Origin of the sequence: Halorubrum halophilum (genome assembly GCF_000739595.1) — an archaeon.
Lineage (GTDB): Archaea > Halobacteriota > Halobacteria > Halobacteriales > Haloferacaceae > Halorubrum > Halorubrum halophilum.
Genome location: NZ_BBJP01000019.1, coordinates 1 through 54,405 on the forward strand (window position 1 = coordinate 1; position 54,405 = coordinate 54,405).

At 67.2% G+C, this 54,405-nt stretch carries 58 protein-coding genes (1 of these 58 only partly in view); 30 read left to right on the plus strand and 28 right to left on the minus strand.

What is annotated here, in order from left to right; genetic code table 11:
- Nucleotides 1–272: 272 nt before the first annotated feature.
- Together ACP96_RS06930 and ACP96_RS06935 are read right to left on the minus strand one after the other, a co-directional pair.
- Nucleotides 273–1,196, minus strand: coding sequence for a hypothetical protein (locus ACP96_RS06930; protein WP_154020415.1), 924 nt, complete (start codon nucleotides 1,194–1,196; stop codon nucleotides 273–275).
- Nucleotides 1,197–1,501: 305 nt separating this feature from the next.
- A complete protein-coding gene (locus tag ACP96_RS06935; protein WP_050032783.1) occupies nucleotides 1,502–1,825 on the minus strand; it encodes a hypothetical protein in 324 nt (107 codons plus the stop codon).
- Between the two features lie 1,236 nt (nucleotides 1,826–3,061).
- Here ACP96_RS06935 and ACP96_RS06940 point away from each other — a divergent pair.
- Nucleotides 3,062–4,006, plus strand: coding sequence for an HFX_2341 family transcriptional regulator (locus tag ACP96_RS06940; protein ID WP_050032784.1), 945 nt, complete (start codon nucleotides 3,062–3,064; stop codon nucleotides 4,004–4,006).
- A gap of 72 nt (nucleotides 4,007–4,078) precedes the next feature.
- Here the strand turns inward: ACP96_RS06940 and ACP96_RS06945 are convergent, their stop codons facing one another.
- Genes ACP96_RS06945 through ACP96_RS06960 form a run of 4 tightly spaced genes read right to left on the minus strand, consistent with a single transcriptional unit; the run spans nucleotide 4,079 to nucleotide 6,628 of the window.
- On the minus strand, nucleotides 4,079–4,879 hold the full coding sequence (locus tag ACP96_RS06945) for an energy-coupling factor ABC transporter ATP-binding protein (RefSeq protein ID WP_050032785.1): 801 nt from the start codon (nucleotides 4,877–4,879) through the stop codon (nucleotides 4,079–4,081).
- A complete protein-coding gene (cbiQ, locus tag ACP96_RS06950) occupies nucleotides 4,867–5,679 on the minus strand; it encodes a cobalt ECF transporter T component CbiQ (RefSeq protein ID WP_050032786.1) in 813 nt (270 codons plus the stop codon). Before cbiQ ends, ACP96_RS06945 begins: the two co-directional genes overlap by 13 nt.
- Nucleotides 5,676–5,975: a PDGLE domain-containing protein gene (locus tag ACP96_RS06955; RefSeq protein WP_050024812.1), complete on the minus strand. Its 300-nt coding sequence runs from the start codon at nucleotides 5,973–5,975 to the stop codon at nucleotides 5,676–5,678. The genes cbiQ and ACP96_RS06955 overlap by 4 nt, the downstream gene beginning before the upstream one ends.
- Nucleotides 5,972–6,628, minus strand: coding sequence for an energy-coupling factor ABC transporter permease (locus ACP96_RS06960; protein WP_050024814.1), 657 nt, complete (start codon nucleotides 6,626–6,628; stop codon nucleotides 5,972–5,974). Before ACP96_RS06960 ends, ACP96_RS06955 begins: the two co-directional genes overlap by 4 nt.
- 125 nt (nucleotides 6,629–6,753) lie before the next feature.
- Between ACP96_RS06960 and ACP96_RS06965 the strand changes: the two genes are divergently transcribed.
- A complete protein-coding gene (locus ACP96_RS06965) occupies nucleotides 6,754–7,170 on the plus strand; it encodes a CopG family ribbon-helix-helix protein (protein ID WP_050024815.1) in 417 nt (138 codons plus the stop codon).
- A 24-nt stretch (nucleotides 7,171–7,194) separates the two neighbouring features.
- Here ACP96_RS06965 and ACP96_RS06970 read toward each other — a convergent pair whose 3' ends face one another.
- Genes ACP96_RS06970 through ACP96_RS07000 form a run of 7 tightly spaced genes read right to left on the minus strand, consistent with a single transcriptional unit; the run spans nucleotide 7,195 to nucleotide 12,612 of the window.
- The gene (locus ACP96_RS06970) at nucleotides 7,195–7,953 is read right to left on the minus strand and encodes an urease accessory protein UreF (protein WP_050024816.1); all 759 of its coding nucleotides are present in this window, start codon (nucleotides 7,951–7,953) and stop codon (nucleotides 7,195–7,197) included.
- On the minus strand, nucleotides 7,950–8,651 hold the full coding sequence (gene ureE / locus ACP96_RS06975; protein ID WP_050032787.1) for an urease accessory protein UreE: 702 nt from the start codon (nucleotides 8,649–8,651) through the stop codon (nucleotides 7,950–7,952). The genes ACP96_RS06970 and ureE overlap by 4 nt, the downstream gene beginning before the upstream one ends.
- Nucleotides 8,648–9,580: an urease accessory protein UreD gene (locus tag ACP96_RS06980; RefSeq protein WP_050032788.1), complete on the minus strand. Its 933-nt coding sequence runs from the start codon at nucleotides 9,578–9,580 to the stop codon at nucleotides 8,648–8,650. The genes ureE and ACP96_RS06980 overlap by 4 nt, the downstream gene beginning before the upstream one ends.
- Entirely contained in the window at nucleotides 9,577–10,197 is a 621-nt protein-coding gene (gene ureG, locus ACP96_RS06985) for an urease accessory protein UreG (RefSeq protein WP_050024819.1), read from the minus strand. Before ureG ends, ACP96_RS06980 begins: the two co-directional genes overlap by 4 nt.
- On the minus strand, nucleotides 10,197–10,523 hold the full coding sequence (locus tag ACP96_RS06990; RefSeq protein ID WP_050032789.1) for an urease subunit gamma: 327 nt from the start codon (nucleotides 10,521–10,523) through the stop codon (nucleotides 10,197–10,199). Before ACP96_RS06990 ends, ureG begins: the two co-directional genes overlap by 1 nt.
- Complete coding sequence (gene ureC / locus ACP96_RS06995; protein WP_050024820.1) at nucleotides 10,520–12,232, minus strand: urease subunit alpha; 1,713 nt, start codon at nucleotides 12,230–12,232, stop codon at nucleotides 10,520–10,522. Before ureC ends, ACP96_RS06990 begins: the two co-directional genes overlap by 4 nt.
- The gene (locus tag ACP96_RS07000) at nucleotides 12,229–12,612 is read right to left on the minus strand and encodes an urease subunit beta (RefSeq protein WP_050024822.1); all 384 of its coding nucleotides are present in this window, start codon (nucleotides 12,610–12,612) and stop codon (nucleotides 12,229–12,231) included. Before ACP96_RS07000 ends, ureC begins: the two co-directional genes overlap by 4 nt.
- Before the next feature lie 634 nt (nucleotides 12,613–13,246).
- Between ACP96_RS07000 and ACP96_RS07005 the strand changes: the two genes are divergently transcribed.
- The 7 genes from ACP96_RS07005 (at nucleotide 13,247) to ACP96_RS07035 (ending at nucleotide 20,047) form a co-directional block, all read left to right on the plus strand.
- Entirely contained in the window at nucleotides 13,247–14,518 is a 1,272-nt protein-coding gene (locus ACP96_RS07005) for an urea ABC transporter substrate-binding protein (RefSeq protein ID WP_050024823.1), read from the plus strand.
- 80 nt (nucleotides 14,519–14,598) lie between these two features.
- Nucleotides 14,599–15,507, plus strand: coding sequence for an urea ABC transporter, permease protein UrtB (gene urtB / locus ACP96_RS07010; protein ID WP_050032821.1), 909 nt, complete (start codon nucleotides 14,599–14,601; stop codon nucleotides 15,505–15,507).
- The gene (locus ACP96_RS07015; RefSeq protein ID WP_050032790.1) at nucleotides 15,504–16,631 is read left to right on the plus strand and encodes an ABC transporter permease subunit; all 1,128 of its coding nucleotides are present in this window, start codon (nucleotides 15,504–15,506) and stop codon (nucleotides 16,629–16,631) included. The genes urtB and ACP96_RS07015 overlap by 4 nt, the downstream gene beginning before the upstream one ends.
- Nucleotides 16,628–17,401 (plus strand): ABC transporter ATP-binding protein, encoded by a 774-nt coding sequence (locus tag ACP96_RS07020; protein ID WP_050024824.1) that lies wholly within the window; start codon nucleotides 16,628–16,630, stop codon nucleotides 17,399–17,401. Before ACP96_RS07015 ends, ACP96_RS07020 begins: the two co-directional genes overlap by 4 nt.
- On the plus strand, nucleotides 17,398–18,096 hold the full coding sequence (locus ACP96_RS07025; RefSeq protein ID WP_050032791.1) for an ABC transporter ATP-binding protein: 699 nt from the start codon (nucleotides 17,398–17,400) through the stop codon (nucleotides 18,094–18,096). Before ACP96_RS07020 ends, ACP96_RS07025 begins: the two co-directional genes overlap by 4 nt.
- Before the next feature lie 111 nt (nucleotides 18,097–18,207).
- On the plus strand, nucleotides 18,208–19,635 hold the full coding sequence (gene cofH / locus ACP96_RS07030) for a 7,8-didemethyl-8-hydroxy-5-deazariboflavin synthase subunit CofH (RefSeq protein WP_050032792.1): 1,428 nt from the start codon (nucleotides 18,208–18,210) through the stop codon (nucleotides 19,633–19,635).
- 100 nt (nucleotides 19,636–19,735) lie between these two features.
- On the plus strand, nucleotides 19,736–20,047 hold the full coding sequence (locus tag ACP96_RS07035) for a DUF2250 domain-containing protein (RefSeq protein WP_050032793.1): 312 nt from the start codon (nucleotides 19,736–19,738) through the stop codon (nucleotides 20,045–20,047).
- Nucleotides 20,048–20,088: 41 nt separating this feature from the next.
- On the opposite strand, the gene hmgA is transcribed toward ACP96_RS07035, so the two are convergent.
- Complete coding sequence (hmgA, locus tag ACP96_RS07040) at nucleotides 20,089–21,312, minus strand: hydroxymethylglutaryl-CoA reductase (NADPH) (RefSeq protein WP_050032794.1); 1,224 nt, start codon at nucleotides 21,310–21,312, stop codon at nucleotides 20,089–20,091.
- Between the two features lie 60 nt (nucleotides 21,313–21,372).
- Complete coding sequence (locus ACP96_RS07045) at nucleotides 21,373–21,846, minus strand: GNAT family N-acetyltransferase (RefSeq protein WP_050032795.1); 474 nt, start codon at nucleotides 21,844–21,846, stop codon at nucleotides 21,373–21,375.
- Nucleotides 21,847–22,024: 178 nt separating this feature from the next.
- Between ACP96_RS07045 and ACP96_RS07050 the strand changes: the two genes are divergently transcribed.
- From ACP96_RS07050 to ACP96_RS07065, 4 genes are all read left to right on the plus strand, one after another.
- The gene (locus ACP96_RS07050) at nucleotides 22,025–22,846 is read left to right on the plus strand and encodes a DUF502 domain-containing protein (protein WP_050032822.1); all 822 of its coding nucleotides are present in this window, start codon (nucleotides 22,025–22,027) and stop codon (nucleotides 22,844–22,846) included.
- Nucleotides 22,843–23,286: an archease gene (locus ACP96_RS07055; protein WP_050032796.1), complete on the plus strand. Its 444-nt coding sequence runs from the start codon at nucleotides 22,843–22,845 to the stop codon at nucleotides 23,284–23,286. The genes ACP96_RS07050 and ACP96_RS07055 overlap by 4 nt, the downstream gene beginning before the upstream one ends.
- A gap of 97 nt (nucleotides 23,287–23,383) precedes the next feature.
- A complete protein-coding gene (locus ACP96_RS07060) occupies nucleotides 23,384–24,892 on the plus strand; it encodes an RtcB family protein (RefSeq protein WP_050032797.1) in 1,509 nt (502 codons plus the stop codon).
- A 70-nt stretch (nucleotides 24,893–24,962) separates the two neighbouring features.
- A complete protein-coding gene (locus tag ACP96_RS07065) occupies nucleotides 24,963–25,652 on the plus strand; it encodes a hypothetical protein (RefSeq protein WP_050024831.1) in 690 nt (229 codons plus the stop codon).
- A gap of 45 nt (nucleotides 25,653–25,697) precedes the next feature.
- On the opposite strand, the gene ACP96_RS07070 is transcribed toward ACP96_RS07065, so the two are convergent.
- The 3 genes from ACP96_RS07070 to ACP96_RS07080 form a co-directional block, all read right to left on the minus strand.
- Nucleotides 25,698–26,009, minus strand: coding sequence for an MTH1187 family thiamine-binding protein (locus ACP96_RS07070; RefSeq protein WP_050024834.1), 312 nt, complete (start codon nucleotides 26,007–26,009; stop codon nucleotides 25,698–25,700).
- Between the two features lie 68 nt (nucleotides 26,010–26,077).
- A complete protein-coding gene (locus tag ACP96_RS07075) occupies nucleotides 26,078–27,013 on the minus strand; it encodes an alpha/beta hydrolase (protein WP_050032798.1) in 936 nt (311 codons plus the stop codon).
- Nucleotides 27,010–27,423, minus strand: a complete 414-nt coding sequence (locus ACP96_RS07080) for a hypothetical protein (RefSeq protein ID WP_050032799.1) — start codon at nucleotides 27,421–27,423, stop codon at nucleotides 27,010–27,012. The genes ACP96_RS07075 and ACP96_RS07080 overlap by 4 nt, the downstream gene beginning before the upstream one ends.
- Nucleotides 27,424–27,729: 306 nt before the next feature.
- Between ACP96_RS07080 and ACP96_RS07085 the strand changes: the two genes are divergently transcribed.
- Together ACP96_RS07085 and ACP96_RS07090 are read left to right on the plus strand one after the other, a co-directional pair.
- Nucleotides 27,730–28,839 (plus strand): DUF4013 domain-containing protein, encoded by a 1,110-nt coding sequence (locus tag ACP96_RS07085; protein ID WP_050032800.1) that lies wholly within the window; start codon nucleotides 27,730–27,732, stop codon nucleotides 28,837–28,839.
- Between the two features lie 25 nt (nucleotides 28,840–28,864).
- Nucleotides 28,865–29,932 carry an mRNA surveillance protein pelota gene (locus ACP96_RS07090; protein ID WP_050032801.1) on the plus strand — a complete coding sequence of 356 codons (1,068 nt, stop codon included), beginning with the start codon at nucleotides 28,865–28,867 and terminating at the stop codon, nucleotides 29,930–29,932.
- A 438-nt stretch (nucleotides 29,933–30,370) separates the two neighbouring features.
- On the opposite strand, the gene ACP96_RS07095 is transcribed toward ACP96_RS07090, so the two are convergent.
- From ACP96_RS07095 to glyA, 4 genes are all read right to left on the minus strand, one after another.
- On the minus strand, nucleotides 30,371–31,369 hold the full coding sequence (locus ACP96_RS07095) for an ornithine cyclodeaminase family protein (RefSeq protein ID WP_050032802.1): 999 nt from the start codon (nucleotides 31,367–31,369) through the stop codon (nucleotides 30,371–30,373).
- Between the two features lie 90 nt (nucleotides 31,370–31,459).
- Nucleotides 31,460–31,717, minus strand: a complete 258-nt coding sequence (locus ACP96_RS07100; RefSeq protein WP_050032803.1) for a hypothetical protein — start codon at nucleotides 31,715–31,717, stop codon at nucleotides 31,460–31,462.
- 233 nt (nucleotides 31,718–31,950) lie between these two features.
- Nucleotides 31,951–32,361, minus strand: a complete 411-nt coding sequence (locus ACP96_RS07105; RefSeq protein WP_050026899.1) for a DUF3054 domain-containing protein — start codon at nucleotides 32,359–32,361, stop codon at nucleotides 31,951–31,953.
- 76 nt (nucleotides 32,362–32,437) lie between these two features.
- Nucleotides 32,438–33,685, minus strand: coding sequence for a serine hydroxymethyltransferase (gene glyA / locus ACP96_RS07110; RefSeq protein WP_050026901.1), 1,248 nt, complete (start codon nucleotides 33,683–33,685; stop codon nucleotides 32,438–32,440).
- A 223-nt stretch (nucleotides 33,686–33,908) separates the two neighbouring features.
- On the opposite strand from glyA, the gene tbsP reads away from it, so the two are divergent.
- The 8 genes from tbsP to ACP96_RS07150 all read left to right on the plus strand — a co-directional run bounded on the left by tbsP (nucleotide 33,909) and on the right by ACP96_RS07150 (nucleotide 42,289).
- Nucleotides 33,909–34,724 (plus strand): transcriptional regulator TbsP, encoded by an 816-nt coding sequence (gene tbsP / locus ACP96_RS07115; RefSeq protein WP_050026904.1) that lies wholly within the window; start codon nucleotides 33,909–33,911, stop codon nucleotides 34,722–34,724.
- A gap of 84 nt (nucleotides 34,725–34,808) precedes the next feature.
- Nucleotides 34,809–36,500, plus strand: a complete 1,692-nt coding sequence (locus tag ACP96_RS07120; RefSeq protein WP_050032804.1) for a YcaO-like family protein — start codon at nucleotides 34,809–34,811, stop codon at nucleotides 36,498–36,500.
- Nucleotides 36,501–36,577: 77 nt separating this feature from the next.
- A complete protein-coding gene (locus ACP96_RS07125; RefSeq protein ID WP_050027179.1) occupies nucleotides 36,578–36,916 on the plus strand; it encodes a cupin domain-containing protein in 339 nt (112 codons plus the stop codon).
- A 520-nt stretch (nucleotides 36,917–37,436) separates the two neighbouring features.
- Nucleotides 37,437–38,444, plus strand: coding sequence for a beta-ribofuranosylaminobenzene 5'-phosphate synthase family protein (locus ACP96_RS07130; protein WP_050032805.1), 1,008 nt, complete (start codon nucleotides 37,437–37,439; stop codon nucleotides 38,442–38,444).
- Nucleotides 38,445–38,469: 25 nt separating this feature from the next.
- On the plus strand, nucleotides 38,470–39,306 hold the full coding sequence (locus ACP96_RS07135; RefSeq protein WP_050032806.1) for an RAD55 family ATPase: 837 nt from the start codon (nucleotides 38,470–38,472) through the stop codon (nucleotides 39,304–39,306).
- A 113-nt stretch (nucleotides 39,307–39,419) separates the two neighbouring features.
- Nucleotides 39,420–40,388, plus strand: a complete 969-nt coding sequence (locus tag ACP96_RS07140; RefSeq protein ID WP_050032807.1) for a hypothetical protein — start codon at nucleotides 39,420–39,422, stop codon at nucleotides 40,386–40,388.
- Nucleotides 40,385–41,074, plus strand: a complete 690-nt coding sequence (locus tag ACP96_RS07145; RefSeq protein ID WP_050027124.1) for a hypothetical protein — start codon at nucleotides 40,385–40,387, stop codon at nucleotides 41,072–41,074. The genes ACP96_RS07140 and ACP96_RS07145 overlap by 4 nt, the downstream gene beginning before the upstream one ends.
- Nucleotides 41,075–41,161: 87 nt before the next feature.
- On the plus strand, nucleotides 41,162–42,289 hold the full coding sequence (locus ACP96_RS07150; RefSeq protein ID WP_050032808.1) for a putative sulfate/molybdate transporter: 1,128 nt from the start codon (nucleotides 41,162–41,164) through the stop codon (nucleotides 42,287–42,289).
- Nucleotides 42,290–42,684: 395 nt separating this feature from the next.
- Here ACP96_RS07150 and ACP96_RS07155 read toward each other — a convergent pair whose 3' ends face one another.
- Nucleotides 42,685–43,782, minus strand: a complete 1,098-nt coding sequence (locus ACP96_RS07155; protein ID WP_050032809.1) for a pyridoxal-phosphate-dependent aminotransferase family protein — start codon at nucleotides 43,780–43,782, stop codon at nucleotides 42,685–42,687.
- Between the two features lie 191 nt (nucleotides 43,783–43,973).
- On the opposite strand from ACP96_RS07155, the gene ACP96_RS07160 reads away from it, so the two are divergent.
- From ACP96_RS07160 to ACP96_RS07175, 4 genes are all read left to right on the plus strand, one after another.
- The gene (locus ACP96_RS07160; protein WP_050026985.1) at nucleotides 43,974–45,563 is read left to right on the plus strand and encodes a COG1361 S-layer family protein; all 1,590 of its coding nucleotides are present in this window, start codon (nucleotides 43,974–43,976) and stop codon (nucleotides 45,561–45,563) included.
- Entirely contained in the window at nucleotides 45,553–46,518 is a 966-nt protein-coding gene (locus ACP96_RS07165) for an ABC transporter ATP-binding protein (protein WP_050026982.1), read from the plus strand. Before ACP96_RS07160 ends, ACP96_RS07165 begins: the two co-directional genes overlap by 11 nt.
- Entirely contained in the window at nucleotides 46,511–47,296 is a 786-nt protein-coding gene (locus ACP96_RS07170; RefSeq protein WP_050026981.1) for an ABC transporter permease, read from the plus strand. The genes ACP96_RS07165 and ACP96_RS07170 overlap by 8 nt, the downstream gene beginning before the upstream one ends.
- Before the next feature lie 71 nt (nucleotides 47,297–47,367).
- Entirely contained in the window at nucleotides 47,368–47,985 is a 618-nt protein-coding gene (locus ACP96_RS07175) for a hypothetical protein (protein WP_050032810.1), read from the plus strand.
- Nucleotides 47,986–48,031: 46 nt separating this feature from the next.
- Here ACP96_RS07175 and ACP96_RS07180 read toward each other — a convergent pair whose 3' ends face one another.
- Nucleotides 48,032–48,829, minus strand: coding sequence for an inositol monophosphatase family protein (locus tag ACP96_RS07180; protein ID WP_050032811.1), 798 nt, complete (start codon nucleotides 48,827–48,829; stop codon nucleotides 48,032–48,034).
- A gap of 120 nt (nucleotides 48,830–48,949) precedes the next feature.
- Here ACP96_RS07180 and ACP96_RS07185 point away from each other — a divergent pair, with 120 nt between their 5' ends.
- Nucleotides 48,950–49,207, plus strand: a complete 258-nt coding sequence (locus tag ACP96_RS07185) for a hypothetical protein (RefSeq protein WP_050032812.1) — start codon at nucleotides 48,950–48,952, stop codon at nucleotides 49,205–49,207.
- A 150-nt stretch (nucleotides 49,208–49,357) separates the two neighbouring features.
- On the opposite strand, the gene ACP96_RS07190 is transcribed toward ACP96_RS07185, so the two are convergent.
- Entirely contained in the window at nucleotides 49,358–50,107 is a 750-nt protein-coding gene (locus tag ACP96_RS07190) for a hypothetical protein (RefSeq protein ID WP_050032813.1), read from the minus strand.
- A gap of 534 nt (nucleotides 50,108–50,641) precedes the next feature.
- On the opposite strand from ACP96_RS07190, the gene ACP96_RS07195 reads away from it, so the two are divergent.
- Entirely contained in the window at nucleotides 50,642–51,229 is a 588-nt protein-coding gene (locus ACP96_RS07195) for a DUF7344 domain-containing protein (protein WP_050032823.1), read from the plus strand.
- Nucleotides 51,226–51,693 carry a hypothetical protein gene (locus tag ACP96_RS07200; protein WP_154020416.1) on the plus strand — a complete coding sequence of 156 codons (468 nt, stop codon included), beginning with the start codon at nucleotides 51,226–51,228 and terminating at the stop codon, nucleotides 51,691–51,693. The genes ACP96_RS07195 and ACP96_RS07200 overlap by 4 nt, the downstream gene beginning before the upstream one ends.
- A gap of 143 nt (nucleotides 51,694–51,836) precedes the next feature.
- Here ACP96_RS07200 and ACP96_RS07205 read toward each other — a convergent pair whose 3' ends face one another.
- The 3 genes from ACP96_RS07205 to priS all read right to left on the minus strand — a co-directional run.
- The gene (locus ACP96_RS07205; RefSeq protein WP_050032814.1) at nucleotides 51,837–53,081 is read right to left on the minus strand and encodes an MBL fold metallo-hydrolase; all 1,245 of its coding nucleotides are present in this window, start codon (nucleotides 53,079–53,081) and stop codon (nucleotides 51,837–51,839) included.
- Between the two features lie 72 nt (nucleotides 53,082–53,153).
- The gene (locus ACP96_RS07210; protein WP_050032815.1) at nucleotides 53,154–54,218 is read right to left on the minus strand and encodes a DNA replication complex subunit Gins51; all 1,065 of its coding nucleotides are present in this window, start codon (nucleotides 54,216–54,218) and stop codon (nucleotides 53,154–53,156) included.
- Nucleotides 54,219–54,228: 10 nt separating this feature from the next.
- Nucleotides 54,229–54,405 carry the end of a DNA primase small subunit PriS gene (gene priS / locus ACP96_RS07215; RefSeq protein ID WP_050032816.1) on the minus strand. It continues 987 nt past the right edge of the window, so 177 of the gene's 1,164 nt are visible here — the last part of the coding sequence; its start codon lies beyond the right edge, outside the window; its stop codon occupies nucleotides 54,229–54,231.

Sequence of the window (54,405 nt, forward strand, 5' to 3'; positions counted from 1 at the left end):
GAGAGAGTGGACAACTAGCGAAAGTCACAAGAGGGACAGTCGGTAATAATCGTGAGAGTGAGCTTTGAGTCTCCAAGAAAGGAGAGATTCAGATCACTCTCTGATACTTCTATGTCGGTTTGACAACGAGGGCAAGGGACGTTATCCAATTTCATAGCTTAGAGAACCCACAAGAAGAACACTCACTCATGAAGGTGTATCCAATTCCAGAGGGAGAACCCCCGATTTCTTCTTCCTGATAGGATTCGTCCCCGCACTTTGGACAATTGGATTCACTCATAACTCTCTCCCTCTGGTACAATCGCAGTAATTACGTCGCCGGATTCATCCGTAATTTCCGTATCTTTGGAGTCGTCATTATCCATTTCCCGAAGCTCTGAACAGAGCTTTGAAAAACTAGTTCGGATATAGGTTCCATCTTGAAGAGTCGTAACCTCTGTATCAGGCACCTCCGAAGATTTCTCCACGTCATTTGCTATATCGGACCATGCGTCTAGACCCCCGTTTTCACTATACTCCCTGAAAGCGTCTAGACCCTCTGATAGCTCATCAGCCTGAACGGGGTTGAAATCCTTAGAATTAGAATCCTCATCGAGCATAGGAGCATACTTATTCTCAATATGCTGGATAGCAGCCTCTAGCTCTTCGGATTTTGGTTCAGAACTACCTTCTTGATTAGCCTCTGCTATGAGACTCTTAAACTCTTCACCAGAGAGATCGGAGACTTCACGATCGTACTTAGTTCCCTTCTTCAATTCCTCCTTTGCTCGTTCAATCTCCTTTTGCTTTCGACGTTTTGCCACCTCCTTATTGTGTTCTTCAACCAAACTTTCAATTTCCGACCAAACTTGGTCGATGTCCTTAGGCTTAGACTCTCCCTGAACGGTTTCCTCCTTAGATTGTAGCTCTGCGATTTCCTCTTCACTAAAGAACTTAGAAAGACGGGAGTTTGCTAAAGAATCTACCTCAATCTTAACGACGTGTTCATCCGGTTCTCTCTCCCGAATTTTGGCGTCTCCACCTTCCAATTCTTCGATCACTACATCCGATTCTGGATTAAGATCCGCCGCTTCGATATCTGAATGAGAGGATAGCTCTGCTACACCCTTAGATCGTCCGTTACTCCCGCTTCCTTTAGGAGAAATGTGATTTCCGTGTCGTTCCGCCTTTACAAATCCTGCACCTGCATTTGTCATAATATAAAACCTCTAAATTTCTAGTTCGTTTCTCAAAAGTTCGTCGTAAGTTGATACATCCTCTTCTATTTTGCGAAGCTTGAGCTTCTTCCGCATGTCCTTGGAGAGACTGATAGATGTAAACTCTCGCTCGCTTCCACCGCATATATTTTCAGCCATATATTCAACTAATACTAAGTGATACAAACTTATAAACTTCACGGTTTATAATGATAGAATATAGGAATTCTAAAGATTGAACCCCTATAGTTTGGAGGATTAGAATTTCTATATTCTATTTTTGGATAATATCTGTCCGATGATATTCACCAAGTTCCTGCTTCCTCAGCCATATCCTTCGCTTCCTCAGCTTCCCATCTAGTATCCTCTATTTCTGCCTTTGCCTCTTCTATCTCGTCTTTGACTTGTACAATTTCGTTCCTTATGTTGCTAATCTCTCTGTAGACAAGATAGACGATCCCCCAATCAGTTACTAACCCGATGAACGTGATAGAATATCCAATAACAGGATAATCTATTCGTAGTTCGGTTCCTGCTAAGATCAATATAGCTCCGAAGAATAGTATGCCTGTTTTTGTCGCAAAGCTCCTTTCTATGGCCCATTCTAGGGCCTTTTCTCTCCTTGTCATGTGTCGGTTCAGGTACTATGACGTGAAAAATCTCGGCTTGTCCTTTGGTGATTTTTTCTGTGAAATTTTAGCAGAGATTTTCTGCCGTAACGTGACAAGGATTTATTACAAATACGCCTATGAGGGGTAGATATGGGATTCATTGACTCTATTCTCTGCAAGATTCTCGGAGCTAGATGGGAGTGTGATCGTTGTGGTAAGCGGTATAGAAATGAGCCGAACCAATGTGATAACTGCGAGAATACGATCTACAATAGAATCAATAGATAGTCTCGAAAGTCGGTATGGTATCTCACGACAAGGTACTAAGTCCAATTTCTTATTTTCCTGATAGAAGCTCTGTAAAGGGTGATTTGGGGGAACCTCCTTCTCAAATCTACACGTATGAAATTAACAACCCATCTTAAGCGATATACCATACGGATTATTACTCGACATTCAGACACTAGATAACTGATAGTAATCTTTGTCTCCAAGATTATGAAAAACTTGTAAAGAACTTTGTCAGAACTTTAGAAACTTGACTAAAAGACAACTATTTTGTTTATTCTATTGATCTTTGTTCTATTCTTTTACTACTTCTTTGTATCTATCCTTCCTTCGATCCTACTACTTGAAGTATACCCATCAAATTGACTCTCAAATCGATTTGAATCTGAAAGGATGGAAAGGACATGGAACCCTGAAAGTCCCTAGAGAGTTTGTTATATCCCCTAGAATACCGATTCAAATCGATTGTGAGTCTGTAAGCTAAAGCTCAAAGGAGAGAAATAAGCTTGAATCATGCTGCTGGTAGTGACCCTACCCTAACCCCCCTACCCTTCAATTCTACAAACCCACTTCTACAGGGTTACTCCGATTCACCCCATCTTGTGTTATACTCACTAATATAGTAGATTTATTCATTAGATGATTCTACCTGAATAATCTGATCGCTTTAGTTGTAGGCTATTTTTCACGGAACAAGATTAGATATTTACCTTTATCCTCCTGCCATATGGTGATTTTGGGCCAAAATAGAATCTAGGACCACAATTCGGGATTCCGACTCTTATCTAGAAATCTAGTCCTAGATGAGATTTGGAGGATCAACCGAAACTCAGGCAAGAACTAAGTTGGGTTCCCGCTTTGATTCTCCTGAAGCCCACTACGGGAGGTAGGGCAAACACGATCGATGTTCGGTTGAACGGTAAGGTATCTGGTGGTTTTTATAAGTGCCACCGTTACGTACGGCGTATGCAGACCCACATCGTGCCGGTCGGCTTCGACTACGACCGCATGATCGCCCCGCTCATCCGGGACCAGTTCGACGTCGACCGGGTGATCCTCTTGGAGGGGACGGTCGGCAGCGAGGCCAACGTCGAGTACTCGCGCAACATCGCGCGCAAGCTCGAACAGGACTTTCAGAACCTGCTCGGCGCGGAGACGGTCCGTGAGCGGCTGACCGACGTGTACGACTACGACGCCGCCTTCGAGCGCGCCTACGACCTCATTAACGCGGAGCTGGACCGGGACGAGCCGGGCGAGACGGGAGACGGCGACGCCCCCGACGAACGGGAAGTGTGGGTGAACCTCTGTTCGATGCCCCGCCCCGTCTCCTTCGCGTTCGCGACCGCGGCCCACTCGATCATGGTCGAGCGGCAGGACGACCGCGATCGGATCCACACCTACTACACCGCCCCGGAGAAGTACCTGGAGACCGAACTCGCCGAGGAGCTGCGTGCGAACCGCGACCTCCTGCGGGAGCTGGCCGAGGACGACGCGGTGGACGACGAGCGCGTCGGCGACCGCCTCGCCACCACCACCGACCTGCTCGCGGAGTTCGACGAGCGCGGCACCACCATCGGCGCGAAGAAAATTGGCGACAGCCACGTGATCGAGCTCCCGGTCGCCTCCTTCCAGAACGTCAAGCCGTTCGAGGAGCTCGTCCTCTTCACCCTCGGCGAGCACGGCGAGTTCGCGTCGGTCTCGGAGCTGGCAGAGACGCTCGCCGCCGACCTCAACGAGGAGTACACCGACTCGTTCCGCTCGAAGGTGATCTACAACGTCGACCGACTCGGCCCCGGCGGCAAAGGGTACATCGAGCGCGAGGAGCGCGGGAAGTCCTACCGGACCACCCTCTCGCGGATCGGTGAGCTGTGGGTCCGAGCGCACGCGGACGAGGACCGCGACTTGGCGTGAGGTGGCGCCGGAGCCGGAGATCGGTTCGCGGGTTCCCGGAGAGCCGTCGTCGACCCGAGAGAGGAGGGTCCGCTACCGGATCTCGCGGACGAGGAACTCGCGCGCTTCCGAAACGGTGAGCGGGATCGCGTCGGCGTCGACGATTCCGTCGAACAGTCGCACCGTTGCCGGCGGTCGGAGCCCGTGTTCCCGCAGCAGCGGCCCGTCCGTGAGGACCTCCCTGACGGGACCATCGGCGATGACGGACCCGTCTTGGCCGATGAGAATCACCCGATCGGCGAGTTCCGGGACGAGGTCCGGCGACGGCGTGAACGACACCACGGCCCCCTCGTGAGCGGTCATCAGCTCCAGAATGCGTTCCCGGTATCGGCCGTCGACGGCGCCGAACGGTTCGTCGAGCAACAGCACGTCGGGAGCGAACGTCAGGACGCTCGCGACCGCCGCTCGCTGCTTTTCGCCCCCCGACAGCCGAAACGGCGGCTGATCCAGCAGGCCGGTCAAGCCGAGCCGGTCCGAGAGCCGCTCTATCCGCCTATCTGCCGCCTGCTTCGACATCCCGAGCTGGGCCGGCCCGTATTCGAGGTCTTCGCGGACGGTCGTGTTGAACAGGTAGTCGTCCGGATCCTGGAGGAGCACGCCGAGTCGATCCCGGACCGTCTCCGCGTCGGTCGTCTCCCCGAAGTACTCCACCGTGCCGGCCGATGCGTCGACGAGCCCGCCGAGCGCGAGTTGCAGCGTGCTCTTCCCGGACCCGTTCGCGCCGATAACCGCGACCCGTTCGCCCGCCTCGATTGTGAGCGAAACGTCCCGAAGCGCCGTCGTCCCATCCGGATACTCGTGTGACAGCCCGTGTGATTCGATCACAGGCCCCATCTGATCACCCCCGAACCGACGACAGTCGCGGCCGCGAGGGCGACCAAGGCGTAATCGTACCTATCGACACTCCGTGCCCGACCGTACGGCGACGGCGGTCGGGCGCCGCCGCGGGCCCGCATCCCGCGCCCGACCCGCTCGCCGCGGTCGATCGTGCGCAGCAGGAACGTCCCCGCGAGCCGCCTCGCGTCGCGCCACCCCCCGCGGACGCTCGATCGCCCCGTCGTTCGGCTGTTTCGCGCCAGAATCAGCCGCTGGAGCTCGTCGAAAAACAGGAACAGGTACCGGTACGTGACCGCGATGACCCACACGAGCGCGACCGGGATTCGCAGCTCCCGCATCGCGGCGACCACCGCCGAAAACGGCGTCGTCATCACGATCAGCGACAGGAGCGCGACGCCGGTTCCGACGCGGAGCGTGAACAGGACGACGTACGAGACGCCGGCGTCGGTGACGGCGACACCAAGCACCTGTACGAGCGTCTCTCCGGGCAGCAGCACCAACTGCGGGAGGACGACGAACGCGGACGCCGCCGGGACGACCGCCGACCGCGCGAGCAGTCGCCGTAGCGGCACCTTCGACAGCCGCGCCAGCGCGACCGTCACGGCGCCGAAGAAGAGCGTCACCGCGAGGGTCCGTGTGATCATCACCGCCAGCGCGAGGCCGGCGACGGCGCACAGCGACGCTCGCGGGTCGCGCCGCTGGAGGAACCCGTCGGCCGCGGCGACCCGTTCGGCCGCGAAGACGCCCCGGAGCGCACCCGTGATCGACTCGACGGAGCGCCCGACGAGACCGGTCACCGTTCCAGTAGTCGGCCGATCCCGAGCGCGACCGCCAGCGTGAGGGCCGTCCCGACGGCAGCGGACACGAGCGTCCCGAGCGGCGCGCCGAGGCCGGGCACACCGTAGTCGGGGAGGAGGCCGGAGGTGAGCGGGTCGGCCGCGTCGGTGGCGCCAGTCGCCTCGGCGGCGTTTTCGAGCGGTTCGGCGTAGCCGACGGCGCCCGAGGCCCAGCCGAACACGGGGGCCAAGACGACGAGAACGAGGAGAGCGAGGAGCGCCCGCCGCGCCCACGCGTCCGAGACGAGCGCGTTCACAGACCCACCTCCGGGGACGGCGAGTCGCTCTCGAACCGTCCGAGAACGAGGTCCGGTCGGGCGTTCGCGAGGAAGCCGTACACCGCCGCCGTGATCGCTCCCTCGACGAGACCTAACAGCGCGTGGCCCGCGACCATGATCGGCACGGCGACGCCCAGTTCGTAGGCGAACGCCGACGACAGTCCGACGCCGACGCCGACCGCGAGCGCCGAGGCGGTGATCGCTCCCCAGCCGGCGACGAAGGCGGCACCGGTCTCGTGGACGCCCCGGAGGGCGCGAAAGACGGCGTAGCCGACGAGCACGTCGACGACGGCCATCGCGAAGAGGTTCCCGCCGAGCGCGATGATGCCCCCGTCGCCGAACACGAGCGCCTGAATCGTCACGACGGCGGTCATCGCGAGGACGCCGAGCGAGGGTCCCAGGAGGATCCCGGCGAACGCGCCGCCGACGAAGTGCGCGCTGGTTCCGCCCGGTATCGGCCAGTTCAACATCTGTGCGGCGAAGATGCCCGCTGCGACGACACCGAGGAGCGGCGTCCGGTCGTCGCCGAGTTTGTCCCGCGCGCGCCTGACCGCGATGCCGATCGCGGCGCCGGACCCGACCCAGAAGAGCCCCGCTACCCACGGGTCGAGGAAGCCGTCTGGAATGTGCATTTGTCTCACATCGACCGTGCAGAATCAATAATACTTCTCCTCTTAATCGTAATATTGTATAGTGAGATACCCATCGAGCGCCGCGGCCACCAACGGTTAAGCGACTGCTGGAAAAACACGGGACCATGAGCCAAGACGTCGACCGGATGAGCGTCACACTCTCGCCGAGCCTCTTGGCCGAACTGGACGGCGTGGTCGACGCCGGCGAGTACGACAGTCGCTCCGAAGCGACGAGGGACGCCCTCCGGGCGTTCGTCACAGAGTTCAACCGACAGACCGATCTCTCCGGTCGCCTCAGCGGAACGGTGGTCGTCCTCTACGAACACGAGCACGGCGGCGTGACCGACGAGCTGACCGAGCTGCAACACGACTTCACGGAGACGATCATCGCCGTGCACCACGTTCACATCAGCGAGCACCTCTGTCTGGAGTCGATCGCCGTCGACGGGACGGGCGAGCGGATAGAGGCGTTACTGTCCCGGATTCGCCCGCTGAAAGGCGTTCATCAGGTCAAGCTCACCGTCGTCGAGGCGGACCGGTAGCGCTGTCGGACCGGCCAAGACCGATCAGCTCATGAACAGCCGCCGGTCGGCCCGCTCGTGGGCCATTCCCATCACGTCGGCCAACGGCGCGAACGAGCACATCGCGTCGAGCTCGGCGTCGTGATACCGGTCCGAGACCTCCTCGATCACCGGGAACAACGCCGAGAGCTGCGACTGGATCGCCGTGTGGCCGAACCGGCCGAGTCGCTGGGCGGCCGCGAGCAGCCCGCTCACCGAGCCGTAGGCGTTCGCCAGCGCCGCCTCCCGCGCGCTGAGGCCCGCTCGCTGACAGACGATACCGAGAACGACCGGGTAGTGGCCGTCGGCGCGTCCGTCCTCGCAGGCCGCCGCGAACTCGGCGACAGTCCCGTCGCCCGCGGCCCCGGCGAGGGGGTCAGCATCGGTCGCCACCCCCTCACCGGTATCGTCGACCGGTTCACCCTCCGTCTCGGCGAGCAGCTCCAGCAGCTTCCGACCGGCCTTCGTCGAGCTGTCCCGGAACTCCGCCGGTAGCGTCGCCGCGCCGAGCCGCTCGTCGGCCGCCACTATCCCCTCGATATCGCCGGCCGCGGCCGACCGGTGGGCGTGGCCGAGCGCGACGATCTCGGCGGGGCCGATCACGCCGCGGAGGTATCCCGCGAGGAGCTCCCCCAACTCGTCCGCCGTCTCGATCTCGCTCTCGTTGAGGTACTGCTCGACGCCGTATGACGCGGTGTAGGTCCCGATCGGGAGCATCGAATCCGAGAGCCGCATCGCCGTCAGCAACGCCGCGGACGAGGTCATCGTTCCTCCGCCGACGCCGATGTCGACTCGGTCTCGCGGCCGTGATCGCGGCCGTCGCCGCCGTGCGCGTGATCGTGGCCGTGCTCGTCAGTGTGGTCGTGGTCGCCATGCGCGTGATCGTGACCGGCCTCGCCCGCGTGCTCGTGGCCCTGACTGCCCTCGCCCGCGTGCTCGTGATCACCGCCGTGACCCGCCGTCCCGGCGTCGGTCTCCGCATCCTCGATGAACCGTTCGGCGTCGACGGTTTCGTAGCGCGTGGTCGCGTCCGCCGGGAGGTACGGCCCCAGCACGTCTTCGATGATCGCCCGGTCGGCCTCGACCGGGACGTACACGGTGTCGCCCTCGACGGCGACGTCCCAGTGTTGGTTGCCGACCCGGTGGCCGAATTCGACCGCCGTCTCCACCGCCGCCTCGGCGGCCGGGAACTCGACGACGAACGCCTCGCGCTCCTTGAAGGCGACGACGACGGCCCGGTCGTCGTCGAGCACCAGCACGTCGCCGGCGGTGAGCTCCGGCCGATCGACGAGCACACCGAGGTCGGTTCCGGAATCGGTCGTCACCCGGAGCCGAGAGCGACGCCGCTCGGTGTCGTCGAGGACGACCGTCTCCAGCGTGCCGGCCGCCTCGTGTTCGGCGACCGCGTCGGCGAGGGCCGGATCGCGGTCGACGTTGCCGACGACGCCGTCGACGCGCTTCATCGGCCGCGGCCCTCCAGCGGCGCGCCGACGCCGAGCAGAGTCTCTCTGGTCTCGTCCCACGCGGCCTCGACGCCGGCGGTGACGTCGGCGCTCCGGTCGCCGAGGACGCGGACGGTCACACCGGCGTCATCTTTGAGGACCGACGCGCCGGCGGCGACCTCTCGGTCGGCCAGACGGTCGTACAGCGCGTCTGCGAGGGCGTCGGTGTCGGTCGCGTCGGGGGCGAAGACGTACAGCGTCCCGACGACGGCGTGGTCGCCAACGGTCGCCGGGTCCCGGGGGTCGCGCTCGTCGGGGCGCAGGTCGACGGCGTCGGCACACACCAAGTCGTCGTCGACGCTCGCCTCCAGCCGGCTGTGGTAGTGCTCGAAGTCGAACGGCTCGTGGTCCGTCAGCCCGTCCGGCACGAAGACGTCGCCGACGACGACGGTCGCGTCCGGAGCCATCTCGACGGTCGTCGTCTGCAGACACCGAGCGTCCTCGTTGACGATGGTCGGGCCGGGAATGTACTCGAGATAGGCGCCCGACTCGGCGACCAGCGTCGCGTCCAGGTGGGCGTAGTTGGCCTTCATGCTGTGGACCTTCGTCGCGCTCTGCGTGGTCACGTGGGCGCGTGCGCCTTCGCGAGTCTCGACCGAGAGGCTGTGGCGGTCGCCCTGCGCGACGCCCCCGGTCGGCTCCTGGAGACAGACCGTCGTCAGCCCGGGCGCGGGATCGCTGTCGAGCGTGCCGGTCAGGTGGTACGGCACCTTCACGAGGTCAGACAGCAGGCGGGTGGGGTTGTCGCCCTCGCGACCGAAAACGAGGTCGGCGACCCCGTTCTTCCCGTGGCCGAAGGCGGGCGACTGCGGGAGGGGTTGGGTGCCGTACTCCCGGAAGGCGGGCGGAACGGCGGGGTCGTCGGGGTCGGTGAGGTCGTCGACGCTCACGCGAACAGGACGCTCCGTTCGATCGAGTCGACGACCTCGTCGATCCCCTCTTCCGCCTTGCAGTTCGTGAACACCGTCGGGTCGTCGCCGCGGACCGTCTTCGCGTCGTCGCGGAGCACGTCGAGGTCGACGTCGACGTGCGGCGCGAGGTCGGTCTTGTTGACGACGAGGAGGTCGGCCTGCGTGACCCCGGGACCGCGCTTCCGCGGGATGTCGTCGCCCTCCGCGACCGAGATGACGAACATGAAGTAGTCGGCAAGCTCGGGGTTGAACGTGGCGGCGAGGTTGTCGCCGCCGGACTCGATCAACACCACGTCGAGCTCCGGGTGCCGTTCGGTGAACTCGTCGATCTTCGCGAGGTTCATCGAGGGGTCCTCCCGGATCCCCGTGTGCGGACAGGCCCCGGTCTCGACGCCGGCGACCAGGTCCGCCGGGAGTCGGTCGGCGAACGACTCCCGGAGGCGGTCGGCGTCCTCCTGCGTCATGATGTCGTTTGCGATGACGCCCACGTTGTACCCGGCCTCGTCGAGCCGCGGCACGAGCCGCTGGACGAGCGCGGTCTTCCCCGACCCGACCGGTCCCCCGAGACCGACCTTGGCGACGTCTCTGTACCCCATTATTCCAGTTGCTCCTGGGTGTCGCTCCGAATCGGGTCGTGGACCGTCACGAGCTTGGTGCCGTCCGGGAACGTCGGTTCGACCTGTACCATGTCGACCATCTCGGGGACGCCCTCCATCACGTCCTCGCGGGACAGGAGACTCGTCGCCTCCGCGCGGATCTCGGCGACGTTCTCCCCCTCGCGGGCGCGTTCGCAGACCCAGTCGGAGATGTATGCGACCGTCTCCGGGTGGTTGAGTTCGATCCCGCGTTCCTTCCGGCGTCTGGCCAGCTCCGCGGCCATGAATATCGTGAGTCGTTCGTTGTCTTTCGGTGAGAGTTTCATAGCGTGTACCTCTGTGCGAGTGGAACTTCCTCGGCGGGTTCACACGTCACGTGTTCCCCGTCGACTTCGACCTCGAACGTCTGGGCGTCGATGTCGATGTCGTCGGGCGCGTAGTCGTTGTGCAGCATGTCGGACTTCCCGACGTCGCGGGTGCCTTCGACGGGACGGACAGTCGAATCGAGATCGAGCTCGTCGCCGACGTCGTTCTCGTAGGCGGCCTCGCTGACGAAGGTCGTGCTCACGGCGTTCTTCGCCTTGCCGACCGCGCCGGCGCGTGAGCGCTGCATCACCGGCTCGCAGGTCATCAGCGAGCCGTTGGCCTCGCCCATCTCGCTGTGGACCGGGAAGCCGCCCTTGATGACGCACTTCGGCTTGATGCCGAAGAATTCGGGCTCCCAGAGCACGATGTCAGCCATCTTGCCCGTCTCCAGCGAGCCGATGTACTCGTCGATGCCGGCCACCTTCGCGGGGTTGATGGTGTACTTCGCGACGTAGCGTTCGATCCGGGCGTTGTCCGCGTCCGTCCCCTCGTCGGCCGGCAGCGGCCCGCGCTGGGCCTTCATCTTGTGGGCGGTCTGCCACGTCCGACAGATCACCTCGGCCATCCGGCCCATCGCCTGGGAGTCGGAGGTCATCATGCTGATCGCGCCCATGTCGTGGAGCACGTCCTCGGCGGCGATGGTCTCCGACCGGATGCGCGACTCGGCGAAGGCCACATCTTCGGGGACATCCGGGTTGAGGTGGTGACACACCATCACCATGTCCAGGTGTTCGTCGAACGTGTTGACGGTGTAGGGCATCGACGGGTTCGTCGAGGAGGGGAGCATGTGCTCGTGGCCGATCAGTTCGAGCACGTCGGGCGCGTGGCCGCCGCCCGCTCCCTCGATGTGGAAGGTGTGGATCGTCCGCCCGTCGATGACCTCGAAGGTGTCCTCGACGAAGCCGGACTCGTTGAGCGTGTCGGTGTGGATACACACCTGCACGTCCTCCTCGTCGGCCACGTCGAGCGCGGTGTCGATGACCGCGGGGGTCGACCCCCAGTCCTCGTGTAGCTTGAGCCCGGTCGCGCCGGCCTCGATCTGTTCGCGGATCGGCTCGGGCCGGCTGCTGTTGCCCTTCGCGTAGAAGCCGACGTTCATCGGCCACTCCTCCGCCGCCTGCAGGAAGCGCTTGATGTTCTCGGGGCCGGGCGTGCAGGTCGTCGCTCCGCCGCCGAAGCCGCCGCCGAACATCGTCGTGATACCGCTGGCTAAGGCGTGTTCGAACAGCTCCTTGCTGTTGAAGTGGACGTGGATGTCGAACGCGCCGGGCGTCGCGATGAGGCCGTCGGCCGGTATCGTGTCGGTGCTCGCGCCAATGATCAGATCGTCGTCGACGCCGTCCATCGTGTCCGGGTTGCCGGCCTTGCCGACGCCGACGACTTTCCCGTTACGGACCCCGATATCGCCCTTCTGGACGCCGAGGACGGGATCGATGACGACGACGTTGGTGTACACCCAGTCGAGGGCGCCGTCCGCCTGCGTCGTGCCGGGCTGCATCCCCATCCCGTCGCGCATCGTCTTGCCGCCGCCGAACACCGCCTCGTCGCCGTAGGTGCCGTGGTCCGTCTCGATCTCGGCCAGGAGGTTGGTGTCGCCGAGCCGCAGTCGGTCGCCCTCCGTGGCGCCGAAGAGGTCGGTGTACGCCTTCCGAGAGAGCTCGCGGCTCATTCCTCGCCCTCCATATAGCCCGCCTTGCGGGCTCGCTCGAAGGCCGCTTCCCGGACCTCCTCGTCGTCGAGGTCACCCTCGACGAGCCCGCCCATCCCGTGGAGGATCCGATTCCCGCCGTACGCGACGAGGTCGACGTCCTCCTCGCAGCCGGGCTCGAACCGGATCGCCGTCCCGGCGGGGATGTCCAGTCGCATCCCGTAGGCGGCTTCGCGGTCGAACTCGAGCGCCTTGTTGCACTCGAAAAAGTGGAAGTGCGAGCCGACCTGCGACGGGCGGTCGCCCGTGTTCTCGACGGTGACCGACGCCGTCTCGCGCCCGGCGTTGATCTCGATCGGATCGTCCGCCGGTAACAGTTCCCCCGGCACGAGGTCACTCATCGGTACGAGCTCCGTCTGCCGGGATCCACCGTAGCTGATGAGACACTACCATACTGAGAGAATAAACGAACAATACTTGTAAAAGACTTCCTCTTAGTGTAGTAATGAACGAGAATATACGTTTTAATTCGAAGTAATATATTTCTGGGGCAATATTTTCACCCAACGCGTCGGGTTGCTGCCACTCTGCGAGAAAAACTCGCCGTTTGCCAAGTTTCGTCGGGTCCCGCGTCGACCGTCTCGTCGGTCCGCGGTCGGCGAACGAGGCGAACTCTCTTCGAGGACCGAGCGCGGGGCCGGACCTCGGCGGCTCACGCGAACGCCTCCGCCAGAGCTCGTGACCGATTTGATGACAGATTCGGCGAGGTAAGCAATTATACTTCAATAGCTACGTGAGTTTCAGATCCGCCTGGATTAGCACGGATGACTATTGAACGAATGTTTCGTATATCCACCGATATTAGGTAATATAAACACCTGAGAGAGTATTTCCATGCATATTGACGTGAGGAGAAGTCTTATATGATGACTCCATCTTCGAAGGATTGTCTGAAATGAGAAGACAAACCACTCGAAATGCAGCCAATAAGGCAGTATCTATCCAAAAAGAGACCGATATCGTGGGGATTGACGTATGACTCACGAATCGATCCCTCGTCGTTCGGTGTTGGCCTCGGGGGCGACCGCGCTCGGCATCTCGGTGGCCGGGTGTTCCGGGGGAAGCGGCAGCGGCGGCGGCGGCGGGCCGACCGTCGGGATCCTCGAAGACCGCTCGGGGAACTTCCAGCTCAACGGGACCTCGAAGTGGCAGGCGACGCGGCTCGCGCTCGAGGAGATCAACGAGAACGGCGGGCTCCTCGGCGAGGAGATCGAGATCGTCGACCCGGACCCGCAGTCGGACAACTCCCGGTACCAGGAACTCACCGAGCAGCTGATCTTACAAGACGACGTCGACGCCCTCTGGGCCGGCTACTCCAGCGCGACCCGGGAGGCGATCCGGCCGATCATCAACGAGAACGAACAGCTATACTTCTACACGACGCAGTACGAGGGCGGCGTCTGTGACAACACGATCTTCCCGGTCGGCGCGACCGCGCGTCAGCAGCTGGGCATCGTCACGCCGTACCTCGCCGACGAGTTCGGCGACGACATCTACATCATCGCCGCCGACTACAACTTCGGCCAGCTGTCGGGCGACTGGGTGAACGTCCTCGCGCAGGAGAACGGCTACAACATCGTCGGCGAGGAGTACATCCCGCTGGACGAGACCGACTTCTCGTCGGTCATCAACCGGATTCAGAGCGAGGACCCCGACTTCATCATGTCGATGCTCGTGGGAGCGAACCACGAGAACTTCTACGACCAGCGGGCGACCAACGACCTCGAGAACATCCCGATCGGCACCTCGACGGCGATGGCGCAGGGCCACGAGCACATCCGCTACGACCCGCCGGCGCTTACGAACGTCTACGCCGGCGTGAGCTACATGGAGGAGCTCGGCGACCTCCGCGACGGAGAGAACTTCGTCGACGCCTTCTACGAGCGGTGGCCGGACGCGAACTACCTCAATCAGGAGGCCCAGAACAACTACTTCTCGGTGTACCTGTGGGCGGACGCCGTCGAGGAGGCCGGCACGTTCGATCAACAGGAAGTCATCAGCGTCCTCGAGGAGGGCCGCGACATCAGCGCGCCGTCGGGCGACCTCACGCTCGACGGGGCGACCCACCACATGGAACACGAGATGCGAGTCGCACGCGCCGACGAGAACCACGAGATATCGTTCACGAACAACGAGCGTATCGGGCCAAGCTTCCTCCGCGAGGAGGTCGAGGGCGGTGACGGCTGTGACCTCCGTGAGGAAGACAAGACGACGCAGTACGTGCCGAGTGACGTGTACGACGTCTAGTAACCGATGTACTCACAGATCCGCCATCCGAACGTTCCGATCGCCCGCCGAGGAGGGGTAACACCGTGATCGAGGCATCGATGACACCGCTGACGTTCTCGGCGTACAGCCTGATGGCGCTGCTGTTCCAGTTCCTGAACAGCTTCGGCTTCATCGTCCTCGCGACGGTGGGGCTGGCGATTATCTTCGGAATGATGGGCGTCATCAACCTCGCACACGGCGAGTTCATCCTGATCGGGGTGTACGGCACCGCGCTTCCGTACCACGCGGGAGTGCCGCTGCCGATCGCGATGGTCGGCGGCGTCGTCGCTTCGACGCTCTTCGGCGTCGTCGTCGAGCGGACGATCGTTCGTCGGTTCTACGACCGACTGCTGGACTCGATGGTCGCGACGTGGGGACTGGCGCTCGTCGTCTCCCAGCTCCTGCTGATCGTCTTCGGGTCCAGCCTCGACAGTATCTCGACTCCGTTGGGTAACGTCGACTACGGGCCGTTCTCGTCGTCGATCTACCGTAGCATCTTCCTCCCCGCCGTCGCGCTGCTCGTCCTCGCCGGGCTCTACGCGGTGTTCACCCGCACGGAGTTCGGAATCAAAGCGCGGGCCACGATCGAGGACCCCGAGACCGCCCGCGCGATGGGGATCGACACGGATCGGATGTACATGGCGACGTTCGCCATCGGATCCGGCCTCGCCGGGTTTACAGGGGCGCTCTACGCGCCCGCGCTCGGCTCCATCACGCCGAATCGCGGGAGCACGTTCCTCGTCGAGTCGTTCGTCGCCGTCGTCGTCGGCGGCCCGTCCGTGATCGTCGGGACGCTGTCGGCAGCGGGGGTCCTCAGCGTCTTTAACGCGACTGGGAGCTTCTTCTTCGGCACGTTCGTCGGGCAGATGCTGCTGTTGCTCGTCGCGATCGTCGCGCTACGCGCGCTGCCTGACGGGATAACGGGCTACGTCAAGGACTGGCGGCAGCGCCGGAGGGCCGAGGAATGAGCGACCGTCTCGATGCCGGCTCCGGGTCGCTCCTCGGTCGCCTCCGGGACCGGCTCGAAGGGCCGAACACGATCGGCGGTTCGGCCGTCTTCTGGGTCGGATTCGCGGTCGCGGTCGCGGCGCTGATCGCGTACCCGCAGACGACCGACCCGTACACGGTCATCCAGAGTTCGCGCTACCTCGCGCTCGCGTTCCTCGCGTTGAGCCTCTGTTTCATCTGGGGCTACGCCGGCGTGCTGAGCTTCGGTCAGGTGGCGTTCTTCGGCGTCGCCGCCTACGCGTTCGGCGTGATCGGGATCAACCTCTCGTCGGCGACGGGCGTCGTCGCGGCGACCGTCGGCGCCGTCGTCGCGGGAACGCTCGCGGCGGCGCTGCTGGGATACTTCATGTTCTACGGCGGCGTCCGCGACACCTACGTGACGATCATGACGCTCGTCGTGGCGCTGGTGTTAAACACGTTCATGGCGCAGACGGCCGGCAGCGAGTGGGCCGTCGGCGAGGCACAGCTCGGCGGGTTCAACGGTATGACGAACATCCCGAGCCTGACGCTGGGGCTGGGTGAGACCGGGCTGGTGCTGGAGGGCAACCTGTTCTACTACGCCCTCCTGTTCACGCTGCTCGCGACGTACCTCGGGCTCCGCGTCCTGCTCAACAGCAGCTTCGGAATGACGATGGTCGCCGTGCGCGAGGACGAAGCTCGGACCGCGACGTTCGGCTACAACGTCCCCTTCGTGAAGCTCGTCGTCTTCACGATCGGCGGCGCGCTGGCCGCGGTCGGCGGCGTCTTCTACGCCAGCTGGGGCAACTACATCGACCCGAGCGTCTTCGGGATCGCCTTCGCCGCGCTTCCGGTCGTCTGGGTGAGCGTCGGCGGTCGCGAGTCGCTGCTGGGCGCGATCGGCGCGACGCTCGCGATAGAGCGCATGCGAACCGGGCTGTCGAGCGGTATCGGACCGATCGGCTCCGAGTGGGCGCTGGTGATCGTCGGCGGGCTCCTGTTGGGAGTCATCCTCTATCTGCCCGCCGGGGTCGTCCCGACGCTCGACGACCTCGTCGACGAGCTGCGGACGAGACGCACCGAGCGGTCACAGTCGACGACCACCACGGAGGAGTCACCCGAATGAGCGCACCAGAAGACATCAACGTCAGACAGAAGCCGGCGGTCGCCGCGACCGGCGGCGGGAGGAGCACGATGCTCGCGACCAAGCAGCTCACCAAGAACTTCGGCGGGCTGACCGCGGTCGACAGCGTCGACTTCTCGGTCGCCGAGGGAGAGATCCGCTGTCTCATCGGCCCCAACGGCGCGGGCAAGAGCACGCTGCTCGAGCTGATCACCGGACAGCTCGACCCGAGCGACGGAGACATCTACTTCGACGGCGAGGATCTCACCGGGCTCGACACCCACAAGCGGATCGACACCGGGATCAGTGTCAAGTTCCAGTCGCCGCACGTCTACGAGAACCTCACCGTCGAGGAGAACCTCCGGGTGCCGCTCCAGCGAACCGACCGCGACGTGGAGCGGGTGCTGGCCGAGACGCTCGATCGGATCGCGCTCGCGGAGAAGGCCGAGACGGGAGCGAGCGAGCTGTCTCACGGGGAGAAACAGCGGCTCGAAATCGGGATGGCGGTGACGCTCGAACCGAAGCTCATGCTGCTCGACGAGCCCGTCGCCGGCATGTCCGTCGACGAGACCGACGACGTCGCGGACCTCATCCGCTCGTTACACGACGACGGGATGACCTTCGTCGTGGTGGAACACGACATGGAGTTCGTCCGTCGTATCTCCGAGCAGGTCACCGTGTTGAACCAGGGGAAGATCTTCCGACAGGGCCCGATCGAGGAGATCGAAGCGGATGAGGACGTTCGCCGGATCTACTTGGGTGAGAACGCGTGACGCTGGAGATAACCGGGCTACACGCCGGCTACGACGGGACACCGATCCTCAAGGACATCGATTTCACCGTCGACGACGGCGAGATCGTCGGTATCGTGGGTCGGAACGGTGTGGGGAAAACGACCCTGTTGAAGGCGATCATGGGGCTGCTCGACCCGGAGTCCGGAAGCGTCCGGTTCAACGGCGACGACCTCACCCACGAGTCCGCGGACGTGCACGCCCGCCGAGGTATCGGGTACGTCCCGCAGGGCCGAGACGTGTTCCCCGGGCTGACCGTCGAACAGAACCTCCAGATCGGCGAGGGGATCGGCGACGACGAGGAGACGCGCTACGATCAGGTGTACGAATACTTCCCGATCCTCGAGGAGCGCGCCGATCAGGACGCGGGCACCATGAGCGGCGGCCAACAGCAGATGCTCGCGATCGGGCGAGCGCTCGTCGGGGATCCGGACCTCCTGTTAGTCGACGAACCCTCCGAGGGCGTCCAGCCGTCGATCGTCCAGTCGATCACGGCGGACCTCAAGCGGATCAACGAGGAGTTCGGGACGACGATCCTCTTCGTCGAGCAGAACCTCTCGGTGATTCAGGGGTTATCGGAGCGGTGTTACGCGATCGATCACGGGACGATCGTCGACGAGATCGGCGACGATGCGATCGGCGACCGGCAGCAGCTCGAGCAGTACCTCGTCGTCTGAGCGCCGGCGCCCGTGTCGTGACCGTCACGGCGCCGTGACTGCCTCGGTTCCGTAACCACCTCGGTGCCGTGACCGTCCCGTTTTTATCCGTGGGACGGAGAGACACACGCGATGAATCCGGCGCGGGACCCCGACGCGACAGACCGCGACGCCGCCGACCTCGGCGACGACTTCGGCTTCGCCGAGCCGTCGACCGACCAGTCGTTCGAGAACGCGCTCGCGAAGGCCCGCGACGGAACCCGCCTCTCGGTCGACGACGCGACCGAACTGCTCGCGACCGGCACGGACACCGAGGGGATCGACCCGGTCCGCAAAGAGCGGGTCCTCGAACTCGCCGACCGCCGGCGCCGCGAGGCGGTCGGCGACGAGGTCACGTTCGTCGCCAACCTCAACAACAACGTCACGACCGCCTGCAACACGGGCTGCCTGTTCTGCAACTTCAAGGACTCCGCGCACGCCTTCGAGGCCGACAGCGACGCCGACCACGCAGGGTTCACGAAGACGCCCGCAGAATCGCGAGCGATCGTCGAAGACGCCCTCGACATGGGCGTCTACGAGGTGTGCTCGGTGTCGGGGCTCCATCCGGCCTTGGCGCTGAACGAGGAGCACCACGAGATCCTCCGGTCGTACGACGATCCGGAGAGCGCGGTGAACTACAAGCCGCCGTCGGCGTACGCCACCGATCCCGGCACCTACGTCGACCAGATCGAGGCGATGTCGGTCGGCGGGATCCACGTCCACTCGATGACGCCCGAGGAGGCGTACCACGCCGCCCGCGGCACGGAGTGGGAGTACGAGGCTGTCTACCGCGAGCTGGCGGCCGCGGGGCTCGACTCCGCGCCCGGTACCGCCGCGGAGATCCTCGTCGACGAGGTCCGCGACGTGATCTGCCCCGGGAAGATCCGCACCGATGACTGGGTGGCGGCGATGGAGGGCGCGATGGCCGCCGGCCTCGACACTACGTCGACGATGATGTACGGCCACGTCGAGACGGTCGCCCACCGCGCCGAACATCTGGGAGTGATCCGCGACCTGCAGGACCGAACCGGCGGGATCACGGAGTTTGTCCCGCTTTCCTTTATTCACCAGAACACACCTCTCCACCGCCACGGCGTCGTCGACTCCGGCCCCTCTCGCGACGAGGACGAGCTGGTGGTCGCGGTCGCGCGCCTCTTCTTAGATAACGTCGACCACGTGCAGGCCTCGTGGGTGAAGTCGGGCGACGCGCACGGCCTGAAGCTGCTCAACTGCGGCGCCGACGACTTCATGGGCACCATCCTCTCGGAGGAGATCACCAAGCGCGCCGGCGGCGACTACGGCGAATTCCGCTCGTTCGACGACTACGTCGACATGATCACGGCGATCGGTCGGACCCCGGTCGAGCGCTCGACCGATTACCGTACCCGCCGCCGGATCGACCCCGACGACGGCCCGCACGGCCCGCGGCTCGGCCCGCGCGCAGACGGTACGCCGATGCTCCCGGACTCGTCGTCCGGGGCCTCGGCGCCCGACGGCGAGTCGGCGGGTGCGGACGACTGAGTCGGTCGGAACCGCGTCCTCGGCTGCTTTCTCCGGCGCCTCCCAGCGAGCGAGAACGACCGGAATACTCTTAATATTGGTAACTATTAACACAGACACGATGCCCGCGTCAGACGCACCGGCTCCCGGCTCGGAGAGGGACCCGCCGCCCGAGGGCGGCGAGTCGGACCGCCCGAGCGTCTCGCTCACCCGCACCGACGAGCGGGTGCTGGCGTACCTCGACGACGTCGGGACCGACTACCCGGCGTTCGTCGCGAGCAACACGGGGCTGTACGTCGACCACGTCGAGTCCCGGCTGGACGCGCTCGACGCGGCGGGGCTCGTCGAGCGAGTGACCGGCGAAGAGGTCTTTCGGGTCACCGACGCCGGTCGCGACGCGCTGCGCGAGGACTGCGCGGCGTGGTCGGACTGATCGGGGCTCTGACTGACGGCTTGGATCGACCCTTTTCCGGCCTACCGCCCGAGGTCCGCGTGCGCCGAGGAGAGGTGTCTGGATCCGAGCGCCGCGAGCAGTGAGAGTTCGCCCGCGAGCGCGCCCACCGCGATCGCCTCCGCGAGCGCGTCCCCGTTGCTCCCGGCCGGGTCGCCGCCGCCGCGGACGCCGAGGATGTCGAGCCCCGCGGCCTGCGTCGGGAGCTTCGTCCCACCGCCGACGGTGCCGACTTCGAGGCTCGCGAGCGACACGGAGAGGTACAGGTCACCCTCCGGCGTCGCCTCCGCGGTCGTGATCGCGTTCGCCCCCTCGACCACCTGCGCCTCGTCCTGCCCGGTCGCGAGGAACATCGCCGCGACCGCGTTGGCGACGTGGGCGTTGAAGCCGAGCCCGCCCGCCTTCGCGGAGCCGACGAGGTTCTTCCGGGTGTTGATCTCGGCGATCGACTCGGGCGTCGTGTGGAGCCGGTCTTCGACGACCTCGCGGGGGATCTCCACGTCGGCGCTCACGGAGCGGCCGCGCCCCTCGATCGCGTTGATCGCGGCCGGCTTCTTGTCCGAACAGAGGTTCCCCGAGAGCGCGACGAGCGACGCGTCGGTCTCGGCCTCGATCGCGTCGCAGGCCTCGCGGGTCGCGATGGTGACCATGTTCATCCCCATCGCGTCCTTCGTATCGTAGCGGAACCGGAGATAGACGTTGTTACCGACCACGTACGGGGTCACGTCGAGCAGTTCGCCGTGGCTCGTCGTCGACTCGGCGGCCTCCCGCAGCGTCTCCTCGTTGTCCCGGACCCACGAGACGAGCGCCTCCGCCTCGGCCACGTCGGCGACGCGGAAGACGGGCGCGCGGGTCATCCCGCTCTTCGTCACCCGCGCGGTCGCCCCGCCGGCGTCGTTGACGACGGAGCAGCCGCGGTTGATCGAGGCGACCAGCGCGCCCTCCGTGGTCGCCATCGGGAGGTAGCGCTCGCCCGAGAGCGCGCCGCCGTCGACCGCGACGGGACCGGCGACGCCCATCGGCACCTGCACCGCGCCGACCATGTTCTCGATGTTCGACCCGTGGGCGTCGGCCGCGTCGAACGCGTACTCGCCCAGAACGTCGACGTCCGCGTCGGCGTGCTCGCCGACGAGTCGCCGGCGGGCCGCCGCGGCGACGTCGGCGTCGGCGTGCTCTTCGAGCTCGTGGAAGCGGATCTCGCCGTCGCGGACGCGCTCCGCGAGCGACGCGGGGGTGGCGTCGGTCATGCCCGCGTCTCCTCGCGGCGCGTGCTAATGGGTGTCGATTCGGCGGGGGAGTTCGGAACCTCAGCGACCGACAAAGCCGGAGAGCCGCTCGCGGAGCGACTCGCCGCCGAGCTTGAGGTAGTAGGCGTCCCCGCCGTCCTCGTAGTAGTCGTCGATCCGGCGGACGACTTCGAAGCCGAGGTGTTCGTAGAAGCCGAGCGCCCCGGTGTTGGTCGTGCGGGCGTGGCAGGTGACCGATCGGTGGTCCGCGGCCACGTCCGCGATGAGACGCTCGGCGTGGCCGCGCCCGCGGTGATCGGGGTGGACGGCGAGAAAGAGGACGTAGCCGTCGCGTCGTACGGAAGCGAACGCGACGATCTCGTCGTTCTCGACGAGCAGGTGCGTCGTGGAGCGACGATAGGCGTCGACGAAGAACCCTCGTCGCTGTCGGAGGACGCCCTCATCGGACCGGATCCGCTCTTTGAGCTCCCACGCTCTCGTGGCGTGGTCGGCCTCGCCGGGCGGTTCCGTCCGCTTTTCCACGTTGACGCTCACTGCAGAAAGCTAACACGCCAACGGAATATAACTCCACCGCCACCGGGGAGGGTTGCGGCCGGAAGTCGGCGAGGACGCGAGCCGAGAGCCGGAGCGGCGAGACGCGACCGGGAGGGCGTGCGTCGACCTCGCTCGCGACGACGGAAGCGTTTTGGTCGGGTCGGTCGTGGCTCCGATAATGGCCGCCGAGTCGCCACCGGACCGCGGACGTCTCAGACGAGCGCTTCTGACCGGCGTCGCCGTCATCGTGCCCTCCGTCATCACGCTCGCGGTGCTGGGGATCGTGTTCAACGCGATCTACGACTACCTGAACGCCTTTTCCACGGCGATCCTCCCGGTGTTACCGCCGGAGACGCTCCCGATCGGCCGCGAGATCGCCATCGAGATCGCCACGCCGATCGTGTTCGTCGGGTCGATCCTCCTCATCGGCGTCGCCGTCGAGTCGACGCGGTACGGCCAGCTCGCGGTCGACTACGCGGACTACGCGATCGAGCAGATCCCGGGCGTCGGCTCCGTGTACGAGGGGTTCCGACAGATGAGCGACGCCATGCTGGAGTCGGACGGCGGGAACTTCCAAGAGGTGGTCCTCGTCGAGTTCCCGACAGAGGGGAGCTACACGCTCGCGTTCGTCACGAGCGAGACTCCGGACACCGTCGCCGCTCCGGCCGAGAGCGGCGAGATGCGGACGCTGTTCATGCCGATGGCCCCGAACCCGGTGATGGGTGGACACGTCCTGTTCGTTCCTGAGCGCCGGATCGTCGAGGTCGACCTGACTGTCGAGGAGGGGATCCGGGCGCTGGTGACGAGCGGCGTCGCCCTCGAACGCGCCGCGACCGAGGCCGACGGCGTGTCGCCGGCAGAGGTTCGCGACACCGGCCACGGCAAGCGGATCGGCTCGTACCACTCCTCGATGTCCGACGCCGCGAAGCGTCCGAACGACGACACCGGCGGGGAGGGGAGCGAGCGGGTCTCCCCCGCCGACCGCGGGGACGACGGATGAGCTACGCCCTCCGCGAACACACGGCCGACATCGCGGTCGAGGCGACCGCGCCGACCCTCGCGGCGCTGTTCGAGGCCGTCGCTGACGGGCTCACCGCCGCGAGCTGCGAGACGGTCCCCGAGAGCGGCGAGCGATTCGAGTTCACCGAGACCGCCGAGAGCCGCGAGGCGCTGCTGTTCGACTACCTCGACCGGCTGGTCTACGAGCGCGACGTGCGGCTCGTCCTTCCGGCCGGCCACCGGTGCGCGATCGCCGGTCCGGACGGCGCCGACGACTCCGGGTCGAGCGACGACGACGCGACGTGGACCGCCGAGGCGTCGGCCCGCGGCGTCTCCCTCGACGCCGTCGCGGCCCGGGAGATCAAGGCGGTCACGTACTCCGAGATGGCCCTCGAACGGCGGGACGACGAGTGGTACGCGTACGTCGTCTTCGACGTGTGACGGTCGCTGGCGGACGACGAACGGCGGGACCGCGGGACACCGCCGCACCCGCGCCCGCTGACGCAACGCCCTTCTCCCCCCGCGACGAACGCCGGGTATGACCACGCGCGAGTTCGACGGGATCCGACTGGAGAAGGTGCGCGAGCACGTGTGGGAGATCCCCCGCGAGGGCGGCATGAACGTCCCCGCGCGGGTGCTCGCCAGCGAGACTCTGCTGGAGGAGATCGGCGAGGACGACTCGCTCCGGCAGCTAAAGAACGCCACGCACCTGCCCGGCATCGTCGAGCCCGCACTCTGTATGCCCGACGGTCATCAAGGCTATGGGTTCCCGGTCGGCGGCGTCGGCGCGATCGACGCCCGAACAGGCTGTATCTCCCCCGGAGCGGTCGGCTATGACATAAACTGCGGCGTCAGAATGGTGAAAACTAATCTCACCTACGACGACGTGCGCGGCCGCGAGTCGGAGCTCGTCGACGCGCTCTTCGAGGCAGTCCCCTCCGGGCTCGGCGGGGGCGGCGTCATCGGCGGCGACGCCGACGCGATCGAGGGCGCTCTCGAACGCGGCGTCGAGTGGGCCGTCGAGGAGGGGTACGGGATCGAGAGCGACCTCGCCCGCTGCGAGGACGAGGGGCGACGACCCGACGCGCGCCCGGAGTACGTCTCCCAGAAGGCGATGGACCGCGGGCGCAACCAGATGGGCTCGCTCGGCTCCGGGAACCACTTCCTGGAGGTCCAGCGCGTCACCGACGTGTTCCGCGAGGAGGTCGCCGACGAGTACGGCCTCGAAGAGGACGGTATCGTCGTCCTGATCCACTGCGGGAGCCGCGGGCTCGGCCACCAGACGTGTAACGACTACCTCCGGCGGATCGAGCAGGAGCACGGGGACCTGCTCGACGAGCTCCCCGACAAGGAGCTCGCGGCCGCGCCCGCCGGCTCGGAGCTGGCCGAGGAGTACTACGGCGCGATGGGCGCGTGCATCAACTTCGCGTGGGTGAACCGCCAGCTGATCACCCATCAGACCCGCGAGACGTTCGGAGAGGTGTTCGACGCCGACCCGATCGAGGACCTCGGGATGGAGTTGCTGTACGACGTGGCGCACAACATCGCCAAGAAGGAGACCCACGAGGTCGGCGTCGACGCGGACGGATTGCCCGCGGTCGGCGACGAGGCGGTCGAGCGCGCGGACCGCGAGCTGTACGTCCACCGCAAGGGCGCGACGCGCGCGTTCCCCGCGGGCCACGAGGACGTGCCTGAGGTGTACCGCGGCGTCGGCCAGCCCGTGATCATCCCCGGCAGCATGGGCGCCGGGTCGTATGTGCTCCGCGGCGGCGACGAGTCGATGTCGGTGTCGTTCGGCTCCACCGCCCACGGTGCCGGCCGGCTGATGAGCCGGACGCAGGCGAAACAGGAGTTCTGGGGCGGCGACGTGCAAGACGACCTCGAAGACGGCCAGCAGATCTACGTGAAAGCGCAGTCCGGCGCCACCATCGCGGAGGAGGCCCCCGGCGTCTACAAGGACATCGACGAGGTGATCCGCGTCAGCGACGAGCTGGGAATCGGCGACAAAGTCGCGCGGACGTTCCCCGTCTGCAACATCAAGGGGTAGCGTCTCGCCGACAATTCCCTCTCCTTCCCCCGACCCCTTATCAGCAATACCGCGGCCACTCCGCGTCGAGATGAGCGACCACTCGCGGATCGGCGGTTCGTCCGAAGCGGTCACCAGACGATCGGTCCTCGGCGGTGTCGCCGCCGTCGCGGGCGCTGCCATCGCCGGGACCGGCGCCCTCCTCGCGTCCAGCCGACCGGCGGCCGCGGTCGACGGCGATCCCGCCGCATTCGAGGCGGGCGACGCCCCGACCGTCATCAGCAACGACGGACGGATCGAGTCTGTCTACCTCTCGCCGACCGTGGACGTGTCGTGGACCGACTTCTCCGAGGGCGTCGAGCGCGTGACGCTCTCGCTCGCCGTGGGGAGCGACGCCGGCGTCGACGAGGTGTACCGGGAGACCTTCACGGCGGACGATCCCGGGGAAACGCCCGGCGATGTCGCATCGGTCGACGGATCCGACGACGAGCAGTCCGACGCTCCGCCCGACTTCGACGCGGTCGACGGCGGCCTCACCGCGCGATTCGAGCGCGCCGACGCGACCGCCCGCGGCGACGCGGTGACGAGCGAGACGCTCTCCGCGGTCGACTTGTCCGGGGGCGAGACGGCGACGACGACGCTTGACGTAGTGTTCCGCGCAGACGTCGCCGGCGGCGGCGACGAAGCGACCGTCGTACGCACGACGACCGTCGACCTGACGGTCGAGAACCCCGCCGGCGACGCGGCCGCGGGCGGGTCGGTCGGGGTCGAGGCCGTTTAAAACGCGACGACGACACCGAGACGCGGCACCGACACCCCCGTCCGGTCAGCGCTCCCTCCTCGCCTCCCGACCGAGATGCTCCTCGACGGCCTCGACCTTGCGGTCGGCGGTCGTCTCCTCCGTGCGTTTGTCGTCGATTTTCAAGACGGTGGAGACGCGGTCGCCGTCGACGGCGTCGTGGGCGGCCGCGGCCGCCGCGAACAGCGTCTCGGCGTCGTCGGCCTCGATCACGGTTCCCATCGGGTTCGTCTCGTAGCTCACGTCGAACTCGTCGAGCGCGGCGACGGCCTTCGCGACTTCGCCCGACATGCTCTCCTCGATCACCGGCGCGACGCTCAGCAGTGCGATGGCGGTCATACCGGAGCGTCCGGGGCGTGGTCACTTAAAAACAAACTGCGTCGCGGGCGGCGAGAGGGACGGTGGCCTCACTCGAGCGCGTCCCGCAGGAACGAGAGCTGGTGACCAATCGCGGGCTCGAAGTCCTCGCCGAAGGGAGAGAAGTGGTCCGCGGGCATGGTGACGACGGTGCCGCGCGAGAGCCGATCGGCCGCGGAGACCACCGCGTCGCTGTCGACGATGGCGTCGTCAGTCCCCGCCAAGAGCAGGGTCGGCGCCCGGATATCGCTGAGGCGCTCGACCGGGCGGTAGCTCGCCACCCGCAGCAGCGACCGGGCGGGCGTCTCGTTGCGCCACGTCGACTCGCGGTCGACCAGGTCGAGGTACTTCCGCTTCGTTCCCGGCTCCGTGATCGCGGCGAGTTCCTCGGTGGTGCCGACGATCGGGACGGTCCGTCCGCGGCCGAACCGGTGGCCGAACAGGTCGCGGACGCCCGCGATCCCGGAGCGCGCGAGGTACTTCGCGCCGCGTCGGCGGGCGATTCCTCGCCCGTCGAGCATCGGGACCGCGGCGATCACGGCGTCGGGGTCGCGTCGCTCCGCCGCGAGCGTGAGGACGTGCGCCGCCGACAGCGACGCGCCCCACAGCACCAGATCGCGGCCGACCGCGTCGACTCGCTGGACGCGGTCGATCGCGGCCGCGTAGTCCGCGCGTTGGCCCTCGGGATCGACGAGCTGTGAGTCGCCGTCCGACTCCCCGAACCCGCGGTAATCGAAGAGGAACGCCGCGTAGCCGGCGTCGGCGAACCGCTCCGCGACCGCCGGGTAGCCGAAGCTCCGCTCCGCGCCGAGCCCCGGCGCCATCACGACGACGGGCGGGTCCTCGCCGTCGCCGCCCGGCAGATAGAGGGTGCCGCGGCAGGTGTCGCCGCCGGCGTCGAACGCGAGCTCGCGGGTGGCGAACCGCTCGCGCAGCGGGCGGCCGAGCCGCCGCTGCGCGCGGTTCACCGGGTCTCTGCGGGTCACGCTTCGTCTCCGGCTTCGGCTGGCTCTCCCGCAGCGTCGGAACCGTCGGTCTCAGCGGGTTCATCCCCGTGCGTCAGCGTGTCCAGCACGCGAGACGAGAACTCGGTCTCGCTGATCTCGTAGGCGATCAGCTCCTCGAACCACGTCGCCTCCGCGTGCCACGTCCCGAGCACGTCGCCCGGCGAGCGGACAACGGTTCCCTCGACCCGGACGGGCTCCCACGCGTCCGCCTCGGCGCGGTCGATGAGCGCGTTGAGCGCGCGCCCGATCTCGCCGTGGTGCACTTCGCGGCCGGGAAACGCCGTCATGTACGTGAGCTCCAGCGGGTCGCCGCCGTCGACGGCCTCGACGCTGATCCCGTAGCTGCGGAGCTCCGGCTCCACCTCGGTCGTCTGCTCGTCGCCGGTCATACGCGACCCACGTTCGGGCGAGATAAATCGGTACCGGCGTCCGGGCGGCGCGGCCGCTCGGCGCGTGAGAAACCGCCCAGTTCAAAAGCCGCGGACGGGGGAAGGCCGTCGCGATCGACGGCCGGGATCGGTTCTGTCAGAGGCACACGATTGTCCCGCGCGGCCGGCTCGTAGTACTCCACGAAATTATATAAACTCTCGGGACGGTTCCCGATAGGCGATCGGTCGGCCGAAACCGGTCCGTAGTCCGCGGACGAGTCGTCGGTTTCGGGCACCCTTTATCAGTGTCGCGTGACAGGATCCGGTATGCTCCGGGGGACGGTGACCGCGCTGACGCGCTCGACCGACGGGGTCGGGATCCTCCTCGTCGGCGGGCTCCTGACGCTGCTGACGTGGGTCGTCACTCCGGTCTGGGTCGGCACCGCGCTGCTTTTCCCTCCGCTCGTCCTGCTCGCGCCGCTGGCGCTCGCGCCCGCGTTCGTCGCCCGCGGTTACTTCGTCCGCGTCCTCGCCGCCGGGGTCGAGACGGCGAACGCCGCCGGCGCGCCTCCGTTCGTCGCGTGGAACGAACTGTACCGAGACGGTCTCAAGTCCGCGCTCGTGACCGCCGTCCTTCTCGCGCCGCTCGCGGTGGGACTCGCGCTGGCGGCGGTCGCTGCCGGCGCTCTCGGTGGCGATCTCGTCGATCCCGCTCCCGTCGCTGACGCGGTCCGAGCAGCCCTCGGCGACGGGGGCGTAACCGCCGTCGTCGCCGTCTCGGGCGGGGTCGTCGGGGTGGTCACGGCGACGTACCTCCTCGCGTTCGCGTACGTCAGGCCGGCGGCGGTCGCGGCGTTCGCCGCCTCCGGCCGCCTCCGAGACGGCCTCCGGCCGCGCCGGGTCGCCGGCGTCGCCGGGTCCGGCGCGTACGCCACCGCGTGGGTCGTGGCGGCCGCGACGCTGGGCGCCGGCTACGCGCTGGCGGGGCCGTTCGTCCCGTTCGTGGTCGGCGCCGCGTTCGTCTTCGTCGTGCGAGTGGCCGCGTACGGGCTGTACGGGCGGGGTGCGGCGGCGACGCTGGAGGTCGTCGACGCCGGCGAGGAGGACGAGGCGACCGATCCGGCCGCGGCGGAAGCGGTCCGCGTCGATCGGTCGACCGACCTCGCACGGCCGCCGACTCCGGAGGTGCCACCGGCGGTACAGACGGGACGGACCGTCCCGCTCGTCGGGGTGAGCCCCCGCGGGACGGTAGCCGGAGACGCGCGCGCTGACGGCTCCGCGTCCCACCGGACCGGGGACCCGGTCGGGGCCGACGGCGGGTTCGACTGGTACGCGCCCGACGAGGGGTCGACCGAGCGTGGCGGGGGCGACGCCCGCGCCGCCCCCGGCGAGTTCGAGTGGAACGTCGATATCGCCGATCCGAAAGACAAGCGTTGATACGCGGCCGGGGCGACGTTCCGGTATGCGCATCACCGACCGGGGATACGGCGAGGAGGGCCGGGAGCGGCTCACCCTCGTCCCCGAGAACGTCGACGACCTCTGGCACCTCGCGCACGTCCTCGAACCGGGGGACCTCGTCGAGGGCGACACCACCCGTCGGATCCAGCGGAACGACGACCAGATGCGGGACACCGGCGGCCAGCGCGAGCACCTGTTCGTCACGCTGCAGGTCGACGAAGTGGAGTTCGCCCGGTTCGCCAACCGGCTCCGCGTGTCGGGCGTGATCGTCGGCTGCTCGCGGGAGGACCAACTCAACGCCCACCACACGCTCAACGTCGAGGAACACGACGAGATAACCGTTGAAAAGCACTTCAAACCGGACCAGACCGAGCGGCTGGAGGAGGCGACGGAGGCCGCCGAGAACCCCGACGTCGCCATCGCGACCGTCGAGGAGGGGGCCGCCTACGTCCACACAGTCCAGCAGTACGGCACCGAGGAGTACGCCTCGTTCACGAAGCCGACCGGGAAGGGCGACTTCTCCCGCCCCCGTGAGGAGCTGTTCGCCGAGCTGGGCGAGGCGCTCGCGCATCTCGACGCCGACGCCGTCATTTTGGCCGGCCCGGGGTTCACGAAGCAGGACGCGCTCGACTACATCAAGGAGGAGCACCGCGATCTAGCCGACCAAATTACGACCGTCGACACCTCGGCCGCGGGCGACCGCGGCGTCCACGAGGTGCTCAAGCGCGGCGCGGTCGACGAGGTGCAGAAGGAGACCCGGATCTCCAAGGAGGCGACGCTCATCGACGACCTCACCGCCGAGATCGCGCAGGGCGCGAAGGCGACGTACGGTCCCGAGGACGTGGCCGAGGCCGCCGAGTTCGGCGCGATCGAGACCCTCCTCGTGGTCGACGACCGCCTCCGGAAAGAGCGGCAGAACGAGGGCGACTGGTCGATCGACGTCAACGAGGTGATCGAGTCGGTCGAACAGCAGGGCGGCGACGTGGTCGTCTTCTCCTCGGAGTTCGACCCCGGCCAGCAGCTCTCGAACCTCGGCGGGATCGCCGCGATTCTGCGGTACCGGCTGCAGTGAGAAACGGAAGCGGCGCAATGTCTATTTATAAATGAACTGTGCGGTGGCGCGTCTCGGCGAGCGGCCCGCAGGGCCGCGATCCGACGGCGCGAGGGAGTCAGTCGTCCGGAGCGAGGCGGAGGACGACTGACGAGGCTGGGGAGGTGTGAGGCTGCGGTGCTGTGCGGGCGGGTGGGACTCAAAGCCCCAGTCGCGAGGACGAAGCACGCTGCAGCAAGCACCGCAGCGAGGGAGCGTAGCGACCGAGCGAGGAGCGTGGTTCGAAACGGCGAAGCCGTTTCGTCATCACGAGACGCCGAAGGCGTCTCGAACGACAGCAAAGCGCGCGAGTCGTCGCGACTGGGGCTTTGGAGGTGTTCACGGCCAGTTAGCCGTCGACGACTTATAAGCGGGTGACCAGAACTATCACAAGTTCACTGAGGCGACGCTGCCAGTAGTTCACTCCCCAGTAAGCGCCTCGCTCGCGGGCGCGAAGTCGATCGTCTGTCCCCGTCCTTTCTCGCTCGCCCGTTTATAAAGCATATACGCAGCCGCGACCGTCTCGATCCCCGTCCCGCCGGAGTCGAACACGGTCACCTCGTCGTCGCTCGTCCGACCCGGATGCTCCCCGGCGACGACCTCACCCAGATCGGCGGCGACGTGGTCCTCGTCGATCAACCCGGCCTCGACCGCTGCGAGGAACGACCCGGCGTCCTGCGTGGCGCGCGCCCGGAGGTCGGGGACGTACGTCGCTCGCGCGACGAGTTCCGGCGGCAGCTCGTTCTTCTCCGGGTGGTACTGCCCCATCGCGGTGACGTGGGTGCCGGGCTCGACGTCCGCGTCGTCGATCACGGGGTCGCTCGCGGTGGTCGCGGTGATGACCACGTCGGCGCCCTCAAGCGCCGCGCTCGCGCTCGCGACCGCCGACACGTCGGCATCGAGCCGGTCGTCGAACTCCGCGGCGAACGCCTCGCGGTTCTCGGCGGTCGGGGAGAACACCCGGACGGCCTCGAAGTCGCGCACCGTCGCGGTCGTCGCGAGCTGGCCGCGGGCCTGCGCGCCGCTCCCGATCACGGCGATCTCGGTGACATCCGCGCGGGCGAGCGCGTCGACCGCGGTTGCTCCCGCGGCACCCGTTTTAAACGGGTTCATCGAGGCGCCGTCGAGCAGCGCGAGCGCCTCGCCCGATTCGGCATCGAACAGCGGGGTCATGAACCACGCGTCGCCCGCGCCGAAGCCGGCGGAGTAGGAGTAGCCGCCCATCGCGCCCGTCTCGGGCAGCACCGCGGCGTAGGTGGTAAACATCCCCGGCGGGTCGCGGTTGAGCAGCTTCGTCCGCGGCTCCGCGGGCGCGCCCTCGCCGATCTGGCGGTAGGCGTCGCGGACGACCGCGACGTAGTCGGCCGGCTCGGCGAGGTCGTCGACCTCGGCGCTCGTCAGGAACAGGGCGTCGGTCATACCGTCCCGGTCGGGCGCGAGGGACTAAACCGTACAGGGAACCGGAACGGTCGATCACCGGTTCGCGGTCGGTGCGACGAGGCTATCCCGTCAGTCGGCGCCGCCGGTCCGCGACCGCCCGACACGCGATCGACCGCCAGAGCGCTCCGCGGCGCGGTCGATCCGGGCGCGCGGCTCGTCCGTGACTGGGGCCTTGACGAATATCGCGTGGGCCATGACGGCCCCCGCGACGAGTGCGCCCCCGGGAAGCGCCGCCGTCAGCGACAGCCCGATCAGATTCAAGGCGGCGGTCACACCGATCAACGCTGCCGGAATGAGCCCGAGAACGTAGTCGTAGTACCCAGTCATGGTCCGGGTAGTACTACCGCAAAATCGCTATTAAATTTTTCTCAGGGTTCGTCGTGACACCTGAAGTGATCACGCTAAATGATCTCATAAGTTATGACGACGTATTCGACGCCAAGTCAGATCGCGTTTGGGACCGTGGAAGGGGAGAGAGGGGGAGAGGGTAAGAGCAAGAGTGAGAGTGACTGAAACGATCGAAACCGCAAAAACGGTGGTTCGGACGCGAACGCGACCGCCTACCGGAGCTTGAAGTACAGCGCGCGCCAGCCGCCGAGCGCGATCGATCCGAGGACGAGCATGACCACGGCAAACGTCAGGGCGGCGCTCCCGCGGAAGACGAAGTGCCGGAGCGCGAGGCCGACGACCGCAGCCGGGATCCACGACCGGATCACGAGCGGGACCGACGACTTCGCGGTCTCGACGGCGCCGGCCGAGTACGCGCCGATCAGGGGCGCGACGAGGGCCCACCCGATCAGGAAGGGCGCGTACACGCCGAGCAGGTACAGGGGGTTCGCGGACAGGAACTCCACGGTGACGTGGTTGAGCGTGCCGACCGTCAACAGGACGATCAGCGCGATCAGGTCCCCGATCGCGAGGGGGACGGCGTCGCGGTCGAGGCGTGTTGCGAGGAACGACGAGTCGGCCATGTCGACCCGTCGGGGCCCCCCCTACTTTGTACGTACGGATTCGGCCCGGCGGTCTCGGTCCGCCGATCGGTCCCGATCACTCGTACAGCGGGTGCTCCTCGCAGAGCTCGACGACGCGCTCGCCGACCTCGTAGATCACGTCGTCGCTGTCGACGTTGTCGACGACGCGGTGAATGAGGTCGCCGACCTCCCGGATCGCGTCCGCGTCGAAGCCGCGGGTGGTGAGCCCGGCGGTGCCCGCGCGGATCCCCGAGGGGTTGAACGGCGAGCGGGTCTCGCCGGGGACCGTGTTCCCGTTGAGGACGATGTTCGCGGCCGCGAGGGCGTCCGCGGCGTCGCCGCCGGGCAGGTCCGGGTGCGAGTCGCGGAGGTCGACTAACACGAGGTGGTTGTCGGTGCCCCCGGAGACGAGCGAGAAGCCGTGGTCCTGCAGCGTCTCGGCGAGCACCTCGGCGTTGTCGACCACGTTCCGCGCGTACTCGTCGAACGAGGGGTCGAGCGCCTCCTTGAACCCGACCGCCTTGCCGGCGATGTTGTGCATGAGGGGGCCGCCCTGCCCGCCGGGGAACACCGCCTTATCGACGTCGTCGGCGAACTGCTCGTCACACATCACGATCCCGCCGCGACCGGCGCGGATCGTCTTGTGCGTGGAGCCGGTGACGAAGTCGGCGACGCCGACCGGCGAGGGGTGGACGCCGGCGGCGACGAGCCCGGTGATGTGGGCGATGTCGGCGAGGTGGTAGGCGTCGACGGCGTCGGCGGCCGCCTGGATCTCCTCCCAGTCGACCGTGCGCGGGTACGCGGAGTAGCCGGAGACGACGATGTCGGGCTCGAACTCCTCGGCGGCCTCGCGGAGTCCCTCGTAGTCGATGTAGCCGGTGTCGGCGTCGACCTCGTACTGCTCGACCTCGTAGATCTGCCCGGTGAAGTTCGCGGGGTGGCCGTGCGAGAGGTGGCCACCGTGGTTCAGATCGAGCGAGAGGATCTTGTCGCCGGGCTCCAGGACGGAGTAGTAGACGGCCTGGTTCGCCTGCGTCCCGGAGTGAGGCTGGACGTTGACGTGGTCGGCGCCCCACAGCTCCTTCGCGCGTTCGATCGCGAGCTCCTCGACGTCGTCGGCGTACTCGCAGCCGGCGTAGTACCGCCCGCCCGGGTAGCCCTCGGCGTACTTGTTCGTGAGGACGCTCCCCTGCGCCTCCAGCACCGCCTCGCTGACGTGGTTCTCGCTGGCGATCATCGCGAGCGTCTGCTCCTGCCTGTCGCGCTCCCCGGCCAGCGCGTCGGCGACCGCGGGGTCGACCTCCCGGACGTGCTCGTGGTCCATGTAGGAACCCCCGTCCGATCGCGCATTAATCCTTGCGTCACGTCGGTGATCCCCCGACTCGCTGGTAGAGCCACGCCGAGCGATCTCGGCGGCTCGTCCCGACGGATATCGACAAAACGCCAAATATCCCATTTTCGGCCGTTTTGGACGCTGAAAGGCTGTTTTTCACCTTTCTAATCCCGTTAATATTAAATACACAACTACCTTTTATCCCGAGAGATAGATGGTATCGAATTTACTGGAGGCAGACGTCGAAAATGTCCTCGATGCGGCGTTCGCGGGGGACGACAAAGAGCTGCTCATTGTCGATCCCTCCGCGGAGACGATCGTATCGCTGGTCGAGGCGGCGATCGGTCGCGACGACCTGCCGGAGATGTCGATGCTCGTGGACGAGCGAACGCTGAAGGACGTGATGGAAGACTTCCTCGTCGCGTCGAAGGCGGCTGACCTCGTCGCCGACGGCGCGCTCGATCTCCGCGTCCTCGACGAGGCGGTCGACAACGCGCTGTTCGTCTCCCCCTCGCGGGTCGTCGTGCTCGTGAGCACCGACGACCACGTCGCCGCGCTCGCCTCGGACGACGAGGAATTCGTCGACGAGGTGTTCGAGACCCACAGCGTCGCCTTCGAGGACGCCGAGACGTACGGCCTCCGCACTCCCGCGATCAGCCGCGTTCGGGAGACGATGGCCGACGAGATCGGCGAGGCGACCCGCGAGGACTTCGACAGTGTGCTCGCCGCGATAGACTCCGCCCGGGGCGACGACGGCGGGCTCGACGAGGTGACCGTCTCCCTGATCGTCGCCGCGAAGAACGACGTGCTCCTCTACGACATCTCGAAGTGGGGCGAGGACGTGGGTATCGCCTCGAAGGCGACGTTCTCCCGCACGAAGACCCGGCTCGAAGACCTCGGGGTCATCGACACCGAGAAGGTCCCGATCGACGTCGGCCGCCCCCGCCTCCGGCTCAAGCTCGGCGACGAACACCTCCAGGGCCTCGACGCCGGCGAGCTCGCCGACGAAGTCGCGGCGATGCTGGCGTAGCGGACCAGCGATCGGAAGTCAGACGCCTCCCCCTCGGACGCCGTCACCCGCGGCTTTTTTTCGCTCCTTCGCCTCGGGGGTGATATGGACATCGGACTTGTCGGCGACGGCCCCGCGGTCGAAGCCGTCTCGGCCGCGCTCGGCGACGTCGACGTGAACGTGATGCCCGTCGAGGTGGGGCTGCTCGACGGGTTCGACCTCGCCGTCGTGGTCGACACCGCCGGCTCGGAGACGTTCGCGGCCGCTGCCGAGCACCTCGACCGCTGGGTCGCGATCGAGGTCGGCGGGCTCGGCGGCGTCCCCCTGGAGTCGGTCGACGCCGCGGTGACCGTCTTCGACGAGACCTGCTACGACTGTCTCCGGCGACGCGTCGCGAGCGGCGGGGCCGAGGCTGCCGACGCGCCGGCCGGCCGCCGGTCCGCCGTGCGCTACGCGGGCGCGTTGGCCGGCCGCCGCGTCATCCGACTGCTCGCGGGCGACCCGGTCGCCGACACGGTCGCGGAGGTGCCGGGCGCCGAGCGGACCCTCCTCCCGGTCCCCGGCTGTGACTGTGGCGCCGACCCGGGTGACGCGCTACCCCACGAGCACGAGGAGCGGTCGCTGTCGGACGCGGTCGACCGCGCGGAGCGGGCGGTCGATTCCCGGGTCGGCCCGCTCTCGGAGGTGGGCGAACAGGAGTCGTTCCCCGTGCCGTACTACGTCGCGCGGGTCGCCGACACGACGCCCTTCTCCGACGCGCGGGCGGCCGAGTTCGGCGGCGGCGTCGACGCCGGCTGGGACGACGCGTTCATGAAGGCGCTCGGCGAGGGGTTAGAGCGGTACGCCGCCGGGGTGTACCGCGAGGCGTCGTTCACGCGCGCGCCGGCCGCGAACGTCCCGAATCCCGTGGCACCCGACGCGTTCGTCCGCCCCGAGAGCGCGGAGCCGTACGCCCGCGACGACCGGCTCCCGTGGGTGACCGGCGAGCACCTCGGCAGCGGGGAAGACGCCAGCCTCCCGGCGGAGTTCGTCCACTTCCCGCCGCCGGAGAACCGGTATCGGTCCGCGATCACGACCGGGCTCGGGCTCGGCAACTCCGGGCCGCATGCGGCGCTGTCGGGGCTCTACGAGGTCGTTGAGCGCGACGCGACGATGACGAGCTGGTACTCGACCGCCGACCCCCTCGGGATCGAGGTCGACGACGAGGGGTTCGCGGAGCTGGCAAAGCGCGCCCGCGCCGAGTCGCTGTCGGTGACGCCCCTGCTCGTCACGACCGATGTCGACGTGCCCGTGGTCGCGGTCGGCGTCCACCGCGAGGGCGACTGGCCGCGCTTCGCGGCTGGCTCGGGCGCAGATCTCGACCCCGCCGCCGCGGCCCGGAGCGCGCTCGCGGAGGCGCTCCAGAACTGGACCGAGCTCCGGTCGATGGGGCCCGACGCGGCCGCGGAGCAGGGCGCGGCGATCGGTCGTCACGCCGACTTCCCGGCGGAGACGAAGGCCTTCTTCGACCCGGACGCGAGTGTCCCCGCCGAATCGCTCGGCGAGCCCGAGCTGTCGGGTAGCGACGAGCTTGACGCCGTCGTCGACCGCGTCGAGACGGTCGATCTGGAGCCGTACGTCGCGCGGACGACGACCCGAGACCTCGCTACGCTCGGCTTCGAGGCGGTCCGCGTGCTCGTCCCCGGCGCGCAGCCGCTCTTCACCGGTGACCCGTTCTTCGGCGACCGCGCCCGCGACGTGCCCCGGTCGATGGGGTTCGAGCCCGACCTGGAGAAGACGTACCACCCGTTCCCCTGAACCGATCGGCGGCCTCCCCCGCGCTCGGGGCGACTTCGATCACCCCGGTTTAAGCCGACCGCAGTCCGGGATCCGCCATGGACGTACTCTCAGACGCGGACGTGGAGGAAGTCGAAGCGATCGAAGGCGTGTTCCTCACGCAGGGCGCCGCCGGCGACGAGACGAGCATCCAGCGGTTCGTCATCGATCCCGGCGCCGAGGTCCCCGAGCACGACCACCACCACGAGCAGGTCGGCGCGATCGCCAAGGGGGCGATCACCTTCGTCGTCGACGGCGACGAGCGCGTCGTCGAGGCCGGAGACACGTACGTGATCCCGGGCGGCGAGCCGCACGCGGCGCGCAACGACGGCGACGAGCCGGTCGTCGGCTACGACATCTTCTCGCCGCCGCGGACGAACCCGGACTGGCAGAAGTGAGCCTGCAGGGCGTTTTCGACGGCGGATAGACGAACCGAGCGACGACGCGATCACTTATAAATCCGGTGCGGTGGCGTGCGCCGGTGAGCGCCCGGAGGGCGCGAACCGCGAGGGACCTTCGGTCTCTCTGGCAGCCGGCGGCGAAGCCGCCGGCGACGCCCGCACGAGGGAGTCGGCGCGGCGCTTAAAAGCGCCGCGCCGACGAGGCTGGGGAGGCGTGAGGCTGCGGTGCTGTGCGGGTGCGGTGCTGTGCGGGTGGGACTCAAAGGGGCAGCCGACGAGGCGGGCGCAGGCGATGTAAGCACCGCAGAGAGCGAGCAACGCGAGCGATCGAGGAGCGCAGCGAGCGTGCGCCCGCCTCGTCGGCTGCCCCTTTGGAAGTGACCACCATCGATCCGTGATCAACCGCTTATAAACGAACGTATCGATCGAAATACCCCAATCCACGATCCACATACCGGGGCAAGGCCCGCCACAGTCACGCACCCTTTATCAGTCGCCCCCGAAACCGAAGGTATCCATGGCACGCGTGAGCGCCGGGGCGCGGCTCCACTTCGGCTTCTGTAACCTCAGCCTCTCGCACCAGCGGCTGTACGGCGCTCTCGGGCTCGGGCTCGCGGAGCCCCGAGTCGTCGTCGACGCGGAACTCGCCGACTCGGTCACCGTCGAAGTCGAGGCCCCGACAACCGACACGGCCACCCTCGACGACGTTCGCGAGTACGCGACCACCGCGACAGACCTCCTCGGCGTCGACGGCGCCCATGTCACGGTCCGCGAGACGCTCCCGCGCCACGCCGGCCTCGGAAGCGGCACCCAGCTGGCCGCGGCGACGCTCGCGGCGGTCGCGGCGGCCCACGGGAGAGAACCCCATGTCCGCAAACACGCTCCGGCGCTCGGCCGCGGCGGACGCTCCGGCGTCGGCGTCGCGACCTTCGAGGCGGGCGGGTTCGTGCTCGACGCCGGCCATCCCACCGCGCGGTTCACCACCGACCGGCCCGCCGACGGCGAGTGGACCGTGCCGCCGGTGGCCGCCCGCCACGCCGTCCCGGACGACTGGCGGTTCCTGATCGTCCGGCCGGACGCCGACCCGGGGAGAAACGGCGACGCCGAGGACGACGCGATGCGGACCGCGGTCGAGCGCGCGGAGCCCGGGCTCGCCGACCGGATCGGCGGGATCGTCACCCGGCGCGTGCTCCCCGCGATCGCGACCGGGAACGCCGAGCGCTTCGGCGCCGCGGTCGCGGAGATCGGTCGGCTCAACGGCGCGTGGTACGCCGACGAGCAGGGCGGCGTCTACCGCCCGCCGGTCGGCGACGTGGTGGCGTCGCTGTCGGAGTCCGCCGCCGTGTTCGGCGCCGGGCAGTCGTCGTGGGGGCCGACCGTGTACGGGATCACGGACGCCGCGAACGCGGGGGCCGCCCGGAGCGCCGGCGAGCGCGCCCTCGACGAGGCGGGGGTAGATGGAACGGTCTCGGTCGTCGAGGCGGCCGACGGCGGGGCGCGGGTGACTGACGAGCAACAACACTAAGCGGAGCGGCGTCCCCATACGGGACATGCCGAGTCTTCCGTTCGGCGTCGCCCGGCTCGACTCGATCCTCGGGGGCGGGGCGCCGCCGGGGAACGTCGTGTTGCTCGCGGGCGAGTCCGGCGCCGGCGCGCGCGAGTTCCTGTACACCAGCGCGGCGATGAACGCCCTCGGACACGCCGACGCGGAGCTGTTCGATCTCTACTACGGCGACCTCCCCGACGACGCCGAGCTCCCGGAGGAGGTCCATTACCTCTCCTTTACGGCCGATACCGACGCGCTCACCCGCGAGATGGGGTACACGATGGCCGACGAGATCGTCGACGCCGCGATCGACGGGATCGACTTCCGGGACCTCTCGCCGGAGTACTTCCAGCTCAGTCCCATCCCGCGCGACTGGTACGAAGACGAGACGGCGTCGATCACGGAGCTGGGCGACCGCGGCGAGTACGAGGACGTGCTCACCGCGTTCGGCGACTACCTCTCGGCGCACGCCGACGACAGCCTCGTCTGTATCGACTCCGTGACCGACCTCGTCTCGATGGTCGACGAGGACACCGAGTGGAGCGACGTGGCGATGGTGATGAAGGGGCTCAAGAAGGCGGCCTACGAGTGGGGCGGGCTCATCCTCGTGTTGGTGAACACCGACTCGCTCACCGACCGCGAGTTCGGCGCGCTGATGGACGCCGCGGGCGGCACCCTGCAGTTCACGTGGGAGAGCGGGGGGTCCCAGCGGGCGAGAACGATGTTCGTCCGCGAGTTCCGCGGCGTGCTCTCCCGACTGGAGTCGGAGAACATCGTCCGATTCGAGACCGAGATCCACGAGGGCGGGTTCGACATCAGCGACGTGCGCAAGATCCGGTGAGCGCTTCCGGGGCGCGATCCGGTGAGCGCCTCCCGAGTATCGATCCGGAGAACGACGCGACAGGTTACTTAAGTCTGCTCACTAAACGGAGCGTAGATGACGGAGGACTCGCGATGAGTGACTTCGATCCGGCCGACGGCAGCGAAAGCGCCGCTGCGGAGGCCGCAGCCGCGGCCGCCGCCGACGAGGCCGACGTCGATCGCGAGGAGCTGTTAAAGCGCGCCATCGTCGCGCTCGCGGAGGCGGAGGGGATCGAGGTCCCGGACGCGGAGGAAGTGGCGGCGATCGAGGCGCGGCTCGACGACCTCGACGCCGAGATCGACGAGAAGGTCGAGGACCTCCGGGAGCGATTCGTGGAGCTGTACCGCGATTTGGAGTCCAAATCCCCCGCCGACCACGACCACGAGGAGACGGCCGAACGGCTAGACGCGATCGCGACTGACCTCGACGCGGTCGCCGACCGCCTCGACGAAGTCGAGGCCGAGGCGGCCGCGACGGCGACCGTCGGCGAGGCGGTCGAGGAGACGATCGACGCCCTCGACGACCGGCTGGCTCGCGTTGAGTCTCGGATCGACGAGGTCGACGACCTGCGGGAGCGGACCGAGGCGATCGACGACCTCGAAGAACGGATTGACGGCCTCGAAGGACTCGACGACCGTGTCGGCGACCTCGACGAGATCGAAGAGAAGCTCTCGCGGGTCGCGAGCGCGGTCGTCAGAGTCCGCCGACGGCTGGAGGCGGCCGAGCGCGACCGCGCCGAGCGCGAGCGGCTCGACGCCCTGACCGCCGCCGCGAACCGCGCGGGCGTCCGGAAGGCCACGTGCACGAACTGCGGCGAGGCCGTCGATCTCGGGCTGTTGACGGCGCCCGAGTGTCCCCACTGCGGCCGCGGGTTCGAGGAGCTGGAGCCGAGCACGGGCTTCCTCGGTACCTCACGGCTGGTCGTCGGCGACCCGCCGGCGATCGACGGGGAGGTGGAGGGCGACGCAGCCGGCACCGCGGACTCGGCGGGCCACGGGGCGGGCGCCGGGGCCGGCGGGGACGTGAGCACCCGCGACGTCGACGGGGGCGGTGAACCGTGACCGACGAGGAGACGGGGCCGCCCGACGACGCGGGCGCGAGCGGGGACGCGAACGAGCCGTTCGACGACGAGCCGATCGACGGGGGCGAGGAGATCGATGACCCCTTCGCCGAGTTGGGGGAGGGCGAGTCGGGAGCTGACACCGACGCCGACGCGGAGGGCCCGCTCTTCGGCGAGCCGAAGTCGGGAGTCGACGACCGGGATCCGATCGAAACGTCACCCGAGGACGTGTCGGGGCCTCGTTCCGACGTGGACTCGAGTCCGTCGGGAACTGACGACCCGTTCGACGAACTCGGCTCGGCAACCGGCGAGAGCGACGCGGAGCTGGACGAGGCGTTCGAGCGGATGGACGTGGGCGGCGTCGCGGAGGAGGACATCTGGGAGTCGCTCGACGAGGACGCAGAGGGCGGGTTCGGATCGGTCGGCGAGTTCGGCGGCGCGGCGTCGGAGACGGACGCGACGGACGCTGAGATCGGGGGAGACTTCGCCGACGCCGGTCGCGAGCGCGTGATCTCGAAGCGGACGTACTGCCAGCAGTGCCCGCACTTTTCGGCGCCGCCGGAGGTCGCCTGCGGCCACGAGGGGACGACGATCCTCGAGGCCGTCGGGTTCGACGAGTTCCGGGTCCGGAACTGCCCGATGATCGACGACGACGCGCCCACGTTCGACGCGCCGCACGAGGAGTAACCGAAATACGGTACGTCTAAACCGGGCGTGGTCGCTGACGGTTTCTGAACACGCTCAAGGGGATCGGGTCCCGAGAGCGTTTCGTCCGTGGGAACAGTTCGACGATCGGAGGGGAGGAGCGTCGCGTTCGGGCCGGGAGCGCTCACCGGGGCGATAGGGGATTCGATTACGGTGATCCCGCTGGTCGTCGCGCTCGCGCTGCTGACGGACGTGTCGCTTCCGCACGCGCTCGTCGGGTTCGGGGTCTTTCAGATCGTCTGGGGGGTCCGGTACGGGCTCCCGGTGTCGGTCGAGCCGATGAAGGCGCTCGCGGCGCTGGCGATCGCCGGCGCGCTGACGTACGCGGAGCTCGTGCTCGCCGGGCTCGTGCTCGGCGCGCTCCTCCTCGCGATCGGGCTCACGGGAACGCTCGCGCGGGTCGAGCGCTGGATCGGCGAGCCGGTGATCCGCGGGGTGCAGTTCGCGGTCGGGCTGGTCCTCCTCGAGACCGGGGTCGACCTCGCGCTCGGCGACCCGGTCCTCGCGGCCGCGGGGGTGGCGATCGCCGCGGCGGCCGCGCTCGCCGGCCACGGGAAGGCGAGCGCCCTCGCGGTCGCGGCCGTCGGAATCGCGCTCGCGCTCGTCACCGCCGGGATCCCGGCGCCGCGGTGGCCCGGCGCGCCGCCGGCTCTGTCCCTGCAGGTGCTCTCCGGCGCGGTCACACGGAGCACGGCCGACGGGATCGTCGCCCAGCTCGCGATGACGATCGGCAACGCCGCGCTGGCGACCTCCCTCCTGTTCGCCGACCTGTTCGACGCCGAGGTCACGCCAGACGAGCTGTCGGCGAACATGGGCGCGACGAACCTGATCGCGGTGCCGCTCGGCGCGATCCCGATGTGTCACGGCTGCGACGGGGTCGCCGGCAAGCACGCGTTCGGCGCCCGGACCGGCGGCGCGAACGTCGTCCTCGGCGTCGGCTACCTCGTCGCGGTCCCCTTCGCGACGCCGGCTCTCCTTGACGCGTTCCCGGTGGCGATGCTCGGCGCGCTGCTCGCGATCGTCGCCGTCTCGCTCGCGCGCAACGCCCTCGACTCCGAGAACGTCGCGCTCTCGGTCGCTATCGGCCTCGTCGCGCTAGCGACGAACCTCGGCGTCGCGTTCCTGCTCGGGATCGTCGCGCACCTCGCGTGGGAGCGAGTGAGAGAACGCGACGGCGAGAGCGACGATCGCTTATAAACAACTGCGGTGGCGTGCGCCGGTGAGCGCCCGGAGGGCGCGAACCGCGAGGGACCTTCGGTCCCTCTGGCAGCCGGCGGCGAAGCCGCCGGCGACGCCCGCACGAGGGAGTCGGCGCGGCGCTTAAAAGCGCCGCGCCGACGAGGCTGGGGAGGCGTGAGGTGCGGTTGCGGTGCGGCCGGGTGGGACTCAAAGGGGCAGCCGCGAGGACGAAGACGCGCGACGTAAGGACCGCAAGGAGCGAGCACCGCGAGCGACTGAGGACCGCAGCGAGCGCATCGAGTCCTCGCGGTTGGGGCTTTGGAGATGTTCACTGCCGATCCGCCAGCAACAGTCGCTTATAAACGTCTGAGAGCGTCAAAACCGGACTCATCCACGACCGATCCACCCACTTCTTACAACACGTTCTCCAGCGCGTCCATCGCCTCGTCCACCCGCTCGACCCGCGCGTTGTGTCCCATATGCCCGATCCGCAGGATGTCGTCGGCCAGCCACGTCAACCCCGTCGCGACGAGCACGTCGTGCTCCTCGCGGAGGCCCCTCTGCAACTCCTGAGCCCGCCCGGGCACCTCGAAGGCCGTCACGGTCGGCGAGCTGCGCTCCGGGTCCGGGAACGGCTCCAGCCCCAGCTCCGCGCCGCGCTCGCGACACCGCGCCGCCGCGGTCCGGTGTCGCTGCCGGACCGCGTCGAGCCCCTCGTCGAGCCACAGCCCGAGCGCCGCGTCGAGCGCGACGACCTCGGTCGTGAGGTGGGTGTACGGGAACCCCTCCGAAGTATCGCGCCACGGGAGGAAGTTCGTGTACAGCGAGTGCGGGTCCCGCTCCTCCATCGCCGCCCACGCGCGGTCGCTGATCGCGGCGGTGGTGAGCCCCGGCGGCGCGCTGAAGCACTTCTGGGACGCCCCCAGACACACGTCGATCCGCTCGGTCGGCACCCGGACGCCCCCGAGCGACGAGACGGCGTCGACAACCGTGAGAATCTCACCGTCCGCCTCCTCCAAGAGGTCGAGCGCGGGCCCGAGGTCGTTGAGCGTCCCCGTGGGTGTCTCGCAGTGGACCATCGTCGCGACCTCGAACTCGCGGTCGTCGTCGTTGAGGACCGACTCCAGCTCCGCGAGCGGAAGCGAATCGTCGTAGTCGGTCGACACCAGCGTCGCCTCGCCGCCGTAGTCCGCGACGAAGTCGGCGAAGCCGTCGCCGTAGAGCCCGTTCGAGAGGCACAACACCTCGGTCCCGGGCTCGACCAGCGAGGCGATCGCGGCCTCCAGCCCCAGGATCCCCTCGCCGCCGGGAACGACGACGTCGCGGGTCGCCGCCGCGGAGCCGTCCCGAGCGTCGCCGGCCGGATCGATCCCGTACATCCTTGCCAGCCGGTCGGTCAGCCGGTCGTAGATCCGGTGGAACTCGGGGTCCACGTCTGGGTTGATCAGCTCGCGGCTCATCGCGTCGCGGACGGAGGCGGGGACCGCGGTCGGCCCCGGCGTCATGAGCATACGCCGTCACTCGCGTCCAGCGGCATAAGGGCGCTGCCCCGGTACCGTCGGAGTCCGTCGGCCGCCGTGACCACGAGTAAGTATATGAACCATCAAATATATTTTGAGATATGTTACGAAGTTCCCGTTACCCCTCGCAGTCGTGCCATCCCGTCGACGGGCGCGAAGCGATCGAGGGTCGGGGGGCGTGAATGTCCCGACGATCTCTCGCCCTGCTCGCGGCGGTCGCGCTCCTCGTCGGCGCGTTCGCCGGGCTCGCCGTCGCTCAGGAGGAGCCCCCGTTCGTCCGCGGGGAGCCCGACCTGGACGTGTACCTCCCCGACTCGACCGTGTCGCCGGGGACGGCGTCGGATCTCACGGTACAGATCGCGAACGACGGCGACGTGCAAGCGGGGACTGACCTCCGGAGGGACACCGTCACGACCGCGCGGAGCGTCGTGATCGACGTTGAGAGCGATGACTCGCCGCTCGTGGTCGAGACGAACCAGTTCGCCGTCGGGTCGATCGGAGGCGGTGCGGTCCGCGAGGTCCCCGTCTCGGTGACGGTCCCCGCCGACGCAGAGCCGGGAACGTATTCGCTCGACGTGCGACTCCGATACTCGCACACGTACCTCTCGGCGCCGCGGAGCGGAGTCGTACAGGACCGATCGCGGACGCGGACCGAGTCGATCTCGGTGACCGTCGACGACAGCCCCCGGTTCGCGATACGGACGGTCGACACGAACGTGCAGGTCGGCGGCTCCGGAACGCTCGCGGCGAACGTCACCAACCTCGGCGGAGAGGTCGCCCGAGACCTGTCGGTCGAGCTCGTCGCGAACGGCCCTGATCTCACGCTCGGACAGTCGGGACGGAACACCGCTCGGCTCGACCGACTCGACCCCGGGGAGAACGCGACGGTCAACTTCCCGGCGAGCGTCCGCGCGGACGCCGCCGCGAAGTCGTTCGATCTCACCGGTACCGTCCGGTACACCGACGTGGAGGGCATTCGCGACGCCGACGAGGGGATACCGGTCGGGATCCGACCGCTCGCCGAGCAGTCGTTCTCGGTCGAGGTCGACGACTCCGACCTCCGCGTCGGCGAGAACGGAAGCGTCAGAGGGACGATCCGTAACGACGGTCCGACTGACGTTCAGGGGGTCGTTCTCGCGGTCGGCGACGGGGCGTTCGTCCCCCGCAGCCAGCGGTACGCCGTCGGCGACCTCGCCGCGGGCGAGAACGCCACCTTCCGGTTCAGCGGCGAGGTCCCCGCGAACGCCGACTCGGTCCCTCAGCAGTTGATCTTCTCGACCAGCTATCGGAGCGTCGTCGACACCGAACGGACGACCCGGGAGGCGGTGCGCGTCCCCGTCGCCGAACGGAGGGACGCGGTGACGGTGTCCCCGGTCGACCCGCGGTTCGAGGCCGGCGAAGACGACGTGTTGCGGCTCAACGTGACGAACCGCCGCGATGTCGAGCTCCGAGACGTCGAGCTGCGCCTCGCCGTCGACCAGCCCTTAGAGAGCGAGTTCCGAACGACCGTGATCCCGTCGCTGGCCCCCGGAGAGACGGGGCAGGTCGCGTTCGATCTCACGGTCGACGGCGGCGCGCCGGCGAGTCGATACCCGGCGAGCGTCGAAATCGCGTTCACCGATCCCGCCGGGGTCCGCGTCACGGGTGACTCCGCGACGGTCGCCGCATCGGTCACCGAGTCGTCCGGCGGCGAGATCCCGATCGAGGCGGTCGTGTTGACCGTCCTCCTGTTCCTCGTCGCCGCCGGAGCGTGGTGGTTCTATGTCCGATGACCCCGAACACCCCCTCGTCGTCGAGGAACTCACGAAGGACTACGGGAGCGTGGTGGCGAACGACACCGTCTCGTTCACCGTGAACGGAGGGGAGGTGTTCGGCTTCCTCGGACCCAACGGTGCCGGAAAGTCGACGACGATACGAATGCTTCTGGGACTGTTGAAGCCCACATCGGGGAGTGCGACGGTTCTCGGGGCCGACATCCGAGACGAGGCCGCGCTGACCGAAGCCAAGCGTCGGATCGGGTACCTTCCTGCGCACCTCGGCTTCGAAGAGGGAGTTACCGGTGAGACGGTGCTCGACTACCACGGCGCGATGAAAGGCGAAGGTCGTCGGGACGAGATGCTAGAACTGTTCACACCACCGATCGAGCGGCCGATACGGGAGTACTCGACCGGAAACAAGCGGATGCTCGGACTGGTGCAGGCGTTCATGCACGATCCCGACCTCGTGATCATGGACGAGCCCACCGCCGGACTCGATCCGCTCAAACAGGAGGCGTTCAACGAGTTCATCCGAGACGAGCGCGACCGCGGCACGACCGTGTTCTTTTCCTCGCACGTGTTGAGCGAAGTGCGCCGGGTCTGCGACCGCGTCGGCATCCTCCGGGCCGGCTCCCTCGTCGAACTCGAGAACGTCGAAGCCCTGCTCCACCGGAGCGGAAAGCACGTGCGAGTTCATGCGAGCGACGCGGCGGTCGCCGAAATAACCGCTCTCGACGGCGTCGTCGGACCCGAACGGTTCGCCGAGGGCGTCCAGTTCATCTACGCCGGTGACGTCAACGCACTTCTCCGCGAACTCGCGACCCACGATATTCGCGATGTGGAGCTCGGCGAACCCCCGATAGAGGACGTGTTTACTCACTACTACGGGAGCAGAGAGGAGGCAGACGAAGGGGACAGAAGCGAGGAGGCGGCGGACCGAACCACCAGAGCGGGGGAGACGGATGTTTGAAACGGTTCGGTACGAGGGGAAACGACGGATCCGCGGCGCTGCGGTTCTCACGGCCGGTATCGGGGCGTACGCCGGATTCATCATCTGGTACTTTACGGTTCTAGAGGACGTCGACTACGAGGAGGTCTTCAACGATCTGCCGCCGGCCATGTTGGAGGCGTTCGGCATCGAGAGCCTGTCGACGATCGAGGGGTTCCTCGGGGCACAGGTGTTCAACTTCGTCTGGCTACTCGGCCTGGGCCTGTACTTCGCGTACGTCGGCGGCGGCATCGTAGCGAGCGACATCGAGACGGGACGGATGGACATTTTCCTGTCGCTTCCGGTTACGCGAGCCCGGCTCCTCGTCGAGAAGTTCGGCGCGCTGCTCGTTCCCATGCTCGCCGTCAACGCCCTCGGGGGACCGATCATCTATCTGTTCGTCGTCGCTGTCGGGGAGACGATCCCCCTCGACCACCTGCTCCTCGCGCACCTGCTATCGATACCGTTCCTGCTCGTCTGTGCGGGGATCGGCCTCGTGTTCTCGGTCGCCGTCGATCGCGCGGCGATCGCAGAGCGAGGGGCCGTCGGCACCGTCTTCGTCCTGTACCTCCTCGAGTCTGTCGTCGGCGGCGCCGAGGCGTACGACTGGATTCAGTACCTGAGTCCGACGCAGTACTACGAACCGACGCCGGTCCTGATCGACGGCTCTTTCGAGCCGATCGACTCGGCCATTCTGCTCGTCGCGTTTGCTGGGCTGCTTATGCTCTCACAGGCACTGTTCGAGTGCCGAGACGTGTGAGGCCCGCCGGTCCCTTGGTGTTGACCTCCCCGCCGATACGTTAATACGGTTCTGTCGCCTCAGTTACGACGATGATGCTTCCGACCCACGTGCTCGGCGGGATGCTGCTCGCCGCGCCGTTGGTGCGCGTGGCCCCGGAGCTGGCGCCGATCGGCTTCGTCGCCGGCTTCCTCGGTGGGCTCTTCCCGGACCTCGACATGTACGTCGGCCACCGGAAGACCCTCCACTTCCCCGTGTACTACGGCCTGTTCGCGGCGCTCGCCCTCCTCGCGGCACTGGTCGCGCCGTCGGCGGCGACCGTCGGCGCCGCCCTGTTCCTCCTCGGCGCGGCCCTCCACAGCGTCGCCGACATGTACGGCGGCGGGTTGGAGCTGCGCCCGTGGGAGGGGAACTCCGACCGCGCCGTGTACGACCACTACCGCGGGACGTGGGTCGCCCCGCGGCGGCTCGTGCGGTACGACGGCGCGGTCGAGGACCTCGCGCTGTCGGTCGGGCTGTCGCTTCCTCTCCTGATCCTACTCGACGGTCCGCTCCGACAGATCGTTCTCGGCACACTCCTCGTCGCGGCCGTGTACACGGTGACCCGCCGGTACCTCGCGGAGCTCGCGGCGCAGATCGCCCCCTACGCCCCGAACGCGCTGTCGCCGTACCTCCCGGACCGGTACGTCGACGACGACACGAGGCGGTAGGGGTCGGAAGCGGCCGCCCGCTACCACGCGCCCTCAGTCGGTTCCGTCAGTCAGACCCGTCGATCGCGCGCGCCGCCGCGAGCACCTCGCCGTGGAGGTCTCCGTTCGAGACGACGAGCCCGGTCGAGTCGTGTCGCCAGCGATTCCCCTCCAGATCCGTTGCTTTCCCACCGGCCTGTCGGACCATGAACACGCCAGCGACGGAGTCCCACGGGTTCGCCCGCAGGTTCGAGACCGTCCCCTCCAGCCCGCCCGCGGCGACGGTCGGGAGTACGATCTGCGCGGCGCCGAGGCGTCGCAGGTCGCTGAACCGCCGGACGATCGCCTCGCAGGCGGCGGCGTACTCGTCGCGGGAGTCGTGGTCCCACCACAGCGTCGGGTCGACCGTGGCTCGCCGTGGGTCCGACACGTCGCTGACGCGCATCGGTTCCCCGTTGCGGTACGCGCCGTCGGCGTCGGCCGTGTAGGCGTCGCCCAACGCGGGCGCGACGGTGGCCGCGGCGACCGGCTCGCCGTCGACGACCGCCGCGACCGCGGTCCCCCACACGCGGATGTCCCGGACGTAGTTGTGGGTGCCGTCGATCGGGTCGATCACCCATGCGGCGCCTTCCTCAGGGACAGTCTTGCGCTCGTCCTCTTCCTCGCCCACGACCGCGTCGTCCGGGAACGTCTCGCGGATCTCGTCGATCACGGTGCGCTGGGCCGCGCGGTCCGCCTCCGTCACCACGTCGTCCTCGCCTTTGGTCTCGACCGCGATGTCGCTCCGGAACCGCTCGTTCGCGACCCGCGCGCCGGCTCGCGCCGCGCGCTCGGCGACGGCGGCGCGATCGTCTGCATCAGCCATACCCGCGATCCGGCCGCCGGACGCGTATAAACGTCGATCCCGCGAGCGACAGGTCGGTAAATGATTAACTCAATTCCGAATCCGAGTATACTTAAGTAGGTCTGGGACAGACGGGTGTGTATGGAACCAGAGGAAGCGGTTCGCCAGCTCGAGTACGCTATCGACGCCTCGCTCGACGAGACCGGACAGCGCACGGCCGCCACCTACCGCCCGACCTTCGAGCGCGTCGCCGACCGCGCCGACGGTGGCGCCGTGTACGCGCTCGCCGGGGCGCTGGCCGACGAGGTCGTCGCGGGCGACCGGCCGACGCCGGCCGAGGCGAACGCGACCGCCGAGCGCGTGCTCGACGACTGGGCGTACACCGACGGCGGGGCGTAGACGGCGGATCGACGGTTATTACGGTACTAAACGTCCAATTTTAGCGAACATCCTATTCTGACAGCTGTTGACCCAGCGGTAGCTGTCAATGCCGGTCGACAGTAGCTCACCGCGTGAAAAATCCCAGCGAACGACGTTGCGGATGTTGATCTACTCGACGCCCTGCTCTGCGGCCGCGTTCGCGTTGATGACGAGGCTTCCGTCCAGAATCTGTTCACCGGTCGTGTCTTTGTCCGTCGTATCGACTTGGAGCGACACGTACACCGCTTCCCCGGAGGGGATCGACTCGCCCTGTCCAGGCGATCCACTCCCGGAGTCGCCGGGGTTTCCGTCGTTGAAGCTGAGCGCCTCAAGTGGCTGCGTCTGCTTGACGGTCGGATCCGCGAGGTCGATCGCGCTGGTGGCGGTCGCCGAGTCAACCTTACTCGGCGAATCGTCGGACGAAGAATCGTTGATATCGGACGCCGCACCCTGGAGGTACAATGTTGCTCCGGCGTCGGACTGGGTTTCGCTATCGTCGTCGAGGACGTAACCGATCTCCAGGTCGATCGTGCTATCGGTCTGGTTTCTGACGACGAAGGCGGACTGATCGATGCCGTCCCCGGCGACGTAGGGGCGTCCGTCGCCTGCTGCCGGGTAACCGGCCGTGTCGTCGTCGTAGATGCTCTCGAAGTCGCTCGGGAGGCCGTCACCCTGCGCGTCATCGTTCATCGCGCCGACCTGGTACTTCGCGTTGTCGTTCACCCCTTGACCTCCTTCATCCGAGGTAAAGTCGATTTCCAAGTCACCGCTGTTCGTCCCGACGATCTCGCCGACACCACGACCGTCACCGACCTCAAGCGCGACCAAGGCATTGGAGTCGTCGACGACGGAGAGGGTTCCGTCCCGTTCTGCAGTCATCGATGAGAACGCTCCCGGACCCACCGCAGCCGCGCTTCCTGAAGCCAATGCACCCAGACCGATCACGAATTTGCGTCGTTCCATATCGTATCTCACCTGTGTTCACGCACCCCCGCAACCCGGACGTCCGAGCCGGGAGCGCTCGGATAATTCATACGGGGGGTGATACTTCGTTATGATATTCTCGACACGTTCGCGTGCCGCTCTCGATATGTGACGTGGTCGGATCGATATGTCGTGAGCGCTTCTCGTCATTGGTATCGAGCCAACCCTGAATCCGACGTGAAGGCCCTGTAATACGCTATTAGATTTTCCGCAGTCTCGCAACGACACCCTAAAAACCGACAATCGAGTCCCGTTACGGTATAATTTCGTCTTCGGAAGCAACGATCCGACCGTATTCTTATCATATTACACAACATAACAAGTTAAATATCCTACCTATTTATGTTAGATAGCCGCACACGCTACACTCGAATATCGCCGGGTTTGGGAGGGGAGTCCCCCGGCGGGGGAACCAGGGTGCTCACATCGATGCTATCTACCGCTGTCACGACGGACGAATCGAGCCGAAACGGAGGTGAACTGTCCGAGGAGGAGGTCTTCGAGGTGCTGTCGAACAGGCGACGACGGTTCGTCATCCACGCGCTCAAGCGCGCGGAGGGCCCGGTCGACGTCTCGGAGCTCTCCACGCACGTCACCGCGTGGGAGCGCGACGTCGACCCGGACGAGGTCCGGTACGAGGACCGCCGGAACGTGTACAGCACGCTCCAGCGCACGCACCTACCGAAGCTGGAGGAGAAGAACGTGGTGACGGTCAACAAGGAGACGAACCTCGTCGCGCCGACGGCTGAGCTGGAGGAGCTCGACATCTACGTCGAAGTGCTCCGCAGCCGGGAGATTCCGTGGAGCCTCTACTACGTCGGGCTGGCGGGACTCGCCGTCTCCCTCCTGCTCGCCGTCGCCACCGGGACCCCGGGGTTCGCCGCGCTCGAGCCGGTCGACGTAGGGATGTTTACCGCCACCGCCTTCGGCATCTCCGCCGCCGCCCATCACGTCATCGGGCGCCGAATGCGCCTCGGTAACTCCGAGAAACCACCCGAACTCCGCAAACGCGAATGAGCACGTCCAACCGGTCGCCGCCGGCCCGCATGAGCGCCCTGCGGACGCTGAGCCTCGTGCTCGCGTTCACGGCGGCGGTCGGGCTGATCTTCGGCACCGCGGGCTTCTCGGCGATGGAGGCCGACCGCGGGCTCGACGTCAACGTCACCGACGACGAGAGCGCGTACCTCGGCTACAAGGTGACCGACGAGACCGAAACGATCAACAACTCCACCACCGTCACCGCCGAAGCGGAGTACCACAACCAGTTCAGCGGCGAACTCACCCTCGACGTCAGAGTGGAAGTCAACGGAGAGCATCGGAAGAACGAGAGCGCTACGCTCGGACAGGGAGAGGCGACACGGATCGAGGTCACGGAGTCCTGTTCGGCCGGCGAGACGGTCGACTTCAGCTTCGTGGCGACCGGAAACGGCTCGGGAGTCAACGTCTCGCTGGAACGCACCCACTCCGTGCCGTGTGAGTAGCGGGGGAGTTCCAGGAACTCGACCTCCGCGACTGACACCGCGTCCGTCGACGCGAGTGGGCTCACGACCGTGACGTGATCTCTACCGTTCTCGAACCGCTTCCCGCATCGAACCCGCCCTTGGCGACGTTCTCCCTCTGATCGTCAGAGGTCAACCCGCGCTCCCAACTCCGGCGCGCTCGCATCGAACCCGTCTGCCCGGAGGTCCTCGGCGAACGCCTCGCAGCGGTCGCCGTGGTTCACGAGCACACGCGCCCCGCGGTAGGGCTCCAAGAACGCCTCCAACCCCCCGCGGTCGGCGTGCGCGGAGAAGTCGAACGACTCGACCCGCGCGCTCACGGGACGCACCGTCCCGTTGATCGCCAGCCGCCCGCGGTCCTGGAGCTCGCGACCGGGCGTCCCCTCGACCTGGTACCCCGTCAGCGTCACCATGTTCGTCGGACTCCCGCGGATCTCCGGGAGGTACGAGTGAACCGGTCCCCCGGCGAGCATCCCCGAGGTGGTGACGATCAGCTCGTTGTCGCCGGCGATCCGCTCGCGCTGACCGTCGCGGCCCGTCACGAAGCGCGCGGCGCCAGTCGCCCGGCGGAGCGCCTCCGGATCGCGCAGGAACTCGGGGTGTCGGCGGACCAGCCGCGTCACCTCGACGCCCATCCCGTCGACGTAGGGGGTCAGGTCGTTGGCCTCGGCGACGAGGGTGAGCTCCTGCGTCCGGCCGATCGCGAACGCGGGCGCGACGACGGTTCCGCCCTCCCAGATCGTCGTCCTCACGCGCTCCACCCAGCGATCCTCGACGGCGCGGCGGTCCTCGTGGGCCACGTCCGCGTACGTCGACTCGCAGATCACGGCGTCGGCGGCGGGTCTGGCAGTCGTGCCCGAGACGAGCCGCTGGTCGTCGGTGTGGAAGTCGCCGGTGTAGAGGAGGGCAGTGTCGCCATCGTCCACCAACACGTGCGCCGACCCCGGAATGTGGCCCGCATTGAACAGCGTCACCTCGTAGGCGGTCCCACCCGCCTCGACGACGAACGGCTCCCGGTAGGCGTGACGTTCCTCGACCTCGCCGAGCCGCGCGACGTGCTCCTCAGAGAAGGGACAAAGGGGGCTGTTGCCGTGGAGCTTCAGGGTGTCGCGCGCCAGCACTCGCGCGAGCGCCGCGGTCGGCGGCGTCCAGTGAACCGGCGGTCGCCGGTCACCCTTTAACAGGGCCGGCACCGCGCCGACGTGGTCGAGGTGGCCGTGCGAGACCACCACGGCGTCGGGTTCGGGGTCGCGGAGGGGGTACTGCGGGGGGTCCGCGGTCAGCAGGCCGTAGTCGATGAGGAGCGCGTCGTCGACGAGCACCGCGCTCCGACCCACCTCGCGGGCGCCGCCGAGGAACTCGACCTCCATGCCAGAAACGACTCGTCCGCGGCGTTAGTGCTCGTCGGTCCGGGCGTCGACAGAAGCCGTCAAGCAACGGCCTCAGTCGAGCCGCTCCGCGGCGTCCTGCTGGACCAGCGGGTCCGCGTTCTCGGCGGGGAGAGTCACGACGTCCTCGCTGGCGAGGTCGTACTCCCGCTCGTCGACGCCGAAGATCGCGCCCACGTCTCGGGTGATCCTGACCGTGGCGCGGTCGGTGGCGTCGTCGCCGGACTCCCCGTCGGTCGCGAGCGCGTCGCCGGACGACGGCGGATCTTCGTCCCCGGTCGTCGCAGCTTCTTCGTCCGAATCCGCGTCTGGCGCTCCGGGTGGAGCCGGCTCCGGTGGAATCTCGGTCGGGCCGTCCGACGCGGTCGGAGCGTCTCCGCCGGTCGGATCCTCGGCGGGCCGCGACCCGCCGTCGGTCGTGGCGTCAAGCGCGTCGGCCACCTCCTCGTCCGAACCGCCCATGGCGCCCGCGAGCGCGTCGGCGCTCCCCTCGGCCTCCGCGCTCCCCGCACTCCCGCCGTCGTCCCCGTGTGGCGTCGTTTCGGTCGGGCGTTCCGTCGGGGGGTCGGGGTCCGGCGCGGGCGGCGCCGGGTCCGCGGTGGAGTCCTCGTCCGGCGACGGAGGCGCGTCTATCGGGCTCGTCGCGTCAGCCGCGGCCGCCTCATCGAGCGCGTCGTCGACCGGCCCTTCCGCTTCCGGCCCTGTCCCCGCGTCGGCTGACCCCGGGGGCGCCTCGCCGGCGAGCACGTCGAGCACGCGCGACTTGTTCTCAGTGATCCGGTCGACGAGGTCGTCGAACAGCCGTCGCTCTTCGGTGGTCATGCCGTCGGCGTCGACCGGCATGTCCGCCGCCGCGAACGACGCGAGCTTGACGACCTTGCCGACGCGGCGCTCGTATAACGCCTCCGCGACCTCCTCAGCGGTCTCGACCTCGTCGGACATCCGCCGCACGTCGTCGTCGGAGAACGGCTTGTCGACCTGCTCGGCGCGGCGGTCACGGGCCGCGCGCAGGTCGGCGACGTAGGCGGCGACGTCGTCGTAGAAGGAGTCCCGCAGGTGCTGGAGGCTGTCCTTGCGGCGTTCCTTCGCTTGGGCCGATCTGAGCTCGTCGAGTTTCATTTGTCGTCCGTCATCGTTCGGGAGCTTTCCGCGCCTCGCCGCGGGCCATGAGGAAGACCCCCGCGAACTCAGGCACGGTGTTTCTGCCGGGTTCAACTCTAACGCGCTCGCCGTTTAATTCTACCGTCCGATCGGCGTCGGTCTCGATCCGGATCTCGCGGCCGACGAACCGGTCCGGGACCGCGTC

What these genes read in the sequence shown, in the direction of transcription:
- ACP96_RS06930 (WP_154020415.1), bottom strand. Translation starts at nt 1,196, where the DNA reads ATGACAAATGCAGGTGCAGGATTTGTAAAGGCGGAACGACACGGAAAT.
- ACP96_RS06935 (WP_050032783.1), bottom strand. Translation starts at nt 1,825, where the DNA reads ATGACAAGGAGAGAAAAGGCCCTAGAATGGGCCATAGAAAGGAGCTTT.
- ACP96_RS06940 (WP_050032784.1), top strand. Translation starts at nt 3,062, where the DNA reads ATGCAGACCCACATCGTGCCGGTCGGCTTCGACTACGACCGCATGATC.
- ACP96_RS06945 (WP_050032785.1), bottom strand. Translation starts at nt 4,879, where the DNA reads ATGGGGCCTGTGATCGAATCACACGGGCTGTCACACGAGTATCCGGAT.
- ACP96_RS06960 (WP_050024814.1), bottom strand. Translation starts at nt 6,628, where the DNA reads ATGCACATTCCAGACGGCTTCCTCGACCCGTGGGTAGCGGGGCTCTTC.
- ACP96_RS06965 (WP_050024815.1), top strand. Translation starts at nt 6,754, where the DNA reads ATGAGCCAAGACGTCGACCGGATGAGCGTCACACTCTCGCCGAGCCTC.
- ACP96_RS06970 (WP_050024816.1), bottom strand. Translation starts at nt 7,953, where the DNA reads ATGACCTCGTCCGCGGCGTTGCTGACGGCGATGCGGCTCTCGGATTCG.
- ureE (WP_050032787.1), bottom strand. Translation starts at nt 8,651, where the DNA reads ATGAAGCGCGTCGACGGCGTCGTCGGCAACGTCGACCGCGATCCGGCC.
- ureG (WP_050024819.1), bottom strand. Translation starts at nt 10,197, where the DNA reads ATGGGGTACAGAGACGTCGCCAAGGTCGGTCTCGGGGGACCGGTCGGG.
- ACP96_RS06990 (WP_050032789.1), bottom strand. Translation starts at nt 10,523, where the DNA reads ATGAAACTCTCACCGAAAGACAACGAACGACTCACGATATTCATGGCC.
- ureC (WP_050024820.1), bottom strand. Translation starts at nt 12,232, where the DNA reads ATGAGCCGCGAGCTCTCTCGGAAGGCGTACACCGACCTCTTCGGCGCC.
- ACP96_RS07000 (WP_050024822.1), bottom strand. Translation starts at nt 12,612, where the DNA reads ATGAGTGACCTCGTGCCGGGGGAACTGTTACCGGCGGACGATCCGATC.
- ACP96_RS07005 (WP_050024823.1), top strand. Translation starts at nt 13,247, where the DNA reads ATGACTCACGAATCGATCCCTCGTCGTTCGGTGTTGGCCTCGGGGGCG.
- urtB (WP_050032821.1), top strand. Translation starts at nt 14,599, where the DNA reads ATGACACCGCTGACGTTCTCGGCGTACAGCCTGATGGCGCTGCTGTTC.
- ACP96_RS07015 (WP_050032790.1), top strand. Translation starts at nt 15,504, where the DNA reads ATGAGCGACCGTCTCGATGCCGGCTCCGGGTCGCTCCTCGGTCGCCTC.
- ACP96_RS07020 (WP_050024824.1), top strand. Translation starts at nt 16,628, where the DNA reads ATGAGCGCACCAGAAGACATCAACGTCAGACAGAAGCCGGCGGTCGCC.
- cofH (WP_050032792.1), top strand. Translation starts at nt 18,208, where the DNA reads ATGAATCCGGCGCGGGACCCCGACGCGACAGACCGCGACGCCGCCGAC.
- ACP96_RS07035 (WP_050032793.1), top strand. Translation starts at nt 19,736, where the DNA reads ATGCCCGCGTCAGACGCACCGGCTCCCGGCTCGGAGAGGGACCCGCCG.
- hmgA (WP_050032794.1), bottom strand. Translation starts at nt 21,312, where the DNA reads ATGACCGACGCCACCCCCGCGTCGCTCGCGGAGCGCGTCCGCGACGGC.
- ACP96_RS07050 (WP_050032822.1), top strand. Translation starts at nt 22,025, where the DNA reads ATGGCCGCCGAGTCGCCACCGGACCGCGGACGTCTCAGACGAGCGCTT.
- ACP96_RS07055 (WP_050032796.1), top strand. Translation starts at nt 22,843, where the DNA reads ATGAGCTACGCCCTCCGCGAACACACGGCCGACATCGCGGTCGAGGCG.
- ACP96_RS07060 (WP_050032797.1), top strand. Translation starts at nt 23,384, where the DNA reads ATGACCACGCGCGAGTTCGACGGGATCCGACTGGAGAAGGTGCGCGAG.
- ACP96_RS07065 (WP_050024831.1), top strand. Translation starts at nt 24,963, where the DNA reads ATGAGCGACCACTCGCGGATCGGCGGTTCGTCCGAAGCGGTCACCAGA.
- ACP96_RS07070 (WP_050024834.1), bottom strand. Translation starts at nt 26,009, where the DNA reads ATGACCGCCATCGCACTGCTGAGCGTCGCGCCGGTGATCGAGGAGAGC.
- ACP96_RS07080 (WP_050032799.1), bottom strand. Translation starts at nt 27,423, where the DNA reads ATGACCGGCGACGAGCAGACGACCGAGGTGGAGCCGGAGCTCCGCAGC.
- ACP96_RS07085 (WP_050032800.1), top strand. Translation starts at nt 27,730, where the DNA reads ATGCTCCGGGGGACGGTGACCGCGCTGACGCGCTCGACCGACGGGGTC.
- ACP96_RS07090 (WP_050032801.1), top strand. Translation starts at nt 28,865, where the DNA reads ATGCGCATCACCGACCGGGGATACGGCGAGGAGGGCCGGGAGCGGCTC.
- ACP96_RS07095 (WP_050032802.1), bottom strand. Translation starts at nt 31,369, where the DNA reads ATGACCGACGCCCTGTTCCTGACGAGCGCCGAGGTCGACGACCTCGCC.
- ACP96_RS07100 (WP_050032803.1), bottom strand. Translation starts at nt 31,717, where the DNA reads ATGACTGGGTACTACGACTACGTTCTCGGGCTCATTCCGGCAGCGTTG.
- ACP96_RS07105 (WP_050026899.1), bottom strand. Translation starts at nt 32,361, where the DNA reads ATGGCCGACTCGTCGTTCCTCGCAACACGCCTCGACCGCGACGCCGTC.
- glyA (WP_050026901.1), bottom strand. Translation starts at nt 33,685, where the DNA reads ATGGACCACGAGCACGTCCGGGAGGTCGACCCCGCGGTCGCCGACGCG.
- tbsP (WP_050026904.1), top strand. Translation starts at nt 33,909, where the DNA reads ATGGTATCGAATTTACTGGAGGCAGACGTCGAAAATGTCCTCGATGCG.
- ACP96_RS07120 (WP_050032804.1), top strand. Translation starts at nt 34,809, where the DNA reads ATGGACATCGGACTTGTCGGCGACGGCCCCGCGGTCGAAGCCGTCTCG.
- ACP96_RS07125 (WP_050027179.1), top strand. Translation starts at nt 36,578, where the DNA reads ATGGACGTACTCTCAGACGCGGACGTGGAGGAAGTCGAAGCGATCGAA.
- ACP96_RS07130 (WP_050032805.1), top strand. Translation starts at nt 37,437, where the DNA reads ATGGCACGCGTGAGCGCCGGGGCGCGGCTCCACTTCGGCTTCTGTAAC.
- ACP96_RS07135 (WP_050032806.1), top strand. Translation starts at nt 38,470, where the DNA reads ATGCCGAGTCTTCCGTTCGGCGTCGCCCGGCTCGACTCGATCCTCGGG.
- ACP96_RS07140 (WP_050032807.1), top strand. Translation starts at nt 39,420, where the DNA reads ATGAGTGACTTCGATCCGGCCGACGGCAGCGAAAGCGCCGCTGCGGAG.
- ACP96_RS07155 (WP_050032809.1), bottom strand. Translation starts at nt 43,782, where the DNA reads ATGCTCATGACGCCGGGGCCGACCGCGGTCCCCGCCTCCGTCCGCGAC.
- ACP96_RS07160 (WP_050026985.1), top strand. Translation starts at nt 43,974, where the DNA reads ATGTCCCGACGATCTCTCGCCCTGCTCGCGGCGGTCGCGCTCCTCGTC.
- ACP96_RS07165 (WP_050026982.1), top strand. Translation starts at nt 45,553, where the DNA reads ATGTCCGATGACCCCGAACACCCCCTCGTCGTCGAGGAACTCACGAAG.
- ACP96_RS07170 (WP_050026981.1), top strand. Translation starts at nt 46,511, where the DNA reads ATGTTTGAAACGGTTCGGTACGAGGGGAAACGACGGATCCGCGGCGCT.
- ACP96_RS07175 (WP_050032810.1), top strand. Translation starts at nt 47,368, where the DNA reads ATGATGCTTCCGACCCACGTGCTCGGCGGGATGCTGCTCGCCGCGCCG.
- ACP96_RS07180 (WP_050032811.1), bottom strand. Translation starts at nt 48,829, where the DNA reads ATGGCTGATGCAGACGATCGCGCCGCCGTCGCCGAGCGCGCGGCGCGA.
- ACP96_RS07185 (WP_050032812.1), top strand. Translation starts at nt 48,950, where the DNA reads ATGGAACCAGAGGAAGCGGTTCGCCAGCTCGAGTACGCTATCGACGCC.
- ACP96_RS07190 (WP_050032813.1), bottom strand. Translation starts at nt 50,107, where the DNA reads ATGACTGCAGAACGGGACGGAACCCTCTCCGTCGTCGACGACTCCAAT.
- ACP96_RS07195 (WP_050032823.1), top strand. Translation starts at nt 50,642, where the DNA reads ATGCTATCTACCGCTGTCACGACGGACGAATCGAGCCGAAACGGAGGT.
- ACP96_RS07200 (WP_154020416.1), top strand. Translation starts at nt 51,226, where the DNA reads ATGAGCACGTCCAACCGGTCGCCGCCGGCCCGCATGAGCGCCCTGCGG.
- ACP96_RS07205 (WP_050032814.1), bottom strand. Translation starts at nt 53,081, where the DNA reads ATGGAGGTCGAGTTCCTCGGCGGCGCCCGCGAGGTGGGTCGGAGCGCG.
- ACP96_RS07210 (WP_050032815.1), bottom strand. Translation starts at nt 54,218, where the DNA reads ATGAAACTCGACGAGCTCAGATCGGCCCAAGCGAAGGAACGCCGCAAG.